The 57,671-nt window shown below is 68.0% G+C and carries 52 protein-coding genes and 1 rRNA gene (1 of these 53 running past the window's edge); 33 read left to right on the forward strand and 20 right to left on the reverse strand.

The window, feature by feature from the left end; genetic code table 11:
- From rrf to KO481_RS34875, 5 genes are all read left to right on the forward strand, one after another.
- Positions 1-117: ribosomal RNA gene (rrf, locus tag KO481_RS34855) — 5S ribosomal RNA — on the forward strand.
- Between the two features lie 530 nt (positions 118-647).
- Positions 648-1,385: a rhomboid-like protein gene (locus KO481_RS34860; protein ID WP_245401969.1), complete on the forward strand. Its 738-nt coding sequence runs from the start codon at positions 648-650 to the stop codon at positions 1,383-1,385.
- 20 nt (positions 1,386-1,405) lie between these two features.
- Positions 1,406-2,137 carry a rhomboid-like protein gene (locus tag KO481_RS34865; RefSeq protein ID WP_215922779.1) on the forward strand — a complete coding sequence of 244 codons (732 nt, stop codon included), beginning with the start codon at positions 1,406-1,408 and terminating at the stop codon, positions 2,135-2,137.
- 84 nt (positions 2,138-2,221) lie between these two features.
- Positions 2,222-2,893, forward strand: coding sequence for an endonuclease NucS (nucS, locus tag KO481_RS34870; RefSeq protein ID WP_215922780.1), 672 nt, complete (start codon positions 2,222-2,224; stop codon positions 2,891-2,893).
- Between the two features lie 298 nt (positions 2,894-3,191).
- Positions 3,192-3,611 carry a transposase gene (locus KO481_RS34875; RefSeq protein ID WP_215922781.1) on the forward strand — a complete coding sequence of 140 codons (420 nt, stop codon included), beginning with the start codon at positions 3,192-3,194 and terminating at the stop codon, positions 3,609-3,611.
- A gap of 94 nt (positions 3,612-3,705) precedes the next feature.
- Here the strand turns inward: KO481_RS34875 and KO481_RS34880 are convergent, their stop codons facing one another.
- A complete protein-coding gene (locus tag KO481_RS34880) occupies positions 3,706-4,986 on the reverse strand; it encodes an ATP-binding protein (RefSeq protein WP_215922782.1) in 1,281 nt (426 codons plus the stop codon).
- Positions 4,987-5,101: 115 nt separating this feature from the next.
- Positions 5,102-5,509, reverse strand: coding sequence for a hypothetical protein (locus tag KO481_RS34885; RefSeq protein WP_215922783.1), 408 nt, complete (start codon positions 5,507-5,509; stop codon positions 5,102-5,104).
- 432 nt (positions 5,510-5,941) lie between these two features.
- On the opposite strand from KO481_RS34885, the gene KO481_RS34890 reads away from it, so the two are divergent.
- Positions 5,942-6,574, forward strand: coding sequence for a hypothetical protein (locus KO481_RS34890; RefSeq protein WP_215922784.1), 633 nt, complete (start codon positions 5,942-5,944; stop codon positions 6,572-6,574).
- Positions 6,575-6,638: 64 nt separating this feature from the next.
- Positions 6,639-7,601: a ferritin-like domain-containing protein gene (locus tag KO481_RS34895; protein WP_215922785.1), complete on the forward strand. Its 963-nt coding sequence runs from the start codon at positions 6,639-6,641 to the stop codon at positions 7,599-7,601.
- A 146-nt stretch (positions 7,602-7,747) separates the two neighbouring features.
- On the opposite strand, the gene KO481_RS34900 is transcribed toward KO481_RS34895, so the two are convergent.
- On the reverse strand, positions 7,748-10,981 hold the full coding sequence (locus tag KO481_RS34900) for a beta strand repeat-containing protein (protein ID WP_215922786.1): 3,234 nt from the start codon (positions 10,979-10,981) through the stop codon (positions 7,748-7,750).
- Between the two features lie 1,522 nt (positions 10,982-12,503).
- Here KO481_RS34900 and KO481_RS34905 point away from each other — a divergent pair.
- Both KO481_RS34905 and KO481_RS34910 read left to right on the forward strand, forming a co-directional pair.
- A complete protein-coding gene (locus tag KO481_RS34905) occupies positions 12,504-12,758 on the forward strand; it encodes a hypothetical protein (protein WP_215922787.1) in 255 nt (84 codons plus the stop codon).
- Between the two features lie 92 nt (positions 12,759-12,850).
- Positions 12,851-13,834: a hypothetical protein gene (locus KO481_RS34910; protein ID WP_215922788.1), complete on the forward strand. Its 984-nt coding sequence runs from the start codon at positions 12,851-12,853 to the stop codon at positions 13,832-13,834.
- 98 nt (positions 13,835-13,932) lie between these two features.
- Here KO481_RS34910 and KO481_RS34915 read toward each other — a convergent pair whose 3' ends face one another.
- The 3 genes from KO481_RS34915 to mce form a co-directional block, all read right to left on the reverse strand.
- A complete protein-coding gene (locus tag KO481_RS34915; RefSeq protein WP_215922789.1) occupies positions 13,933-14,241 on the reverse strand; it encodes an Rv1322 family protein in 309 nt (102 codons plus the stop codon).
- A gap of 255 nt (positions 14,242-14,496) precedes the next feature.
- Positions 14,497-15,486, reverse strand: a complete 990-nt coding sequence (locus tag KO481_RS34920; protein WP_215922790.1) for a hypothetical protein — start codon at positions 15,484-15,486, stop codon at positions 14,497-14,499.
- 86 nt (positions 15,487-15,572) lie between these two features.
- Positions 15,573-16,043, reverse strand: coding sequence for a methylmalonyl-CoA epimerase (mce, locus tag KO481_RS34925; protein ID WP_308166893.1), 471 nt, complete (start codon positions 16,041-16,043; stop codon positions 15,573-15,575).
- 116 nt (positions 16,044-16,159) lie between these two features.
- Here mce and KO481_RS34930 point away from each other — a divergent pair, with 116 nt between their 5' ends.
- The 7 genes from KO481_RS34930 (at position 16,160) to KO481_RS34960 (ending at position 22,165) form a co-directional block, all read left to right on the forward strand.
- A complete protein-coding gene (locus tag KO481_RS34930) occupies positions 16,160-17,341 on the forward strand; it encodes an acetyl-CoA C-acetyltransferase (protein WP_215922791.1) in 1,182 nt (393 codons plus the stop codon).
- Between the two features lie 193 nt (positions 17,342-17,534).
- The gene (locus tag KO481_RS34935; protein WP_215922792.1) at positions 17,535-17,891 is read left to right on the forward strand and encodes a DUF3817 domain-containing protein; all 357 of its coding nucleotides are present in this window, start codon (positions 17,535-17,537) and stop codon (positions 17,889-17,891) included.
- A 61-nt stretch (positions 17,892-17,952) separates the two neighbouring features.
- Complete coding sequence (locus KO481_RS34940; protein WP_215922910.1) at positions 17,953-18,792, forward strand: tetratricopeptide repeat protein; 840 nt, start codon at positions 17,953-17,955, stop codon at positions 18,790-18,792.
- A gap of 241 nt (positions 18,793-19,033) precedes the next feature.
- A complete protein-coding gene (locus tag KO481_RS34945; protein ID WP_215922793.1) occupies positions 19,034-19,717 on the forward strand; it encodes a response regulator transcription factor in 684 nt (227 codons plus the stop codon).
- Positions 19,718-19,737: 20 nt separating this feature from the next.
- Positions 19,738-20,943 (forward strand): sensor histidine kinase, encoded by a 1,206-nt coding sequence (locus KO481_RS34950; protein ID WP_308166894.1) that lies wholly within the window; start codon positions 19,738-19,740, stop codon positions 20,941-20,943.
- Positions 20,944-21,028: 85 nt separating this feature from the next.
- Positions 21,029-21,562, forward strand: a complete 534-nt coding sequence (locus KO481_RS34955; RefSeq protein ID WP_215922794.1) for a DUF2231 domain-containing protein — start codon at positions 21,029-21,031, stop codon at positions 21,560-21,562.
- 21 nt (positions 21,563-21,583) lie between these two features.
- Positions 21,584-22,165, forward strand: a complete 582-nt coding sequence (locus tag KO481_RS34960; protein ID WP_245401970.1) for a sigma-70 family RNA polymerase sigma factor — start codon at positions 21,584-21,586, stop codon at positions 22,163-22,165.
- On the opposite strand, the gene KO481_RS34965 is transcribed toward KO481_RS34960, so the two are convergent.
- Positions 22,154-22,567 carry a hypothetical protein gene (locus tag KO481_RS34965; protein ID WP_215922795.1) on the reverse strand — a complete coding sequence of 138 codons (414 nt, stop codon included), beginning with the start codon at positions 22,565-22,567 and terminating at the stop codon, positions 22,154-22,156. The two genes, KO481_RS34960 and KO481_RS34965, sit on opposite strands and share 12 nt — an antisense overlap.
- Positions 22,568-22,609: 42 nt before the next feature.
- A complete protein-coding gene (locus tag KO481_RS34970) occupies positions 22,610-23,113 on the reverse strand; it encodes a MarR family winged helix-turn-helix transcriptional regulator (RefSeq protein WP_245401971.1) in 504 nt (167 codons plus the stop codon).
- Positions 23,114-23,204: 91 nt separating this feature from the next.
- Here KO481_RS34970 and KO481_RS34975 point away from each other — a divergent pair, with 91 nt between their 5' ends.
- Both KO481_RS34975 and KO481_RS34980 read left to right on the forward strand, forming a co-directional pair.
- Positions 23,205-24,668 carry an MFS transporter gene (locus KO481_RS34975; RefSeq protein ID WP_215922796.1) on the forward strand — a complete coding sequence of 488 codons (1,464 nt, stop codon included), beginning with the start codon at positions 23,205-23,207 and terminating at the stop codon, positions 24,666-24,668.
- Positions 24,669-24,814: 146 nt separating this feature from the next.
- Positions 24,815-26,146 carry an FAD-dependent oxidoreductase gene (locus KO481_RS34980; protein ID WP_215922797.1) on the forward strand — a complete coding sequence of 444 codons (1,332 nt, stop codon included), beginning with the start codon at positions 24,815-24,817 and terminating at the stop codon, positions 26,144-26,146.
- Positions 26,147-26,178: 32 nt separating this feature from the next.
- Here the strand turns inward: KO481_RS34980 and glgB are convergent, their stop codons facing one another.
- Positions 26,179-28,377, reverse strand: coding sequence for a 1,4-alpha-glucan branching protein GlgB (gene glgB / locus KO481_RS34985; RefSeq protein ID WP_215922798.1), 2,199 nt, complete (start codon positions 28,375-28,377; stop codon positions 26,179-26,181).
- Positions 28,378-28,519: 142 nt separating this feature from the next.
- The gene (locus KO481_RS34990) at positions 28,520-30,529 is read right to left on the reverse strand and encodes an alpha-1,4-glucan--maltose-1-phosphate maltosyltransferase (RefSeq protein WP_215922799.1); all 2,010 of its coding nucleotides are present in this window, start codon (positions 30,527-30,529) and stop codon (positions 28,520-28,522) included.
- Positions 30,530-30,691: 162 nt separating this feature from the next.
- Between KO481_RS34990 and KO481_RS34995 the strand changes: the two genes are divergently transcribed.
- Both KO481_RS34995 and glgP read left to right on the forward strand, forming a co-directional pair.
- Complete coding sequence (locus tag KO481_RS34995; protein ID WP_215922800.1) at positions 30,692-31,462, forward strand: dienelactone hydrolase family protein; 771 nt, start codon at positions 30,692-30,694, stop codon at positions 31,460-31,462.
- Between the two features lie 156 nt (positions 31,463-31,618).
- Positions 31,619-34,192, forward strand: a complete 2,574-nt coding sequence (glgP, locus tag KO481_RS35000) for an alpha-glucan family phosphorylase (RefSeq protein ID WP_215922801.1) — start codon at positions 31,619-31,621, stop codon at positions 34,190-34,192.
- Between the two features lie 84 nt (positions 34,193-34,276).
- On the opposite strand, the gene KO481_RS35005 is transcribed toward glgP, so the two are convergent.
- Complete coding sequence (locus KO481_RS35005; protein WP_215922802.1) at positions 34,277-36,328, reverse strand: AMP-binding protein; 2,052 nt, start codon at positions 36,326-36,328, stop codon at positions 34,277-34,279.
- Positions 36,329-37,059: 731 nt separating this feature from the next.
- On the opposite strand from KO481_RS35005, the gene KO481_RS35010 reads away from it, so the two are divergent.
- Both KO481_RS35010 and KO481_RS35015 read left to right on the forward strand, forming a co-directional pair.
- Positions 37,060-38,424, forward strand: a complete 1,365-nt coding sequence (locus KO481_RS35010; RefSeq protein ID WP_215922803.1) for an NCS2 family permease — start codon at positions 37,060-37,062, stop codon at positions 38,422-38,424.
- A gap of 116 nt (positions 38,425-38,540) precedes the next feature.
- Positions 38,541-39,074, forward strand: a complete 534-nt coding sequence (locus KO481_RS35015; protein WP_215922804.1) for a DoxX family protein — start codon at positions 38,541-38,543, stop codon at positions 39,072-39,074.
- On the opposite strand, the gene KO481_RS35020 is transcribed toward KO481_RS35015, so the two are convergent.
- From KO481_RS35020 to KO481_RS35035, 4 genes are all read right to left on the reverse strand, one after another.
- Positions 39,055-41,115 carry an ATP-dependent DNA helicase gene (locus KO481_RS35020; RefSeq protein WP_215922805.1) on the reverse strand — a complete coding sequence of 687 codons (2,061 nt, stop codon included), beginning with the start codon at positions 41,113-41,115 and terminating at the stop codon, positions 39,055-39,057. The genes KO481_RS35015 and KO481_RS35020 overlap by 20 nt on opposite strands.
- Positions 41,116-41,192: 77 nt before the next feature.
- Positions 41,193-43,136 carry a neutral/alkaline non-lysosomal ceramidase N-terminal domain-containing protein gene (locus KO481_RS35025; protein ID WP_215922806.1) on the reverse strand — a complete coding sequence of 648 codons (1,944 nt, stop codon included), beginning with the start codon at positions 43,134-43,136 and terminating at the stop codon, positions 41,193-41,195.
- A 93-nt stretch (positions 43,137-43,229) separates the two neighbouring features.
- A complete protein-coding gene (locus tag KO481_RS35030; RefSeq protein ID WP_215922807.1) occupies positions 43,230-43,796 on the reverse strand; it encodes an isochorismatase family protein in 567 nt (188 codons plus the stop codon).
- Positions 43,797-43,869: 73 nt separating this feature from the next.
- Positions 43,870-45,183: a nicotinate phosphoribosyltransferase gene (locus tag KO481_RS35035; RefSeq protein ID WP_308166895.1), complete on the reverse strand. Its 1,314-nt coding sequence runs from the start codon at positions 45,181-45,183 to the stop codon at positions 43,870-43,872.
- 195 nt (positions 45,184-45,378) lie between these two features.
- On the opposite strand from KO481_RS35035, the gene clpS reads away from it, so the two are divergent.
- From clpS to KO481_RS35080, 9 genes are all read left to right on the forward strand, one after another.
- Positions 45,379-45,687, forward strand: a complete 309-nt coding sequence (gene clpS, locus KO481_RS35040; protein WP_215922914.1) for an ATP-dependent Clp protease adapter ClpS — start codon at positions 45,379-45,381, stop codon at positions 45,685-45,687.
- A gap of 22 nt (positions 45,688-45,709) precedes the next feature.
- Positions 45,710-46,279, forward strand: a complete 570-nt coding sequence (gene aosR / locus KO481_RS35045; RefSeq protein WP_215922915.1) for an oxidative stress transcriptional regulator AosR — start codon at positions 45,710-45,712, stop codon at positions 46,277-46,279.
- Between the two features lie 208 nt (positions 46,280-46,487).
- Entirely contained in the window at positions 46,488-46,910 is a 423-nt protein-coding gene (locus KO481_RS35050; protein WP_308166896.1) for a M67 family metallopeptidase, read from the forward strand.
- Between the two features lie 30 nt (positions 46,911-46,940).
- A complete protein-coding gene (locus tag KO481_RS35055; RefSeq protein WP_215922810.1) occupies positions 46,941-47,219 on the forward strand; it encodes a MoaD/ThiS family protein in 279 nt (92 codons plus the stop codon).
- A gap of 3 nt (positions 47,220-47,222) precedes the next feature.
- Positions 47,223-48,185, forward strand: a complete 963-nt coding sequence (locus KO481_RS35060; RefSeq protein WP_215922811.1) for a PLP-dependent cysteine synthase family protein — start codon at positions 47,223-47,225, stop codon at positions 48,183-48,185.
- Between the two features lie 66 nt (positions 48,186-48,251).
- Complete coding sequence (locus KO481_RS35065) at positions 48,252-48,983, forward strand: rhomboid family intramembrane serine protease (protein ID WP_245401972.1); 732 nt, start codon at positions 48,252-48,254, stop codon at positions 48,981-48,983.
- 71 nt (positions 48,984-49,054) lie between these two features.
- Positions 49,055-49,819 (forward strand): cyclic nucleotide-degrading phosphodiesterase, encoded by a 765-nt coding sequence (locus KO481_RS35070; protein ID WP_215922812.1) that lies wholly within the window; start codon positions 49,055-49,057, stop codon positions 49,817-49,819.
- 192 nt (positions 49,820-50,011) lie between these two features.
- Positions 50,012-50,776: a ribonuclease PH gene (gene rph / locus KO481_RS35075; protein ID WP_215922813.1), complete on the forward strand. Its 765-nt coding sequence runs from the start codon at positions 50,012-50,014 to the stop codon at positions 50,774-50,776.
- On the forward strand, positions 50,776-51,381 hold the full coding sequence (locus KO481_RS35080) for a non-canonical purine NTP pyrophosphatase (RefSeq protein ID WP_215922814.1): 606 nt from the start codon (positions 50,776-50,778) through the stop codon (positions 51,379-51,381). The genes rph and KO481_RS35080 overlap by 1 nt, the downstream gene beginning before the upstream one ends.
- 192 nt (positions 51,382-51,573) lie before the next feature.
- Here KO481_RS35080 and KO481_RS35085 read toward each other — a convergent pair whose 3' ends face one another.
- Positions 51,574-52,470, reverse strand: a complete 897-nt coding sequence (locus tag KO481_RS35085; protein ID WP_245401973.1) for an NAD(P)H-binding protein — start codon at positions 52,468-52,470, stop codon at positions 51,574-51,576.
- 122 nt (positions 52,471-52,592) lie between these two features.
- Between KO481_RS35085 and KO481_RS35090 the strand changes: the two genes are divergently transcribed.
- Complete coding sequence (locus KO481_RS35090; RefSeq protein ID WP_215922815.1) at positions 52,593-53,351, forward strand: DUF4184 family protein; 759 nt, start codon at positions 52,593-52,595, stop codon at positions 53,349-53,351.
- 34 nt (positions 53,352-53,385) lie between these two features.
- Here the strand turns inward: KO481_RS35090 and KO481_RS35095 are convergent, their stop codons facing one another.
- The 3 genes from KO481_RS35095 to KO481_RS35105 form a co-directional block, all read right to left on the reverse strand.
- Positions 53,386-53,700 carry a DUF3817 domain-containing protein gene (locus KO481_RS35095; RefSeq protein WP_215922918.1) on the reverse strand — a complete coding sequence of 105 codons (315 nt, stop codon included), beginning with the start codon at positions 53,698-53,700 and terminating at the stop codon, positions 53,386-53,388.
- A gap of 137 nt (positions 53,701-53,837) precedes the next feature.
- Complete coding sequence (locus KO481_RS35100) at positions 53,838-54,266, reverse strand: transcriptional regulator (protein WP_215922816.1); 429 nt, start codon at positions 54,264-54,266, stop codon at positions 53,838-53,840.
- Positions 54,267-54,316: 50 nt separating this feature from the next.
- Positions 54,317-55,192, reverse strand: a complete 876-nt coding sequence (locus KO481_RS35105; protein ID WP_215922817.1) for an oxidoreductase — start codon at positions 55,190-55,192, stop codon at positions 54,317-54,319.
- Between the two features lie 239 nt (positions 55,193-55,431).
- Between KO481_RS35105 and KO481_RS35110 the strand changes: the two genes are divergently transcribed.
- Positions 55,432-57,429 (forward strand): MDR family MFS transporter, encoded by a 1,998-nt coding sequence (locus KO481_RS35110; RefSeq protein ID WP_308166897.1) that lies wholly within the window; start codon positions 55,432-55,434, stop codon positions 57,427-57,429.
- Between the two features lie 69 nt (positions 57,430-57,498).
- Here the strand turns inward: KO481_RS35110 and KO481_RS35115 are convergent, their stop codons facing one another.
- Positions 57,499-57,671, reverse strand: the 3' end of a protein-coding gene (locus tag KO481_RS35115) for an FAD-dependent oxidoreductase (RefSeq protein WP_215922819.1). 1,033 nt of this gene lie beyond the right edge of the window; the window shows 173 of its 1,206 coding nt (coding positions 1,034-1,206); its start codon lies beyond the right edge, outside the window; its stop codon occupies positions 57,499-57,501.

A 57,671-nucleotide genomic window follows, 5' to 3' on the forward strand; every position in this document is an offset into this window, starting at 1 on the left:
TACGGCGGCTATAGCGGTGGGGAAACGCCCGGTCCCATTCCGAACCCGGAAGCTAAGGCCACCTGCGCCGATGGTACTGCACTCGCCAGGGTGTGGGAGAGTAGGACACCGCCGGAACATCCTTTGCCGAAGGCCCCCAGCATCAGCTGGGGGCCTTCGTGCGTTCACAGCGCAATATGCGACAGGGTCCATGTACGATTCGTCCAGTTCTACCCGGATGGGAGGTCGTATACATGGACGCGCTCGCCAGCTACATCAGCTCGATGCTGATGGCACTCGCCACCGGCTCCGCAGACTGAACGAAGGTCTGTTGGGAGGCCGCTTCCGGCTCTGACGCCGAAAAGTCGTTTATGAAGGCCCTCGGCAGCATGCCGGGGGCCTTCGCACGTTCAGGCCTCCGGCGCATGTGGGTCCCCCGCTCGTAGAGTCCCGTCCGGCTTCGCAGCCCGCACGCCCGTCAAAAAACCATGATCAACTGGGCCCTCGTGTTGCGACCTTGTAGCCCGGTGGGTTTTACTGACCGGGAATTTTTTCAGTCGTCCGCGGGTTCACAGCATCTTCACAAGTGACGGCTAGCCATCATCCAGCGCAGATCTGGATGATGGAAGAGACGCCGGAGAAGTGGACGGCGGTATCGCGAGGAAGGGATGCGTATGGTGGTGCTGACCGCACCCAGCCAGGGCGCACCGGTAGGCCCCGGTGTCGCGCCCCGGACCGGTTGGCGTCGGCTGTTCCTGCCGGCGACCTACGGCTACGGAGCGCTGCTGATCCTGGTCGCGGGCGTGCTGTCGGCGCTGAGCAACTCCGCGCAGGCCACGGTGTTCCTGCACTTCAGCACCAACCTGCACAACCTGCTGCGCGGTCACATCGGCACGCTGTTCTCCAGCGCCCTGCTGATCGGCGACACCGATACCTCCCTCATCGTCATTCCGCTGCTGATCTGCCTGCTGGCCCTGGCTGAGCTGAAGTTCGGGGCCGGCCGGCTCATCCGGATCTTCCTCGCCGGACATCTCGGCGCGACGTTGCTGGTCGCCTCCGGCCTCTGGATCGCGGTGTCGGCGGGCTGGGTCCCGCTCGCGATCACGCGCTCCGAGGATGTCGGCATCAGCTACGGCGCGATGGCCCTGATCGGCGCCTTCCTGGTGCTGATGCCGGAACGCTGGCGCCCCACCTGGGCCATCACCTGGATCGCGGTGGCGGTCGCGGGGGTGGCGATGGGGCACACCTTCACCAACGTCGGACATCTGATCTCCGTGACCATCGGCCTGGTGGCCGGTATCTGGCTGATCCGCACGGGCCGCCTGTCGGTGTCGCCGCTGCGGAAGTTCGAGATCGCCCTGCTGGTCACCGCGACCCTGCTGGGATACACGATCCTCGTGGGCTGACGAGGCCGGGTGGTGTGCTCATGGTCGGGACGCTGACGGCCGAACGGGCACAGGCCGAGGTCACCTCGGCGGTCGGCGTGCTGCGCCGGCGGCATTGGCTGCCCGTCACCATCGGCTACGTGCTCGCGCTCACCGCGGTCGCGGTCGTGTTCGCGCGGGTGAAACCGGTCGCGCAGGGCCGGATCATCGCCGACACCAGTACCAATCTGCACAATCTGGAGCACGGTCATATCGACACGCTGTTCTCCAGCGCGTTCGTCATCGCCGACACGAACTCGACGCTCGCCGACGTGCCGCTGCTGGCCTGCGTGCTGGCCCTTGTCGAACTGCGCTTCGGCGCCTGGCATGCCGTGCGCACCTTCCTGGCGGGACATGTCGGCGCGACGCTGCTGGTGGCCGGGGGGCTGTGGCTCGCGGTGCGCCAGCACTGGCTGCCCGACAGCATCGGTGACTCGGAGGACGTGGGCATCAGCTACGGCGCGATGACCCTGTTCGGATCGCTCATAGTGATGGTGCCCGCGCGCCGCCGCATTCCGTGGGCCCTGGTGTGGGCGGTGATCGCGGTGCGGGGCGTGCTGGACAACCGCGACTTCACCAGCGTCGGGCACCTGCTCTCCTACGGCATCGGCCTGCTGATCGGCATGGTGATGCTGGCCCGGGGAGCCGGGGCATCGCGCGAGCGGAGGTGGGCCGACACGGTGGCGCTCATCGCCGCCTCGGCGCTTGCGGTGTCGTATCTCCTGGGCTGGTGAGCGTCCGGGGTGTTGTGGCCGCCACCGAACGACACACGGCCCTAGCTGTCCGGGCGGAGGTGCGGGTGGCCTAGAGTGCCTCAGGTGCGCCTCGTGATTGCTCGTTGTCAGGTCGACTACGTGGGTCGGCTCACCGCTCATCTGCCCATGGCCCGGCGGCTGCTGTTGATGAAGGCGGACGGGTCGGTGCTCGTGCACTCGGACGGTGGCTCGTACAAGCCGCTGAACTGGATGAGCCCGCCCTGCTGGCTGGAGGAGCGTGACGCGGACTCCGCCAAGCTGTGGGTGGTGACCAACAAGGCGGGCGAGGAACTGCGGATCACGGTCGAGGAGATCGAACACGATTCCTCGCACGAACTGGGCGTCGATCCGGGCCTGGTGAAGGATGGCGTCGAGGCGCACCTGCAGAAGTTGCTGGCCGAGCACATCGAAACCCTCGGCGCCGGTTACACATTGATCCGCCGCGAGTACATGACCGCGATCGGCCCGGTCGACATTCTGTGCCGCGACGCCGACGGCGCGACGGTCGCGGTGGAGATCAAGCGGCGCGGTGAGATCGACGGCGTCGAACAGCTCACGCGTTACCTGGAACTGCTCAACCGGGATCCGCTGCTGGCGCCGGTCGCGGGCGTCTTCGCCGCGCAGCAGATCAAGCCGCAGGCCCGCACCCTCGCTACCGATCGTGGTATCCGCTGCCTGACACTCGATTACGACGCCCTGCGCGGTACGGAGAGCGACGAATTCCGCTTGTTTTAGGGAGGATGACTGCTTGCCGGCAACCACCGATCCGGGGCCGCGGTCCGGCAACTCGATGGCTGGATGGCTCGGTCGTTGGGGCAGCGCACCCGACGACCGTTGAGTAGGGGTGCGGGAACCCTTAGCTGTGCCGTCTCATGAGATTGGTGCCGTCGGGTGGGCGGGGCGGCAACTCGTCGGTCTCGTGCACCAGCCACCGAATGCTCCCGCCCCTTGCGAGATCAGCCCGATGTTCTGGCAGTTGAACTACGGCCCTATACCCCCTTGGGTCTGATGGAGGCTCCTCGTTTGAGAGAGGATGAACATCATGGCTCAACCTCAGAAGTACTCACGTGAGGTGCGGCAGAACGCGGTGGCGCTGCTGCGGGAGCAGGTTGACCAGTACGACTCCGAGTGGGAGGCGATGCGGTCGGTGGCCGGGAAGGTCGGTGTGGCCGCCGAGACGCTGCGCAAGTGGGTGTGCGAGGACGAGGTCGACGATGGCCGCCGCCACCGGGCGACGAGTGAGGAGTCCGCGGAATTGAAGCGGCTCCGCCGTGAAAATGCCGAGTTGCGCCGCGCGAACGAGATCTTGAAGGCGGCGTCGGGTGATGCCACCGATGCCGGAGGCTTCGTGGAAGCGATCAAGGTGTTGGGAGCGATACTTGCCGCCATCGTGCTGCTCATGGGGAGTAGCTACGTGATCTGGTACGTGATAGACCGTTACCTTATTCGATGACCCGCAGCTTTTGCCGCAGGCGTTTTCGCGGGGCATGTCGGACCTAGCTCGTATCGTCGGCGCCATGACCGACATCGCTCCGGGGCACACTGCTTCATAGTCGGGTGTAGTCCCGCTGGTCCTGCTCGAACGCGGTCAGGATTTCCGGTGTCAGGGTCGGGCGGGTGTTCGCGACTGCGGTCAGGTAGTCCTCGGTAGTCGCGGGTGCGTCGGTGCTGTCGCGCATTGAGCGTTCGAACGCGGACTGCGCGCCTGCACGGGCCGCGTATTCAATATCAGCAGGGGTGAATTGCGCTGTGGCGCACACCAAACCGTCGAGGTCGATGGTCTCGGCGGCGGGGCCGAGATATCGTCGCCAGATCGCGTTCCGTGCCGGTGCGTCCGGCGGGCCGACCGGAATCACGTAGTCGAATCGACCGGGTCGCAGGAATGCCGAGTCCAATGAGCAGACCGAGTTCGTGGCGCAGATCAGCAGGCGACTGTAGTTCTCGCGGAACGTCGGTATCAGCTTGAGCAGCTCGTTGGTGACTCCGTGCGCAGGGCTTGTCGCCGTACCCGAACGCGTGCCCGCGATCTCCTCCACCTCATCGATGAACAGCAGCAGCTCGTCGAGTTCGGCCAGGTCGGCGAATACCTCGCGCAGCGAGGCCGCGAGTCCACCCGTCGCCGCGGCGGCCAGCCGGGAGGGAAACAATTCGACGAACGGCCAACCGAGTCGGGACGCGACCGCTTTCGCGAAGCTGGTCTTGCCGGTCCCCGGTGGCCCGAACAGGATGACGCTCTTGGGCGGCAGAACCCGATAGCGCTCGGCCACATCGGGATTCGCCAAAGGTAACACGACCCGGCGTTCGATGATCTCCTTCTCCCGGTCCATCCCAGCCATCGACTGCCACAGTCCCGGTGGTAGTAGCCGCCCGCCCAGTTCGGTCAGCAGGGTGGACTGCGCGGGGGCCAGTGGTTCCAACATCTCGTAGTAGACGAGGCCCGCCCGGCGCAAGTACCCGGAATTCTCGAACGCCACAGATCCGGTGGCGCCCTCGGGGACGAGGGTGCAGATCCGCCGCACGCCGTTCGACCGCAGCCGCCGCTCCAGTTCGGCAAGCAGTGCGCTGCCGATGCCGCGCCGCCGCCACCGCGCCGCCAGCGCCACCAGCAGGACCCAGGCCCGCTCGCCATGGATCTGGGCGACCGCCATCCCGACCATTTCGCCGCCGACCTCGGCGACCACCGCCGACTCCCCAGCTCGCGCGGCCGCCATCACCTCCGCCAGTGCGAACACCGGCTCGTCCGTAGTAGGCACACGACTCTGCTCCCAGATCTGGATCCCCTGATCCAGATCATCGTCACGGAACTCGCGTAACCGCCAAACCGGCATAGATCTCCCTATCCGCCCCCCGTGAGCTGTTCAGGGTCGCCGACGGAAAGGTCGAGCCCAGTGGTCCGAGCCAGGCGTCGAGGCCGACCGGGTCAGCATGCCGGAACCCGGCCGCTCACCGCGCGGCCGGGGGCGGTCCGAACAGCTGGCCCAGGCCGCGTGGACGGGGTGTGGGCTGGTTGCCGGTTCCCTGTCCGGCGATGGTGCCGGGTCCACTGGGTGCGACATCGGTGGTGCCGGTGTGGGTGTAGTAGGTGGGGACGTCCTGGCGGGTGGCTTCGGGTTCATGGCGGGCGGCGCGTCCGCGGCGGGCGCCGGCCCGTAACAGGCCCAGCCCGGCGATTCCGATGCCGCCGACGACGATGCCGTAGAGAAACAGCACACCGGTGGATCCGGTCACGTGATAGCCGAATACCGCGAAGTTGTCGGTCAATGCGTGGTCGCTGCCGCCGTTGGCGAATACGCCCACGACGCCGATGAGAACGGCGACGATGAGGATGACGAGCCCGACGATGACGATCATGACGATCCCTCGGATCTATTGCTGCTCTCAGTACACGCCGAGCAAATCCCGATGTCAACGCTGTAGGTCCTTGGTGCGATCGCTGATCACGGCCAATGCGTTGTGGACCGAACTTTGACACGGGTCGACTACGGCCGACGCTGAGCGCGGTCAGTATGGCAGCGTACGGCGACGGAACGGTAGCGGCCCGGCCGTGACATCGGTGATGCCATGGCTATGCGGCCGCGTCCGCCCGAACTCGAGGTGCAGCCACTCGGGCTGCACACGCAGCCCGTGGTTCCCGCGCGGGATCGATGGCCGCTCGGTAGCTGAGCAGATCTAGTCGCGCTCGCGAACAGGGAGGTATGGGAACAGGTCCGCGTTTTGCTCGGGCGAGTCCTCGGCCGCGTCCGAGATGCCCAACAGCGCAAAGCATGCCGGATCGCAGCCCTGTTGCTCGAGGAGATTCTGCGCGATGACCACGATCTCGCCGCGATCCTCGCCCTCGGTGACTACGCCTTGGGCTCAACGGTTTTCGGGTCTGAGCTGCCCGTGTTCGGAACGCTCGACTTCGGCCACGCCGTCCCGCAGGCTGCGCTGGAACACATCGCATTTGGGCAGATCAGCCGGGCAGGACGCCGGTACTCCGCGCGGGCCGACAACGCCGACACGCTCGATAGTGACATCGACCTCCTCGTCGTCCTGCCGAACGACGTACCTGTCGCGCAGGCCCTACAAGGACGAGAGACATTCACTCGCAACTATATTCATCTCCACACCCTCTTTGAACGCCCGCCGGATCTGCAATGGCCCGGCGAAGTGTGCGACGCGGCCGATCTCGATGCTGGGATCTCCGGTGCGGCATTCGACCTGGACTCCGGGCCAGAGCTGCGTCTGTGCTCAGACGGCCGCCCGTACCGCCATTGGGTCAGCATGGGTGCGACCGGAACCCCGCTCGTCGGCCGCGCCGCGCTCGCGGGTTACACCATCCAGGCGGAACGGCTACAGGCATTGCAATCTGCATATCAACCTCGGTGTACACCGGTCGGGTTGGGTCCTATGGGAGTCGGTTGCCGGACGGTATAGTCGTCAAGCGTTGCACAGTGCGCCGACCCGATGCCGTCTATTACGTCGAAGGGACGAGATCCGCATGAGTACACGCGACACGACTACGTTGTCGGCGCAGTTGCGCGCCGTTCTTGCTTTGACCAATACCGAGATCCAGGTCGCGGACACCCGGATTGTGCAGGCCCGCACCGAGGCGGTACGCCGGGTGCTGTCCGAGAACGCCGACAACGCCCGCGACCGCGCTCGTGCGATCGAGGCAGCCATCCGCGAACTGGGTGGTGTCCCGGAGCTGGTCGCGCCGTTCCTGGGACGGGGTGCCGCCGTGATCAAGGCCGTGGTCGAACAGGCCCAGCCGTTCGATGAAACCCTGCTCGGTGACCTCGCCCTCGAACATCAGCTCCTGGACCGCGCCCACTACATCATGGCCCTGGCGACCACCGCCGGATACCCCGATGTCGTGGCATTGGCGCAGCGGTTGATCACCGCGCATTCGGAGACCGTGGACTGGCTGACCACCGTGCTGGCCGAGGACGCCCTCGGCGGGCCGGCCGCACTGCGCCACACCCCACTGCAAGCGGGCGCCGGGACGGTGGTGAAGCTGGTCAACCTTCCCGCCAGCTGGTCCGCCCGCGGCCTGGACCGGGTACTGGACACCGTCCGCGCCACCCCACCGGCACTCGGTGAGTTGCTCGCCCAGGGCGCGCACGCCGGCGATGTCGCCGTCAAAACCCTCAGCGCCTCCCGCGACGCCGCGCTCGCCACCGCCGAGCAGGTCGCGCGCGACGAAGGCGCCGGCACCGCCGCGGACGCCTTGCATTCCCTCCGCACCGCCACCGGCACCCTCGAACCGAGTGAGTTGGCCATCGGCGACTACGACGACCTGAACGTCGCCGAAGCCGCCGCCGCGATCAAGGAACTCACCGAACCTGCCGACATCCGGGCCATCCTGCTCTACGAGCAAGCGAACAAGGACCGCCAGGGTGTGGTCTCGGCCGCGCAAACCCTGCTCACGGCGATCGCCCAAGAAGTCGCCGGTCTCAGCTGACCATTCGCCGAGGCGGTTGCCGGGTCGGAAGCCCGCCGAGTTCGCGCATGGTGCCTACCGCGGGCAGCGGCGAGGTGACCTTCAACCGCGACACAACTGGGCCGCCGGGAGGCATTGCCCACCGGCGGCCCAGCCGCTCCCCCTTGTCAGGCGTAGGTGTATGAGACTCCGTTACTGGTTCCGCCTGCGGTGGTGACGGTGATCAGCACCGTCCCCGCCGTCTCGGCCGGGGATATGGCCGTGATCTGTGTGGCGGAGTCGACGGCGAACGAGTTCGCCGGTGTGCCACCGAAACTCACCGCGGTCGCGCCCGTCAGAGCCGTCCCGGTCAGTGTGACGGCGGTTCCGCCGGCCGTCGTGCCCGACGTCGGACTGACCGCGGTCAGGGTGGGAACCGCCTCGTAGGTGAACGCGACTCCGTCGACAGTTCCACCCGTGGTGGTGACGGTGACCAGCACCGTCCCCGCCGTCCCGGCGGGGGTGACCGCCGTGATCTGGGTCGCCGAGTTGACGGTGAACGAGGCCGCCGGTGTGCCACCGAAGTCCACCGCGGTGGCACCGGTCAGGCCAGTCCCGGTCAGCACGACCGTGGTCCCGCCGGTGACCGGCCCTGAGCTGGGAGCGATGGCAGTTAGCGTCGGAACCGCCACGTAGGTGAACGCGACACCGTCGACAGTTCCACCCGCGGTGGTGACGGTGACCAGCACCGTCCCCGCCGTCTCGGCGGGGGTGAGTGCGGTGATCTGCGTGTCGGAGTCGACGATGAACACCGTCGCCGGTGTGCCACCGAAATTCACCGCGGTGGTGCCGGTCAGGGCCGTCCCGGTCAGCGTCACCGTGGTCCCGCCGGTCACCGGCCCGGAGCTGGGAGCGATGGCGGTCAGTGCGGGAACCGGGACAAAGGTGAACGGGACACCGTTGCTGGTTCCACCCGCGGTGGTGACGGTGACCAGCACCGTCCCCGCCGTCTCGGCCGGAGTGACCGCCGTGATCTCAGTCGCGGAGTCGACGGCGAACGAAGCCGCCGGTGTGCCACCGAAACTCACCGCGGTGGCACCGGTCAGGGCAGTCCCGGTCAGTACGACGGTCGTCCCACCGGTAACCGGTCCCGCATTCGGCGCCACCGCAGTCAAGGTGGGAACCGCAGCATAGGTGAAGGAGACGCCGTTGCTGGTCCCACCCACGGTGGTGACGGTGACCAGCACCGTCCCCGCCGTCTCGGCGGGGGTGACCGCCGTGATCTGAGTCGCCGAGTTCACGGTGAACGAAGCCGCCGGTGTGCCACCGAAACTCACCGCGGTGGCACCGGTCAGGGCAGTCCCGGTCAGTACGACGGTTGTCCCACCGGTAACCGGTCCCGCATTCGGCGTCGCCGCAGTCAAGGTGGGAACCGCGGCATAGGTGAAGGAGACGCCGTTGCTGGTTCCACCCGCGGTGGTGACGGTGACCAGCACCGTCCCCGCTGTCTCGGCGGGGGTGACTGCCGTGATCTGGGTGGCGGAGTTGACGGTGAACGAGGCCGCGGGTGTGCCACCGAAACTCACCGCGGTGGCGCCGGTTAAGCCCGTCCCGGTCAGCACGACGGTGGTCCCGCCGGCCACCGGCCCTGCGGTGGGAGCGATCGAGGTCAGGGTGGGGACCACGACGTAGGTGAAGAAGACGCCGTTGCTGGTTCCACCCGCGGTGGTGACGGTGACCAGCACCGTCCCGGCTGCTCCGGCCGGCGTCACCGCCGTGATCTGAGTCGCCGAGTTGACGGTGAACGAGGCCGCCGGTGTGCCACCGAAACTCACCGCGGTGGCGCCGGTCAAGCCCGTCCCGGTCAGCACGACGGTCGTCCCGCCCGTCACCGGCCCTGCGGTGGGAGCGATCGAGGTCAAGGTGGGAACCGCGACAAAGGTGAACGGAATTCCGTTGCTGGTTCCACCCGCGGTGGTGACGGTGACCAGCACCGTCCCGGCTGTCTCGGCGGGGGTGACCGCCGTGATCTGGGTGGGAGAGTTGACGATGAACGAGGTCGCGGGTGTGCCACCGAAATTCACCGCGGTGGCACCCGTCAGCGCTGTCCCGGTCAGGGTAACCGTGGTCCCGCCGGCCGCCGGTCCGGAGTTGGGAGAGAGGGCGGTCAAGGTGGGAACCGCGACAAAGGTGAACGGAATTCCGTTGCTGGTTCCACCCGCGGTGGTGACGGTGACCAGCACCGTCCCCGCCGACCTCGCAGGGGTCACCGCCGTGATCTGGGTGGGAGAGTTGACGGTGAACGAGGCCGCCGGTGTGCCACCGAAACTGACTGTGGTGGCGCCGGTCAGGGCCGTCCCGGTCAGTACGACGGTCGTTCCGCCCGCCACCGGTCCCACATTCGGAACGACTGCGGTCAAGGTGGGAACCGCGACATAGGTGAACGGAATTCCGTTGCTCGTTCCACCCGCGGTGGTGACGGTGACCAGCACCGTCCCCGCCGACCCCGCAGGGGTCACCGCCGTGATCTGAGTGGCGGAGTTGACGGTGAACGAAGCCGCCGGTGTGCCACCGAAACTCACCGCCGTCGCACCCGTCAGCGCTGTCCCGGTCAGGGTAACCGTGGTCCCGCCGGCCACCGGCCCTGCGGTGGGAGCGATGGCGGTCAAGGTGGGAACCGCAACGAAGGTGAATCCGACACCGTTGCTGGTTCCACCCGCAGTGGTGACGGTGACCAGCACCGTCCCCGCCGGCTCGGCCGGGGCGACGGCTGTGATTCGGGTGGCGGAGTTGACGGTGAACGAAGCCGCCGGTGTGCCACCGAAACTCACCGCGGTCGCACCCGTCAGCGCTGTCCCGGTCAGGATGACGGTCGTCCCGCCGGTCACAGGCCCGGCATTCGGCACCACCGCGATCAAGGTGGGAACCGCGACAAAGGTGAATCCGACACCGTTGCTGGTGCCACCCGCAGTGGTGACGGTGACCGGCACCGTTCCCGCCGTCCCGGCAGGTGACACAGCCGTGATCTGGGTGGCGGAGTTGACGGTGAACGAGGCCGCCGGTGTGCCACCGAAACTCACCGCAGTGGCGCCCGTCAGGGCTGTTCCAGTGAGCACGACCGTCGTCCCACCAGTCACGGGCCCTGAACGGGGAGCGATGGTGGCGAGAGTGGGAGCCGCGGCATAGGTGTAAGGAACGCCGTTACTGATTCCAGTGAAGCCGGAGACGGTGACCTGCACCGTACCAGGCAACCCCGGAGGGGCGATAGCCGTGATCTGCGTGGCGGAATTGACGACGAATATCGTTGGGATGATGCCGAACTCCACCGTGAGGATTCCGATGAACCCGGTGCCGGTGATCGTGACACTCGTGCCCCCCGAAGTGGGCCCCGCGGTCGGAGAGATGGACGTGATGGTAGGCATTTGGTGCCAGCCTTCCCTTGCTGCTGTGGTGATGATTCCTGCTGCTGCCGGTGGTTCCCCGGCCGTGTTAGCGGGCCCGCTTCTTCCAGTAACGCCCTGAGATCGGTTGCCGGGCAACATGTTCGCCCGTCCGCTTTTGTCCGTTTTTCGATTCCGCCAGGTGTCGAGGGCATGACACTGCGCTGGGTCAACCACTGAAAGGATCGATCCGTAACTGGCGCAACAGGTTCGACACCGAGGGCTGGACTCGGGCCGACCGGGCCGGAAAACCGAGTGGATGTCGTGATTCTGCTGTCGGGGGGCGTAGCGAGCCCGCTGCGGGAGTTGTCGGAGTAGTTACCGGTCGGGATCTCAGTGCGGCAGAGGTGGTTTCGGGCGAGCGCACGGCGTCGGCCGCACTGCCGCGAACTCAATAAATTCGAGTGCGTGCACATTATGCGCGCACCCGTAATTCAGAATTACACGCTGAGTGGACTCCCGGGCGCGCCGATAAGTGCTCCGGCGAGCTTGCCGACCAGATTGAACGTCAGGTCCTCTTTGTGTACGGACCGACATTGCTCGCAGATCAAGCCCGCAAACCGAAAAGTACTAGAGGCGGTGTGGATGAAACCTGACCGAAAATCAATTCGCCGCGAACTGGAACACATAGCAGCGCTGCACAACTGGCGTGATGCCGGAACATTTCGCATACATCGGGCTAAATGCCGATATCGGGTCAAAACGTGCGCGCCACAGGTGCGGGAGACGACAAAATCGCTCCCATCCGTGGCTGCCGCCGCTTCGAACCCACTGTGCGGGCAGCAGAATCGACAGACAGACGTTCCGTGTAGTCATGCAACTTCGCAGCGGGGTGCTCGGTCTCCGGCACCGTTGCCGTCTGCCGATCAACGGCCATGCGACCGAAATAACACATCGATCGACATGTAAGGAGATCGAATGTTGCTGCATCTTGTCGGAGTGCCGGTATCCGGGTCTGCTCGAAATCTGCGGCTTCCAGGACCGACGATTGTGCCGCGCCTGCTGCATCGGAACAACTGGGCTGGCTGTTGTTTGGGGGACGGTGAGCCGACCTGAGGACCGCGTTCAGGCGACCCCTGTCGAAACACCGGGCGACCAGGCCTGGCGGGAACGACGCGGCCGGGTCGACCTCTTCACCTCGAGCGTGCGCGGCCGGAGCGCTCACCCCACTGACGGATGGCTCACTGTCCGAGCTGAACGGAAAGTGCAGGGCTGTACCGAGTTAGCGGCCGACGGTGGGGGATCGTCGCCGCTTCGACTCGGTCCAGCAATGCGAAACCGGACGAAAACGGATTGGAGATGCGTTGCCCTGCAACAGGATAGCGGGGGTTAATAGAACGAGCGGGCCACCAATCGAGTCGGGCGACCGCCCGGTGCAGGAGAAGGATCAACATCGCGACAAAAGGAGGCAGCCTCATGCCTACGCTCTCCGACCTTGGGGCCCACATCGGGAGGCGTGAACGTTGTTGTGAGGGGTACCGGCTTACCGGAAAGGTCGCCGCAGGTGGTACTACAGCCCAGCCTCACCGTGGCCGGCCTGTCGACTGCCACTGCGGTAGCTTCCGTCGGCAGCAACGCCGCTGCCTTGTTCGCCATCGACCCGGACACCCAGCACATTGTGCTCACCTCGACGGTGACGGTGACGGTGACGGTGACGGTGCAGCTCACTATCGCCGCGGCGGGTGGGATCAGTAACCGAGTCTCCGACCTCTATGTCCGAGCGGTACTGCGTCCGTGGATTGTCATCGGACAGCGTTGATGGCCCGTCCGGGCTGCGTTTGTAGGTCGAGTCGCCGCCACCAAGGCGGTGGTTGCAGGGGTAAGGGGGTTTCATTGGCTACCATTCTGAGGATGCTGCTGGCGGAACAGCATCTCAAGAGCCATTCGGATTTTCTGGCAGCATATGATAGGTGCGCCGCGCAACTCGATCCGCCCATCCCTCCTGGTTACGGGCCAGCGAAGACTCAGTTCTATCAATGGCTTTCGGGCAGGATGGTGGGGCTTCCTCGCGACTACCATTGTCGGGTACTGGTCAAGATGTTCCCCGGCTGGACGATCGAGAGATTATTTCAGATGGCAGATGCTGCACAAGTCGCTGCTCGAGCGCACGAGTTGGGTCTCTCCGGAACAGATATCGATCTCGGGGCATTCCTCGGGGCTGAAGTGATCACCAGCGGAATTACTCTCGTGTACCCGACCTTCGAGCTACCACTGCAGCCTGCGCATGCACCTCGAGCGGCCGCGGCGCCCTATCGGTGCGCAATCGGGAGAAAGCTCCGCGCATTAGCGGCTGATCACCACTCGGATGTACTGGCTGCCTTGCCGGAGAAGGAAGTTCGCGGACTACTGTACGTGTTTTCTTCGCTCCAACGCCACACCGATATTCTGACTGATATCCGGAGCGACCAGTATGTCGCTGCGCACAGCGACCGCCCCTACATCAGCTTCGGACTAACCAGCAACGACTGCACACGTATGTACCTCGAAGGTGCCGATCGCCCCCTGTTCACCCTCAACGGCAGCGCTGACGGCAGTTCCCGTTTCAAGCAGTTCGAGTTGACGGACGGTAGCCGGTACGACTCGAACGGGGACTACAACATCGGCGTCATCGCGCGGGTGCGACCGAGCCCGGATCTGCACCCCGACCGATTCTGGATATTCTGTGCGGGCTTGGGTCCGCGTGGCACCACCGGGGCAAGCTGGTACCTTGCCAACTCCTGGAGTCCCCTGCAGCAACGTGCCGGAGATCGCGAGTTCGTCGCAGTGGTCGGTGTCGGTAAGGACTCCGACGAAACAGTCCGCTTGGAGCATCTGCTGATCGAATCGGCATCCTGATGACGGCACTCACTCGATAGATATGGACACCCTGACCGGCGACGCGGGTCACGTCCATCGTCGGGGGCCTGGGCGGACGTCGCGGGGAGGCGGAACAGTCACGACCAGCGGCGGGTTATCGTCCGGGTGCGGCGGCTGCGCCAGCAGCCGGTGTGCCAGTGCCGGCGGTCGTCCTCGCCGCCCTGGGCGGCCCAGGCGACGATATGTGCTGTGCCGGGCAGGATTTCGTGATCGCAGCCGGGGCAGCGGTAGGTCTTCGACGCACGGGAACCCGGCACCGTGCGCACCACATAGGTTTCCGAGCCGTCGGGGCTGTCCTCCGTGCGTCCGAAGACGTCGCCGACCGGACGCGGCTCCCTCGGGGACCGCGCCGAGGAACGACTGGGGCTCGGTTTCCGGCGGGGCATGACCCATCGAGGGTAACGCGCGCTGTGCCGGCGTCGACATGGCGCGTCATCCGCAGTGGCCGCGCACCACGTATCGGGCGCTGTGGGAAGAGGCGAGAAAGTCGGCGGCGCAACGTCTTCTGCGTGCGGGCAAGCGCTGGCCGGGCACGACCCCGACGCATCACCGCGCGATCCGTCGGTCGGCATAAGGAAGGCCGCCCCCTGGATAGGGAGCGGCCTTGAAACGGATATCTGTCGCCCAGGGCGGAATAGCAGCTAGTGTGCGACTTCCGCGCTCTCGCGCTCGTCGTCGATGAACTCGTCTTCGGAGCGCATTTCGGAGATGGCCTTCTGGCGGTTGGGGCCGGACTGCTTGCTGGACAGCGAGCGCGTTTCGGGGGAGCCGTCGAGCAGTTCGCTCTCGCGGTTGACCGCGGCGAGCATGGCCGGCACCGAATCGAGCTGACCGCGAATTCCCAAGAGCTGGGCCAGAACTCGACCGCGCAGCACGCGCATCTCCTCGGCGAGCTCCTTGGCGTGCGCGATCTTGCGATCGGCCTGCTGGGTGGCGTTGCCGACCAGACGGTTGGACTCGTCGGTGGCATCCTTGATGCGCTGGGCGGCCTCGGCGCGGCTGGTGGCCTCGAGCTCCTCCATGGCGCGGGTGAGCTTGGTGCGCCGGTCGGCCATGTTGACCTCGAAGTCCTGCTGCGCGGCCTTGCGCTTGGCCTCGGCCTCCTTGGTGAGGCGGTCGGCCTCGGCCGTGGCGGCCTCGACGATCTTCTGCGACTCGGTGCGCGCGTTGGCGAGGGTCTGCTCGAACTCGATCTCGAGCGCCTCGCGCTTCTCCTTGGTCTCCGACAGCAGCGACTCGTACTTGCCGCGCATCTCGGTGGCCTGCTGCTCGGCGATCGACACCATCTCGGCGGCCTCGGCCTGCGCCTGCGCGCGGACCTCGGACGCCTCGTCGGAGGCCAGGCGGAGCATGCGCGAAATGCGGTCGCTCATACCCTCCGCGGTGGTCGGGGGGACCGACAGACGATCGACTTCCTTACGCAGCTCATCGATTTCGTCGCGCGCATCCTCCAGCTGCGCGGCCAGGTTGCGGGCCTGGGCGGCGGCGGCGTCGCGGTCGGTGGCGGTAACACGCAGTTCGGCATCGAACCGGTCGAAGTAATTGCGAACTTCGTCGCGGTCATACCCCTTCCGGACCACGGTAAAGGGCAACGCGACGAAGCGATTGCGATCGGGCTCAGTGGACGACATGCCCCACAAACTACCGCTTACGCCGCAACCATGGAGACCCGACCGAGCAACTCGTTACGACAACTTTTCCCGGTCGGATTGCGGTACTAGTGAGTAGGATTCGCATTCGGCTCGACCAGCTCGATCAGCACACCGCCAGCATCCTTCGGGTGTACGAAATTGATGCGTGACCCGGCGGTGCCGGGCCGCGGCGCCTCGTACAGCAATCGGAGGCCCCTGGCTCGCAGGTTGGTTGCCACCGCGTCGATATCGGTGACGCGATAGGCCAGCTGCTGCAGCCCCGGACCGTTGCGATCGATGAACTTGGCGATTGTCGATTCCTCGTTGATCGGAGCCAGCAACTGCAGGGCAGTCGACCTGTCTCCGGCAGCGGGCAACGACAGCATTGCCTCGTGCACGCCTTGTTGCTCGTTGACCTCGCGGTGGGTTTCAATCATACCGAGGTTTTCGGAGTACCAGGTCACGGCCGCGTCGAGGTCCGGAACGGCGATTCCGACATGGTCGACGGCGATCACATAGTCGGCGGGGATGAATTCGGTCGTATCGGGTGTGCTCACCGTTCGAAGGTAACGCGCACCACCGTGGTGCTGTCCAGACCGCCCGGGTTACCGTGGAGTACGAAGCGGCCCCAACCCGCCCGCAAGCTGCATCGACTCCCGAAGCGAGGCTCATCGTGACCACCACCTCTGTCATCGTCTCCGGCGCACGCACCCCGGTGGGCCGCCTGCTCGGTGGGCTGGCCGGATTCAGCGGGTCCGACCTGGGCGGATTCGCCATCAAGGCGGCGCTGGAGAAGGGCGGGGTGGCCCCGGAGCAGGTCGACTACGTGATCATGGGCCAGGTGCTGACCGCGGGCGCGGGCCAGATCCCGGCGCGCCAGGCCGCGGTGGCCGCGGGCATCTCGATGGACGTGCCCGCGCTGACGGTCAACAAGGTGTGTTTGTCCGGTATCAACGCAATTGCCCTGGCGGACCAGCTGATCCGGGCCGGCGAGTACGAGATCGTGGTGGCCGGCGGACAGGAGTCGATGACGCGGGCGCCGCACATGCTGGAGAAGAGCCGTGAGGGCTTCAAGTACGGCGACGTGACGCTGCGCGACCACATGGCCTACGACGGCCTGCACGACATCTTCACCGATCAGGCGATGGGACTGCTCACCGAGCAGCGCAACGACGCCGATCCGATCACCCGCGAGGATCAGGACGCCTTCTCCGCGGCCTCGCACCAGAAGGCCGCGGCCGCGTGGAAGAACGGCGTCTTCGACGACGAGGTGGTGCCCGTCGCGGTGCCGCAGCGCAAGGGTGATCCGATCCTGGTGAGCACCGACGAGGGCATTCGCGCCGACACCACCACCGAATCGCTGGGCAAGCTGCGCCCGGCCTTCCGTAAGGACGGCACCGTCACCGCCGGTTCGGCCTCGCAGATCTCCGACGGCGCCGCGGCGGTGGTCGTAATGAGCAAGGCCAAGGCGCAGGAGCTGGGCCTGAGCTGGATCGCCGAGATCGGCGCCGCGGGCGTGGTTGCCGGGCCGGATTCCACGCTGCAGGAGCAGCCTGCCAATGCGATCGCGAAAGCCTGTGCGCGCGAGGGTATTTCGCCGACCGAGCTGGACGTGGTGGAGATCAACGAGGCGTTTGCCGCGGTCGGCATCGCCTCGACCCGCAAACTCGGTATCGACCCGGCCAAGGTAAACGTGAACGGCGGCGCCATCGCCATCGGCCACCCGCTGGGCATGTCCGGCGCGCGGATCGTGTTGCACCTGGCGCTGGAGCTGCAGCGTCGCGGCGGCGGCGTCGGCGCGGCGGCCCTGTGTGGCGGCGGCGGCCAGGGCGACGCGCTGATCATCAAGGTCTAGGCTCCCGCAGCGGAAAGCCGGCCAAGCCCGCGCTGGAGGCGGGCGGCCGGATTCCGGCCCGCGGCGGCCGGGTGACCGCGTTCGAGTCTGGGGTGCCCGCGCGCACGGTCGTGGAGGGGCTCGACTGAGGGAGGGTGTGGAATGTGCCACTCCGACTACGCGGCGTCGTAGGTGGTTGGCACAATGGGGAGCCATGGGCGAAATCTTCGACGTGAGCACCCTGGCCAAGCGGGTGCGGCTGTTCGGCATCCTCGAGGTGTTCGGCTGGGTGCTGCTGTTCATCGGCATGTACTTCAAGCACGGTGTCACCCCGTCGGTCGGCTGGCCGCTGATGGTGTTCGGCATGGTGCACGGCGTCATCTTCCTGGCGTACGCGTTCAGCCTGCTGATGGCATGGCGCGAATTCGAGTGGCCGGGCAAGACGATCGGGCTGGGACTGCTGTCCTCGGTGGTCCCGTTCTGCTCGCTGTGGTTCGAGCGGTGGGCGATCCGTTCCGGGCAACTGGGCGAGCTGAGCGCGGCCGCGGCGCCCGCCGCCGCCGGTTCGTGACAAACTGGAACCCGTGACTCGACCAGCCTCACGTCGTCCCTCTCCCGCCGTCGCCGCGGCCATGTCCGGCGCAGTGGATCTGTCCAGCCTGAAGCAGCCCGCTGCCACGGATGTTCCGGGTGATCACGCGGTCACCGAGGCCAGCTTCGAGGACCAGGTGCTGCGGCGATCGCTGCAGGTTCCGGTGGTCGTCGTGCTGTTTTCGCAGCGCAGCCCCGGCAGCATCGACCTGGTCAAGCTGTTCGAGAAGCTGGTCGGCGAGGCCGATGGCGCCTGGGACCTGGCCACCGTCGAGGCCGAACCGAACATGCGCATCGCCCAGGCGTTCGGGGTGCAGGGCATCCCGACGGTGATCGCGGTCGCCGGCGGACAGCCCCTGGCCGACTTCCAGGGCGCACAGCCCGAACCGCAGGTGCGGCAGTGGCTCTCGGCGGTGCTCGAGGCCGTGGGCGGCCAGACGCCCGGCGGGAAGGAGCCACAGCCCGAGCCGGAGGATCCGCGCTTCGTGGCCGCCGAGCAGGCCCTGGAGCGCGGCGACATCGAGGGCGCGATCGCGGCCTACGAGGCCATCGTCGCGGCCGAGCCGGGCAACGACGAGGCCAAGGCCGCGCTGCGCCAGGTGCGTTTCTACGCCCGCACCCAGGGCCTGCCCGCCGACGCACTCGCCCGCGCCGAGGCCGACCCGTCCGATATCGACGCCGCCTTCGCCGCCGCCGATACCGAACTGTTCAACGGCGTCCCCGAAGAGGCCTTCGATCGCCTCATCGCCCTGATCAAGCGCACCGCCGGCGAGGACCGCAACCGCGTGCGCACCCGCCTGGTGGAGCTGTTCGAGCTGTTCGAGACCGCCGACCCGATCGTCACCACGGCCCGCCGCAAGCTGGCCACCGCGCTGTACTAGTAGTTGCGGCTCGAAGCTGAGCCCGAGTGCGGCCTTACCGTCGGCCGCCGACGCGGCTGTGGAGGAACCCACTCGGGCGGATGCCAACCGGACAGCTGATCTCGTACGAACATGGGTAACTCCATGTGCTCGGATAGAACCAGCTTGCGATGTGCGGATCAGTCTTGGAATGCTCTGAGAATTCACTCGCCGGGGCGCTGCGGGCGTCTCGGCCTGCGCGTTCGATGGCAGGCTGGAGTGCATGTCGATTCCGGGCACGACCGCACCGCGGGTACTGCTGGTCGAGGACGATCGCACGCTCGCCGACATGGTGGCCGGGCTGCTGACCGACCAGGGCTATCAGGTCCGCACCGCCGATAACGGCCAAGCCGGTCTGCATCACGGACTGACCGAGCAGTTCGACGTGCTCATCATCGATCGCGCATTGCCGGTGCTGGAGGGTCTGGAGCTGCTGCGGACGCTGCGTGACCGTGCCGTCATCACCCCTGCCTTGCTACTGACCGCCCGCGGCACCGTGGCCGATCGGGTGGAAGGGCTCGACAGCGGTGCCGAGGACTATCTGGTCAAGCCGTTCGAAGTGCCCGAATTCCTGGCCCGCATCCGCGCGCTGCACCGCCGCCATCTCACCACCGCGACGTCGTTGCCGATCGGAACCCGCAGACTCGACCCGGCGAACCGCACCGTCGCCGATCCCACCGGCATGGTCCCCGAGGTGGTGTTGTCGGCGCGCGAATGCGTACTGCTGACGACCTTGGCACGCTCGCCGCGGCAGGTGTTCACCCGCGACCAGCTACTCGACCTCGTCTTCGACCGTGCCGACACCGTCGGAACCGTCGACACCTACGTGCACTACCTACGCCGCAAACTCGGGCGCGAGGCCATCGACACCGTGCGCGGTCTCGGCTACCGGCTCGGCGTCGGATGAGACGCCGCCGACGAACCGCCGTGGTCTCAACCGAGCCGGCACAGCTGCGGCGTGCTACCCGCAGTGCCGCACTGCAGTCGGCCATCGTGCTAGCGGCCGTTCTGCTGCTCGTCGGGGTCGTGCTGCTCAGCGTGGATACCCGGATCGGCAACCGGCAGATCGACGCCCAGCTGGCCCAAGTCGCAGCCCAGGTCGACGATGTCGACGACCCACCCCCCGGCATGGCCATCGGTATCGCGACGGCCGCCGGCCACGTCGCCCTCAGCGCGCACGCGCCTGCACCCACCGCCGAACTGACGACCAGCCCTACCGGCTATTCGACGGCCCGTTCCGGCGGGGTCGAGTACCGGGCGCTGGTGCTCGAACGCTCCGGCCGCAGGATCGCCGTCCTCGTCGACAAGGCCCCGTGGGAACAGAGTCGGCAGCGTGTCCTGGAAGCGCTGCTGATCGCCGAGCTCGCCGGGGTGGCGACCGCGGCCTGTGCCGCACTGCTGCTGTCGCGGCGCGCGATCCGCCCCATGGTCGACGCGCTGACGACCCAGCGCGACTTCGTCGCCGACGCGTCACATGAGCTGCGGGCGCCGCTGACTGTGCTGCACACCCGCGCCCAACTCCTGGCCCGCCGCGCCACCAGCGACGAACTGCCGACCGAGTGGCGCACCCAGCTCGACGAACTCGTCACCGATACCCGCGCGCTCGCTGGCATTGTCGACGACCTGCTGCTGGCCGCCGCGTCCGAACACGAATCGGACCGGACCGAAGCGGTGGACCTGACAGCACTGTGCCACGAAGTGGCGGACAGCGTCACCGCCCACGCGGCGACCCGCGGCATCATGGTGGAAGTCGCGGTCACCGATCCCGCCGCCGCGACGAGCGTCGACGGAGTCCGACCGGCGCTGCGCCGAGCCGTTTTCGCCCTGGTCGACAACGCCCTGCAGCACGAAAAACGGGGCGGCACAGTCATAATCGCCATCTCTCGCACCGCCGACCGGGTTGCGGTCACCGTCGCCGACACCGGCGCCGGTCTCGACCCGCGCGACGCGCAACGCCTCTTCCGGCGCTTCGCCCACGGCGACGGCCACAGCACCGCAACCCGCCCCCACGGCATCGGCCTGGCGCTGGTGCAGGCTGTCGTCGATGCTCACCGCGGGAGCATCGCCGTCGACGGCGCCCCCGGGCGAGGCTCGGAGTTCACCATCACGCTGCCCGCAGGCCACCGGCAATAGTCTCGGCTCCGAGAATCCTCCAAGAATCGCCCCATACGCTCCAGGACGACCACAGCGCACACACTGTTCAGGAGCGGCCAACAGCATGGGACCCACCACTGTCAACGGACTGCCTGCCCACGTCCTACTCGTCCACTTCGTGGTGGTGCTGGTGCCATTGGCGGCGCTGCTGCTCGCACTCGCGGTCTGCTGGCCCGCCGCTCGGGCTCGGCTCGGGCTCGCCACCCCACTCGTTGCCTTCGCCGCGCTGCTGGCCGTCCCGCTGACCACGCAATCCGGAGAATGGCTCGCCCACCACGTCGACCGAAATCCCTTGGTACGCCAGCACACTCACCTCGGTGATGAACTGCTCGCGTGGTCGGCGGCCACCTTCCTGCTCGCCTCCGTCTGGTGGGCCCTGCACAGCGATCGTGTTACTCGCCGGCTCCGCCCGCGGCTGCCCCGCATCGACACCGTTGCCGGTAATCGCGCAGTCGCCATCACCCTTGCCCTCGCCGCCCTCGCCGTCTCGGTCGGCTCTGTGGTGCAGGTCTACCGCATCGGTGATAGCGGAGCCCAGGCCGCCTGGCACAGCACAATAGTCAGCCAATCCCACACCACCGCCGCCAGTCACCATTGAACCGGCCCCTGATAGCTACCCATGCCGGCGACGGACATGACTGACGCTGCGCACCTGCATCGGTGCCGTCGATCGCAGCGCCTGGGTGAGGTCGACCAACAGTACCGGCAGTCGTTGCATCGCCTCGCCCATCGGCTCGTCCGCGATAAGGGCCGCGCCGACGACATCGTGCAGGAGACCCTGATCCGACTGTGGAAACATCCACACCTGCTCGACGAACCCGACCTCGCGCTGCGCGCATGGCTGTTCACCGTCGCCCGTCACCTGGCCTATGACGAACTCCGATGTGCCCGACGTCGCCGCGAGTACCCTACCGACAACAACGCAGCTCTCGACCGCCACTCCGACGACCCCTGCGCACACTTCGCCGACACCTGGGTCGTCCACCGCGCCTTGGCCACACTCAGCCACCAGCACCGCGAAGTCATCCTCCACGCCTACTACCGCCGCGCGACCACCCAAGACATCGCGACCGAACTCGCCATCCCACCCGGCACCGTCAAATCACGCCTGCACTACGCACTACGAGCATTCCGGGATGCCTGCACCGCCCAAGGCGTCATTACTGAATCGCCTGCGAGCCGGGAAGACTTATCGGTGTGACAGTCGCAGGTCGGCGGCGCCCCCTTCACCTGGAAGATGGTGGCCGTCTCGCTCGGCAGCGTCATTGGCCACCCACTCGCTGTTCTCGACGCGGTGCTCGGTGGTTATCTGCATGTCGGGGCAGCCCGCGCGCATCAGCTCCCACTTGCGCCGCCAGTCGTCGCGGGTGACACCGAGAGCCGGGTGCTGGGGGAGGCGGTCATGGTCGGCTACGCGGGCCCAGGCGACGACGCTGAAGTCGCGGGGAGGCGGAGGAGCCGCGAGCCAGACGGCGGTGTTGGGGGGCAGGGTGATCGGGGCCGAGTGCGGGTGGCCGTGCCAGGGGGTTTGCGTGGTGTCCACGCCTCCGAGGTTGCCGTAGCTGGCCGCTGTCGTCTCGACCCCGGCACTGAGTGGCAGCATGAACGGGCTGCTCCGGGGCTGTTTCCGCATGCTCCGGAGTGGTCAGCGTGCGTCGGTGCGGCGGCGGGCTGACGATGGGGCGGGCCGGTCACGGAGGCGGTCGATGTGGCGCTGCTGAATTGTGGTGTTGGTATGTAGGAAGTCGGTGACCAGCCGCAGCTGTGCGGTGTCGTATTTGGCGGCCAGCTCGCGCTCCCCGTCGATGATCAGCGGGCCGACGAGGTCGAGGCAGCGTTGTGCGCCGTTGTCGGTGAGGCGGACGACCACCTTGCGCCGGTCGACCGGGTGCGGCGCCCGGGTGAGCAGGTCCAGTTTCGCCAGCCGGTCGAGCATGACGGTGACGCTGCCGGTGGTCAGGTTGAGCTGGTCGCTGAGTTCGCGCGGGGTGAGCGCACCGGCTGCGAGCAGCTGTTCCAGGCAGCGCAGGTCGGTGTCGTTGACGCCCAGCAGGCGGGCGGTCTCGCGATCGAAGTCGTCGACCGCGGCCTGGTATGCCTGGACTGCCCGGCCCAGCTCGGCGAGCACTTCCCCCATTGTGCTTGACATTCGAGTTATCTCCTTGAATCCTATTGTCGCTCGATAATCAAGAAACATGATGTTCGAGATTCATCATAGTCCAGCGAACCGAGGAGTCTCCATGTCCCACCCCTTGCATGCGACCGGGGTGGCGCCGGCCGCCGCGCCGTCACCCCGGTCTGGGCGTTGGCCTGCCGCGATCGTGATGATCCTGGCGGCTCTGCTGGACATGATCGACGGATCGATCGTCAATACCGCGCTGCCGTCGATCGGGCGCGGCCTCGGCGCGACGCCCCCTGAGCTGCAGTGGACCGTGTCGGCATACCTACTGGGTTTCGCGGCCACGCTGATCGTCGCTGGGCATCTGGGCGACCGGTTCGGACGCAAGAGCCTGTTCCTGGCGGGTGTGGCCGGGTTCGCGGCCGCGAGCCTGGCCAGTGCGGTGGCGGCCCAGCCGGAGCAGCTGATCGCGGCGCGGGCGGTGCAGGGCGTGGCCGCCGCGGTAATCATGCCGCAGGTGCTCGGCTCGTTCAGGATCTGGTTCACCGGCGCGGAGCGGGGCAAGGTGTTCGCGATCTACGGCTCGATCGCCGGGATCGCCGTGGCCGCCGGAGTGGTGCTGGGCGGGGTGTTGACGGACTGGAACCTGTTCGGATGGGGCTGGCGGACGATCTTCGCGGTGAACGTCCCGCTGGCCGCCGCGGTAATCATGCTCGGCGCACTGTGGATTCCCGCATCTCACGACCGCGCGACCGGCCGGGTCGGCGTCGTCGGCGTCGTCGGCGCCGGGGTGCTGGCGCTGTCGCTGGTGGCGATCGCGTTGCCGCTGGTACAGGGTCGGTCCGCCGGGTGGCCACTGTGGGGGTGGCTGTGCCTCGGCGCGGGCGTGGCGAGCCTGGCGGGGTTGATGGCGGGGCAGCGGGCGCTCGGCGCGCGGCGGCCGATACTGCCCACCGGGCTGTTCACTTCCGGTGCGTTCGTCGCCGGGCTGGTCGTGCAGATGCTGTTCTACGGCGCGATGTCGGGCTTCATGCTGATTCTCACCGTCTGGCTGCAGGCCGGGCAGGGCTTTTCGCCGGCCCGGGCGGGGCTGGTGATGGTGGCGTTCAGCGGCGGCACCTTCCTCACCGCCCCGATGGTCGACCGGTTGGTCGCGAGGTTTGGCCGCGGCGCATTGGCGGCCGGCGGGCTGATCCTGGCCGGCGGGTTCTCCTGGATGGTGCACGCCGCCCGCCACGCACACCAGCATGCGGCGACCTGGCCGCTGGTGCCGGGATTGCTGGTCGCCGGCGCCGGCCTGGGGCTCATGGTGATCCCGCTGGCCAACATCGTGCTCACCGCCGTGCCGGCGGACCTGGCAGGAGCGGCGTCGGGGGTCTTCACCACAGCCCAGCAATTTGGTGGCGCGCTCGGCGTGGCGGCCATCGGTAACACGTTCTTCGCCCACGTCGCCACCGGCTACGGGGAAGCGATAGGCCGCGCCGGGCAGTGGCCGGTGGCGGCGTGCGCGGCTTGCGCACTGCTGTGCCTTGCCATACCACGCACGGCGATCGCCCACCACGCCCAGACCAACCACATTGGCTGACACTCGGGGGTCCACCACAACCCGGACCAGGTTCCGCGGCGGTGGGGGCACATCCCTGAAAATAGACTTGACAATCAAGTATCTTGAATGGCAAGCTACATTTGCTCGATAAGCAAGAAGAACGAAATTCAAGGGAAGTGGTTCACATGCGGGTCATGATCATCGGCGGCGGTACCGGAGGGATGTGCCTGGCGCACGGGCTGAAGCGAGCGGGTGTCGAGGTCGTCGTCTACGAGCGCTACGGCTCCCGCCGCGACGGCCTCTACGGCTACCGGGTTGGCATCGACCCCACCGGCAACCGGGCATTGCAGGAGTGCCTGCCCGCCGACCTGTTCGACACCTTCGTCGCCACCTGTGCCCGGGGACCGCGGTATTTCAACGTGCTTACCCAGTCCAAGCACGCCACCGCGAGCATTCCGCTGCGCGACGACAGCGACGAGATCAACAGCGAGCGCTCGGTCTCGCGGTCCACCCTGCGGCAGGTGTTGTTCACCGGCATGGATGACGTGGTGCGCTTCGGCAAGGAGTTCACCCACTACGAGCAGCACGAGAACGGCACCGTCACCGCGCATTTCAGCGACGGCACCAGCGACACCGGCGATGTCCTGATCGCCGCCGACGGCACCCGCTCGGCCGTGCGCCGGCAGTTCCTGCCACACGCGGAGATCAAGGACGCCGGCATCACCTCCATCGCGACCAAGACCGCGCTCACCCCGGAGGTCCGCGCGCTGCTCACCGAGGAGATGCGCAACGGCATCAACCTCGTCTTCGCCACCAAGGGCCTGATCGGCATGCTGCACGTCATGGAGTTCAAGTGGGACGCCGAGGGCAACCCCAAGAATCCGGCCGACGCCGCCCTGCTGGAGAGCTGGAACGGCCTGCAGTTCGACAACGCCCGCGACTACGTCAACCTCTCGGTGTGGAGCTCTCACGACCACTTCCCGGCGGGCACCGTCGACCAGCGCGGCACGGAACTCATCGCCACCGCCCTGGAGGTGACCCGCAACTGGCACCCCGACCTGCGTCGCATCTTCGAGCTCTCCGACCCGGAAGCCGCCTTCCCCCTGCAGATCTCGACCTCGGTGCCGGTGGAGCCCTGGAAGACCACCAACATCACCCTGCTCGGCGACGCCATCCACACCATGACCCCCGGCCAGGGCGTGGGCGCCAACACCGCGCTGCGTGACGCCGCCCTGCTGTGCCGCGAACTGGTCGCCGCCGCCAACGGCGAAAAGTCGCTGCTGACCGCCATCGCCGACTATGAGGCCGACATGCTTCCCTACGGTTTCGCCCGCGTCGCCGACTCCCTGGACAACAACGGCACCAGCGGCGACGACCCCCTCTACCAGCCCTACACCGGCCGCCTAGCGCTGTTCGCCGCCCGCACCTTCTTCAGCCTCACCGCCAAGATCCCGGCGCTGCGCCGCAAGTTCCTCGAGGACCTCTACACCTACCGCGGCGCGGAGGATGCCGCCTGACCCCCACGGGACGTGGATATTGGGCTGGGCGGTTAGTCGGGCGTGAGCCAGACGGCGGTGTTGGGGGGCAGGGTGATCGGGGCCGAGTGCGGGTGGCCGTGCCAGGGGGTTTGTGTGGTGTCCACGCCTCCGAGGTTGCCGATTCCGCCGCCGCCGTAGGGGGTTGCGTCGGAATTGAGGATTTCTCGCCAGTGGCCGGGGGTGGGCAGGCCGAGGCGGTAGTCGCGGTGTTCGGAACCGGAGAAGTTGTAGACGCAGGCGACGGGGGAGCTGTCATTCCGGGGATGGTGAGCTTGCGGAGCCGGCGGGGTGGGTGAACTCGAGCCGTAGCGCAGGAAGGCCAGGACGTTGTTGTCCCGGTCGTTCGCCTCGATCCAGGCGTAGCCGCCGGGGGAGGTGTCCTGGCTCCACAGCGCCGGGTGCGCGCGGTAGGCGGCATTGAGGTCCGCGACCAGGCGCGCGATGCCGGCGTGCAGCGGATTGTCCAGTTCGTGCCAGTCCAGCCCGCGGTCGTGTGACCATTCGCGGAACTGGCCGAAGTCCTGGCCCATGAACAGCAACTGTTTGCCGGGGTGCGACCACATGTACGCCAGCAACGCCCGCACCCCGCCGGCCCGGGCGAAGTCGTCGCCCGGCATGCGGGTCCACAGCGTGCCCTTGCCGTGCACGACCTCGTCGTGGCTGATCGGCAGCACGTAGTTCTCGCTCCAGGCGTAGACGGTGGAGAAGGTCATCTCGTTGTGATGCCAGCTGCGGTGCACCTGATCGTGGCCGAGATAGCCGAGGGTGTCGTGCATCCAGCCCATGTTCCACTTCATGGTGAAGCCGAGGCCGCCGACGTCGGTGGGCCGGGTGACGCCCGGCCAGGCGGTGGACTCCTCGGCGATCGTGACCACGCCCGGATGCAGCTTGTGCACGGTCGCGTTCATCTCCTGCAGGAACTGCTCGGCCTCCAGATTCTCCCGTCCGCCATGAATATTGGGCTCCCACCCGCCGTGCGGTCGCGAATAGTCCAGGTACAGCATCGAGGCGACCGCGTCCACCCGCAGGCCGTCGATGTGGAATTCCTCGATCCAGAACAGCGCGTTGGCGACCAGGAAGTTGCGGACCTCGTTGCGGCCGAAGTCGAAAACGTAGGTGCCCCAGTCCAATTGCTCGCCGCGGCGGGGGTCGGGATGTTCGTAGAGGGCGGTGCCGTCGAACCGGGCCAGGGCCCATTCGTCGCGCGGGAAATGGGCGGGCACCCAGTCCAGTAGAACCCCGATGCCCGCGGCGTGCAGGGTGTCGACGAAGGCGCGGAAATCGTCCGGCGTGCCGAAGCGCGAGGTCGGCGCGTAGTACGAGGTCACCTGATAGCCCCACGACCCGCCGAAGGGATGTTCGGCGATGGGCAGCAGCTCGACATGCGTATAGCCCTGGGCCCGAACGTATTGCGCGAGTTGTTCGCCCGCCTCGCGGTAGCCGAGGCCGGGGCGCCAGGAACCCAGGTGCACCTCGTAGATGCTCATGGGGGCGCGGGTCGGATCGGCCCGCTCGCGCGCGGAGATCCACCTCTCGTCCTGCCACCGATGGGTGCTCTCGGAGATCACCGACGCGGTGGCGGGCGGCTTTTCGGTCGCGAAGGCGAGCGGATCTGCGTGGTCGGTGATGCGGCCGTCCCTGCCGTGCACCCGGAACTTGTACATCGTGCCCGGTCCCACGCCCGGGACGAACAGCTCCCACACACCCGAACCGCCCAATCGCCGCATGGGCGCGGAACGTCCACTCCAGCCGTCGAACTCACCGATCACGCTGATGCCGCGGGCATTGGGCGCCCACACCGCGAACGAGGTGCCCTCGACCTCGCCGTCGAGCGTGGTGTAGGTGCGGGGATGCGCGCCCAGCACCTCCCAGAGCCGCTCGTGCCTGCCCTCGCCGATCAGATGCAGATCGAGCTCGCCGATGGTCGGCAGGAAGCGATAGCCGTCGGCGTCGAGCACCGAGCGTCCGCCCGGATACGAGACGAGCAGCCGGTAGTCCCACAGTTCCGTGAACGGCGCCACGCCCTCGAAGATGCCGTGATCGACGTGCTTCAGCAGGTGATCCTCCCCGCCGATCCGCGCGGACACCGAATCCGCATGCGGGCGAAGGGCTCTGATGACGGTGCCGTCGGGATGCGGGTGCGCGCCGAGCACCGAGTGGGGGTCGGGGTGGGTGCCGGCCGCCAGGAGCATGAGATCCCGCCGGTTCATGAGTCGAGGCCTACGTCGTCGATGGCGCGACTGGACGACGGAGGGTTCATCACCCGCCAGGATTTCACCGCACGACTCGGCCCGAAAGCCTGTCGGAATGCCGGAGGTACGCGCCGGAACGGGGGAGTGTCCGGCGGGCGGCTCACCGGAATGTCCTGCGGTAGGCGAGTTCTGTGCGCGCGGCGGCGGACACTGGAGGGAGGCTCAGGATATGGGCGACCGCGTGCACCGGATCCAGGCGCACGTAATTGGTTTGGCCCCAGTGGTATTCCTCGCCGCTGACCTCGTCGTACACCACCGGATGATCGTGCCATTCGCGCCCGATCGCCGGCATGTCGAGCGAGATCATCCCGTCCTCGGGCCCGAACGGGTCGAGGTTCACCACGATCAGCACCGCATCGCCGGTCGCGGGGTCCACCTTCGAATAGGCCAGCAGGGCATCGTTGTCGACGTGATGCACTGCCAGGCAGCGCAGTTGCTGCAGCGCCGGATGGGCGCGGCGGATCTCGTTGAGCCGGGTCAGCCAGGGCTCGAGCGATTCTCCGCGCGCGGCGGCCTCGCTGAAGCGGCGCGGGCGCAGCTCGTACTTCTCCGAGTCCAGGTACTCCTCGCTGCCCGCCCGGGCCGCCCGGTGCTCGAACAACTCGAAGCCCGAGTACACGCCCCAGCTCGGCCCCATCGTCGCGGCCAGCGTGGCGCGGATCGCGAACATGCCCGGGCCGCCGTGCTGCAGGCTCTCGTGCAGGATGTCGGGGGTGTTCACGAACAGATTCGGGCGCGCCTCGTCAGCCTTGGCGGCCAGCTCCAGCGCGAACTGCTCGAGCTCGTATCTGCCCGTGCGCCAGGTGAAATACGTGTAGGACTGGGTGAAGCCGCGCCGGGCCAGCCCGTACATCCGGGCCGGGCGGGTGAAGGCCTCGGACAGGAAGATCACCTCGGGATCGGTGCGGCGCACCTGCGCGATCAGCCACTCCCAGAAATCGGCGGGCTTGGTGTGCGGATTGTCGACGCGGAAGATGGTGACTCCCAGCGCGATCCAGTGCCGGACCACCCGCAGCACCTCGGCATAGAGCCCGTCGGGATCGTTGTCGAAGTTGACCGGGTAGATGTCCTGGTACTTCTTCGGCGGATTCTCGGCGAAGGCGATGGTGCCGTCGGGCAGCGTGGTGAACCATTCGGGATGTTCGCTCACCCACGGGTGGTCCGGTGCGCACTGCAGCGCCAGATCCAGGGCCACCTCGAGGCCGAGTCGCCGTGCGGTGCTGACGAATTCGGCGAAGTCGTCGAGGGTGCCCAGCTGCTGGTGGACCGCGTCGTGGCCGCCGTCGGCCGAGCCGATGGCCCACGGGGAACCCACGTCGTCGGCCTCGGCGGTCAGGGAGTTGTTGCGGCCCTTGCGATTTATCCGCCCGATCGGATGGATAGGCGGCAGGTACACCACGTCGAACCCCATCGCGGCGATGCGCTGCAGCTCCTTGGCGGCGGTGGCGAAGGTGCCGTGCACCGGCACGCCCTCGGCATCCCAGCCGCCGGTCGAGCGGGGAAAGAACTCGTACCAGGAGCCGCACAGGGCCCGGTGACGCTCGACGAGCACGCTGAATTGCGGTCCGCGGGTGAGCAGTTCGCGCAGCGGGGTCTCGCGCAGGATCTCGCCGACCTCGGCGCCGAACGCGGGCGCTACCCGGGCGGGCAGCTGCGCCTCGGTGTCGCGCAGCGCGGCCGCCGCCGCGCGCAGCCGCTCCCACTGGGCCTTCGGCACCGCCTGTGCCGCACGGTCGAACAGCTGCGCGCCGAGCTCGAGATCGTTGGCCAGGTCGGCGGCGCTCTGGCCCACCGCCAGCTTCGCCTCGACCGCCGCGCGCCAGCTCGCGATCGGATCGCTCCAGCCCTCGACGCGGTAGGTCCACAGGCCGGGAGAAGAGGGGGTGAAGACGGCGTTGAACACGTCCGGCTCGTACTCCGGCGACATCCGGATCCACTGCGTGCGCGAGCCGCCCGGGGCGCGCACCGCGAGGGTCGCGGCGACGGCGTCGTGCCCTTCGCGCCACACCACGGTCCGGACCGGGAAGACCTCACCGACCACGGCTTTGGCAGGGTAGCGCCCGAGTCCGATGGCAGGGGCGGTGTCGTCGATGGCGATGCGACCCGTCACGGCACCAACCGTACCGGTATTTCGGCGATGATCATGACGACGGCGTTGATTGATCGCTGCCGGGTGGCAGGAATCGGCGCGGGGCGGTAAGACCGAAGCGGAACGGTCTCCTCTACTTCGCTGGGGACGACCGACTGTGACGACGACCGGAGAGGATCCACTATGACAGCAGTGCACGGCACGACGGTTGATATTCCGACACCCGATGGGGTCGCCGACGCCTACCTGGCCTACCCCGACGACGGCGCCGCGCATCCGGGCGTGCTGGTGTTCCAGGACGCCTTCGGCCTGCGGCCCGCCCTGCGCGACCTCGGCGACCGCATCGCCGCGCACGGCTACAGCGTGCTGATTCCGAACCTGTTCTACCGGGCGGGCCGCGCCCCGGTCCTGGACCTGCCGGAATTTATCGACTTGGAGGCCCGGCCGGAGGTCTTCGGGCAGCTGATGCCCCTGATCATGTCGCTCACCCCGGACGTGGTGAAGTCCGACTCGGGTGCGTATCTGGACTGGATGGCGGCCTCGGACAAGATCGCCGCGGGGCCGGTCGGCGCGACGGGGTACTGCATGGGCGGGCGCCTGGTGGTGCAGACCGCCGCCGCGCATCCCGATCGGATCGGGGCCGGCGCCGGCTTCCACACTGGACACCTGGTCCTCGACGGGCCGGACAGCCCGCACCTGGCGCTCGAATCCGTCACCGCGGAGCTGTATTTCGCGTTCGCCGACAACGACCAGGGAATGACCCCCGAGCACATCGAGGAGTTCGACAAGGCCCTGGCCGCCGCCGGTATTCGTCACAAGACCGAGGTCTACGAGGGCGCCGCCCACGGCTACACACAGATCGACACCTCGGTCTACAACGAGGAGGCCGCGGAGCGGCACTACCGCGAGCTGTTCGCTCTGCTCGACCGCACCATCGGGCAGCCGAAGGGCTGACCGCCGCGAATCGGTCGCCGCGGCGTACGCGACGACCGATTCGCCTCCCGACCGCTGTTTCGGTCGGCTCCCGGCGGGATTCCGCTGGTCAGGTGCCCTATCGGGGTGACGGGCATGCACCCGTGCCCGACACCTGTTCCGTGTAAGGTTCTGCCGATGAAGGCATTGCGTCGTTTCACCGTCCGTGCCCATCTGCCCGGGCCGCTGGCCGCCCTCGGCGAGCTCGCCACGAACCTGCGCTGGTCCTGGCATGCGCCGACACAGGATCTGTTCGCCGAACTGGACCGGCAGCTGTGGGCGGAGCTGGGACGCGACCCGGTGCGGATGCTGGGGGAGGTGCCTGCGGCGCGGCTGGACGAGCTCGCGGCCGACGAGGCGTACCTGCGGGCGGTCGAGGCGGCCGCCGCCGATCTGCGCGACTATCTCACCCGGCCGCGGTGGTTCGGCAGGCAGGAGGGCGGCCCGCGCTGCATCGCCTACTTCTCGATGGAGTTCGGTGTCACCGAGGTGCTGCCGAATTATTCGGGCGGACTGGGGATTCTGGCCGGTGACCACCTGAAGTCGGCCTCCGACATGGGGCTTCCGCTCATCGGCGTGGGATTACTGTACCGCTCAGGGTATTTCCGGCAGTCCCTGACCGCCGACGGCTGGCAGCGCGAGCACTACCCGGACCTCGATCCGCAGGGGCTGCCGCTGCGGCTGCTCACCAGTGAGGGCGACACGGACCCCGTGCTGGTGCACGTGCCGATGCCCGAGGGCCGGGTGCTGCGGGCGCGGGTGTGGATCGCCCAGGTGGGCCGGATTCCGCTGCTGCTGCTGGATTCCGATATCGCCGACAACGATCCGGAGCTGCGGTTGGTCACCGACCGGCTGTACGGCGGCGATCAGGACCATCGGATCAAGCAGGAGATCCTGGCCGGGATCGGCGGGGTGCGGGCGGTGCGCGCCTTCACCCGGGCACACGGCCTGCCCGATCCGGACGTGTTCCACATGAACGAGGGGCACGCCGGATTCCTCGGTATCGAGCGGATCCGCGAATTCATGGCCGCCGGAATGGATTTCGATGCCGCGCTAGCCGCGGTGCGGGCCGGGACGGTGTTCACCACGCACACGCCCGTGCCCGCCGGGATCGACCGGTTCGCCGGGGCGCTGGTGCGCCGGTACTTCGGTGGCGCCCACGGCGAGCGCGAATCCCCGCTGCTGCCGGGCGTTTCGGTGGACCGGATCGTGGCGCTGGGCCGCGAGGCCGATCCGTCGGTATTCAACATGGCCCACCTCGGCATGCGCCTGGCCCAGCGCGCCAACGGCGTATCGCAGCTGCACGGCGAGGTCAGCCGGGCCATGTTCGCCCCGCTGTGGCCCGGATTCGACGCCGCCGAGGTGCCGATCGGCTCGGTCACCAACGGCGTGCACGCGCCGAGCTGGGCCGCGCGCGAATGGATCGACAAGGCCCGCGAATTCGTCGGGCCCGAGCTGGTGGAGGAGGCACGCGGCTGGGAGCGGCTGCGCGATGTCGACCTGCGCGAGTTGTGGTCCACCCGGAATGCGTTGCGCGGCATTCTCGTCGAGGAGGTGCGGCGGCGGCTGCGCGCGTCGTGGCTCGAGCGCGGTGCGGCGCCTGCCGAGTTGGGCTGGGTGGACGAGGCCTTCGATCCGCACGTGCTGACCATCGGTTTCGCGCGCCGGGTGCCGACCTACAAGCGGCTCACCCTCATCCTGCGCGATCCGGATCGGCTGCGGGCCCTGCTGACCGATCCCGAGCGACCGCTACAGCTGGTTGTGGCGGGCAAGAGCCATCCGGCCGACGACGGCGGCAAGGGCCTGATCCAGCAGGTGGTGCGCTTCGCCGACGAGGCCGGCGTGCGGCATCGCATCGTCTTCCTGCCGGACTACGACATGTCGATGGCGCGCTACCTGTATTGGGGATGCGATGTGTGGCTGAACAATCCGCTGCGCCCGCTGGAGGCGTGCGGCACCTCCGGGATGAAGGCCGCGCTGAACGGCGGGCTCAACCTGTCCATCCGCGACGGCTGGTGGGACGAGATGTACGACGGCGAGAACGGCTGGGCGATACCCACCGCTGACGGCGTGCGCGACGAACACCGCCGCGACGATCTGGAGGCCGCGGCCCTGTACGAGACGCTCGAACGCGCCGTGCTGCCGCGCTTCTACGAGCGCGATCACGACGACATGCCGGTGCGCTGGATGGAAATGGTCCGCCACACGCTGCAGACCCTCGGTCCGAAGGTCCTGGCCTCCCGGATGGTCCGCGACTACACGGTCGACTACTACATGCCGGCCTCCGCGGCGTATTCCGCTGTGGCACAGGACGATTTCGCGGGCGCACGGAAGCTGGCGGAGTACCGCCGCCGCGTCGAATCGTCATGGCCGCAGGTGAAGGTCACTCAGGTGGACAGCGCCGGGCTGGCCGGTACCCCCGTCATCGGGAACGAGCTGACCCTGCGCGCCCGCATCGACCTGGGCGGCCTGGCCCCGGGCGACGTGGTGGTGCAGGCCGTGCTGGGCCGCGTCTCCCCGGACGACGACCTGAGCGAGGTCACCACCATCGAGATGTCCCACGCCGGAAACGATTCGGGCAGTGAGCTGTACACCGTGCACACCCCGGTTCCGCTGTCGGGCGCGGTCGGCTACACGGTCCGTGTCCTCCCGCATCACCCCCTGTTGTCGTGTGATGCCGAACTCGGCCTGGTTGCCACGCCCAGCCCCTGACCGGCCCCCTGCGGCACGCCATCGGCCAGAACTCCAGGGACGCAGGAGATCCCGGCTGAAGGCGTGCCGGAACGACGGGATCCCCTACGCCCGCACCAGGGCTCGCTTGAGCACGTTGCCCGCCGCATTGCGGGGCAGGGCGTCGAGGAAGATGATGTCGCGGGGGACGGCCAGACGGCCCAGCCGCTGGCGGATGTAGACGCGGATCATGTCGGGGTCCATGCCGAATCCCTCGTGTGTCACCAGAAATGCGGCCAGCCGCTGGCCGAGGTCGCGGTCCGGGACGCCGACCACCGCGACCTCGCCGACCTGTGGCAGCGCGGCCAGCGCCTCCTCGACGGGGCGCGGGAAGACGGTCTCGCCGTCGGAGACGACCCGTTCCTGGCTGCGGCCCGCGATGAACAGCCGCCCGGCGGCGTCGAGGTACCCCAGATCGCCGGTGTCCATCATGCCGTCCACCTCGTCGGGCGGCGGGTCATCGGTATAGCCGTCGAACAACATGTTGTGACCGACAAAGATCCGGCCGGTCGCCCCAACGGGCACGGGACGTGCATCATCGCCCAGCACGGCTATTTTCGCGCCCAGCGGCGGCCGCCCGACGGTGGCCGGCGAAATGCGCAGATCGGACGGTTCGGCGATAGTGATCCACGAGGCCTCGGTGGATCCGTAGAGGTTGTAGAGGATTTCGCCGAAGACCTCGGTGAAATGCAGCACCGTCGCGGACGGCAGGGTGGCGCCGCCGCAGATTACCGCCTCCATGCTCGAGGTGTCATAACGCTCGCGCACCGAGTCGGGCAGGTCGAGGATGCGCTGCAGCATGATCGGCAGGGCGATCAGCGTGCGGACCCGGTGCTCGGCGATCAGCCGCAGGCACTCCTGTGCGTCGAAGCGTTCGAGCAGCACCACCGTCGATCGGGTCGACAGGCTCAGGTGCAGTGCCCCCAGGCCCCAGGAATGCGACAGCGGCGCCGGGATCAGCATGGTCTCCTGCATCTCGAACGGCAGGCGCGAGAGCAGCGCCGCGATCGCCGAGAATCCGGTGGGATGCGGGCGCACGGTGACCTTCGACGGGCCGGTGGTGCCCGAGGTGAGGACGATGAGTCGTCCGGGGTGCTCCGGCTTGTCGAATCTGCCGCTCGCCGAGGCGATCAGGTCCTCCACACTGGTTTCGTCCCGGCGGTCGCGATTCTCGACGGTGGTGAAGCGGTGCACCTCGGGCGGGAGGTGCGCGATCCGGCCCCGCAGCTCCGGATCGGCGAATACCGCTGCCATGCGGTGCATCTCGGCGATGCGGGTGATCCGCTCGGCGGACAGGCCGGTGGTGAGCAGGATGCAGTCGGCGCCGAGCTTTCCTGCGGCGGTAGTTATCTCGATCATCTCGGTGTGGTTGCGAGCCAGTACGCCGACCGTGTCGCCTTCGCCGATACCGAGCTCGGCCAGGGCGCTGGCCAGCGCCTGGGTGCGGGAATGGACCTCGCCGTACGTGCTCGAGCCCCGGCTGTCGATGATGGCCGGGCGACGTGGGGAGTGTCCGTTCCCGGCGGCGTATCCGCCCGCGAGGGTGAATCCGAAGGTGATCAGGCCGCCGACCTGCTTGACCATCCGATCCGGCCGCAGGCTGCGCAGCAGGCCGGTGGACATGACGCGCCGTGCGACGTCGGCCTGCGTGCGCACCGACGACTCCTCGCCGTTGGTCACCACCGACGTTTCCGCACCGTGCGCGAGGTCGACCAGGCGGTGCAGCCCGGCGTGGATCCAGTCGGTCACCATGGAGTTCGAGAGATCGGGCACGAGCGGATGCACCCGGTCCGGGGCCACGCAGGTGATGGCGACGCGCGTGTGGTCGGTCCCGCCGTGCACCCGGATCCCTGCGAAACTGCGCGTCTGCGCGCACCGCAGTTCGATGGTGTCGGCCTCGGGGCGCACGATCACCTGGATGTCCAGGACGCGGATCTCGGTGTCCTCGCCGCCGATGCGCATGCGCCACATCGGCGTTCCGTCGAGGGTGTCGAGTAGATCGCAGGCGCCGATGCCGGGCAGGATCCGGGCATAGGTCTGGGGATCGCTCAGACGATCCCACAAATCTCGGGGAGCGATCGCGAGATCGGCACTCGCATCGACGATTTCGGTAACCACACTTGCACTTCTCGCTCGGCCGGTTCGAGAGCTCGGTTCGGCGGATAACGTATTTGTAACGGGCCTAACAAGATCGGTCAAGAACTCGCAAATATGAGGCAAGTTCTTCTTTAAATTGCTCGAGGGTTGCGCATCGAATCCACTGTGCTCGTTCGTACTTCGCGGCCGCGGTTCGTATGTTAGCGGGCGTTGGCGTGGGTCGTTCGTATGGTTCTCGGCGCTCGGCCGCGCGTCCGGGCCGTGCCGTATCGGCGCGAATGCCGGGCGGTACACCGTAAAGCGATGCGCTGCAAAGCCTTCGGGGTGATGTGGATGGGCTGTCGAAAGTTATTCGGCTACCCCATTGGTAGGCGGGCGCGCGGTCCTCCGTCGGGGTCGGGTAGCTGGCCGCTCGGGAATGATGCGGCGAGGAATCCCGCGATTGTCGAGTGGTGTTGACAACAGGGAGCGCGATCGGCCCGCAATCCGGAGCGAAAATGTTTCACTTCGGCTGCGGGGAGGCTTGGTGTTCACGAGGCTGGAGAATTCGGCTCGGTATTCCTCCGGGTGGTCAGCGAGGTGACGGATGGGCCCGCCGCGGATTGCCCGAGGGTTGCAAGCCCAGGTGGTCTCGGGGGTCGGCCGTGCTGATCTTGATTGCCTGCCATTCGCGGGACCGGGTGCGGCTGCCCCCAACCGGGACATATACGGTGCTCAGGGCACGTCCTTCCGGCCGAGGTGGAGAACAGCAGATGAGTATCGACGTCCAGTCGGGATGGAAGGGGCGCATCGACGCCTACTTCGGAATCAGCAGGCTCGGGTCGACCAAGAAGCGCGAGATCATGGCCGGGACCGTGACCTTCCTCGCGATGTCGTATGTACTGGCCGTGAATCCGTCGGTGCTCGGCGATCACGGCGCCCTCGGCGCCAAGGGCATTCCGATGCAGGCGGTGTTCACCGCGACCGCGGTCGCCGCGGTCGTCGGCACGCTGGTGATGGGCCTGTGGGCGCGGTACCCGATCGCGCTGGCGCCGGGGATGGGGCTCAATGCCTTCTTCGCCTACTCCGTGGTGCTGGGCATGGGCATCCACTGGCAGGTCGCGTTGTCGGGCACGCTGCTGTCGGGCGTGATCTTCTTCGTGCTCGCGGTCACCAAGATCCGCGAGAAGATCGTCGACGCCATTCCCATGCAGATGAAGCTGGCCGTCGGGTCCGGAATCGGCATGTTCGTGGCGTTCCTCGGACTGAAGAACGCCGGCATCGTCGTGGCGAACAAGGACACCTTCGTGCACCTGGGCGACTTCACCAGGGGCACCACGCTGCTGGCCCTGTTCGGGCTGCTGGCGACGGTGATCTTCCTGGTGATCGGCTGGCACGGCGCGGTGCTGTACGGCATCGTCGTCACCGCGGTCGTGGGCATCGTCAGCGGGCTGGTGCCGCTGCCGCACTCCCTGGTGGCCCTGCCGCACGGGCTCGAGCAGACCTTCGGGCAGGCGATCGTCAACCTGCCGCACGCGTTCACCGGGCAGATGGCGATCGTCGTGCTCACCATGCTGTTCGTCGACTTCTTCGACGCCTCGGGCACCCTGATCGGCATCGCCAACCAGGCCGGGCTGCTCACTCCCGAGGGCAGGCTGCCGCGCGCGGCCCAGGCGTTCGCGTCCGATTCCATCGGCACCGCCGCCGGGGCGATCATCGGTACCTCCACCACGACCGCCTACGTGGAATCGACCGCGGGCGTCAGCGCCGGGGGCCGCACCGGCCTGACGGCGGTGTCGACGGCGGGCTGGTTCCTGATCGCGATGTTCTTCTTCCCGGTCTTCGCCGTCGTCGCGGACGCGCCGTCGGTGACCGCGCCGGCGCTGATCGTGGTCGGCGTGCTGATGGCCCGCTCGCTGGGCCAGATCGACTGGGGCAAGCTGGAATACGCCATACCGGCGTTCATCACCGTGATCATGATGCCGCTGACCTACTCCATCGCGAACGGCATCGCGCTGGGGCTGCTGTTCTATCCGGTGGCAATGGTGGCCCGCCGGCGCGGCCGGGAGGTGCATCCGGTGGTGTGGGTGCTGGCGGTGATCTTCCTGGGCTACTTCTTCTTCCTGGCCAACAGGTAATTTCTCGCCCGGTCGAACCGCCGGGCGGGCTGTATCGTATTCACCCTCAGATCGCGATCCACATCGTCGCTCCCGCCCGGGAGCATCCGTTCGTACGATCGTGAGGACCTACCGCCATGAGGCCACAGACAGTCACCCCCGGCACCGCACACACAGCGCCCGAGGGACTCGGTGCCGAGTCCGCGGGTATCGATATCGGTCTGCTCGTCTTGCGCCTGGGCGCCGGAGGGCTGCTGTTCGTCTCCGGCAGCGGGAAGCTGTTCGGCTGGTTCCACGGCGCCGGGTGGGCGGGCACGGCCGGGGGCTTCGAAAAGATGGGATATCACCCGGGCAAGCTGTTCGGCACCCTGGCCGGACTGTGCGAATTCACCGGTGGAACCCTGCTCATCCTCGGCTTGCTGACCCCGCTGGCGGCGGCGATCGTCATCGGAAGCATGATCAACGCGGTGCACGTGACCTGGCCGCACGGCCTGATCGCCTCGTACGCGGGGATCCTGCTGATCGTCGCCGCGGCCACGCTGGGATTCTCCGGGCCGGGCCGGATCTCGCTGGACCACGGGCGGCTGTGGCAGCGTCAGGGCATCGGGTGGGGACTGGGGGCGATCGTGCTCGGCACCGTGGCGGCGCTCATCACCCTCGCCGTGAAGTAGCAGCCCCGGCGGTGAGGCGCTCGAGCGCCTTGATCACCACCTCCGGATCGGCGGTCTCCCAGTACGGCGGCAACGAGGCCCGCAGATACGACCCGTAGCGGGCCGTGGCCAGGCGCGAATCCAGGATCGCCACCACGCCGCGGTCGTCGACGCTGCGCAGCAGCCGCCCGGTGCCCTGCGCGAGCAGCAGCGCCGCATGATTGGCCGCGATCGCCATGAAGCCGTTGCCGCCGCGCGATTCCACCGCCTTCTGCCGGGCGACCAGGAGCGGATCGTCCGGGCGGGGAAACGGGATGCGGTCCAGGATCACCAGGCTCAGCGACGGCCCGGGCACATCCACGCCCTGCCACAGCGACAGCGTGCCGAACAGCGAGGTCTCCGGATCGTCGGCGAACTTGCGCACCAGCGCGCCCGTGGCGTCGTCGCCCTGGCACAGCACCGGGGTGTCCAGGCGCTCGCGCAGCGCCTCGGTGGCGGCCTTGGCCGCGCGCATCGAGGAGAACAGGCCCAGGGTGCGGCCGCCCGCGGCGGTGATCAGCCGCTGGATCTCGTCCAGGTAGGCCGGGGACAGGCCGTCGCGGCCCGGCGCGGGCAGATGTTTGGCGACATACAGGATGCCGGACTTGGCGTGGTCGAACGGGGAACCGACATCCAGTGAATTCCAGCGCACCACATCGGAATCCGACGGCGCCTCGCCGCCGTTGGCCAGGGCGGGGTCGACCTTGTTGGGCGATTGGGCGGGCAGGCCCCAGGTGATCGCCAGCCCGTCGAACGAGCCGCCGACCTGCAGCGTCGCCGAGGTGAGCACGACCGTCGAGGTGCCGAACAGGCGGCTGCGCAGCAGCCCGCCGACCGAGAGCGGGGCCATGTGCAGGGTGCGGCGGGCGATGCCGCGCACCTCGTCGGCGGCCAGCCAGATCACATCGCGGCGCGCGGCGGGGTCCTGCTCGTCGAAGGTGGTCAGCGCGCGGACCGCGGCGTCGTGCACGTCCTCCACGGCCGAGAGTGCGATATTGCGGGACGCGACGGCCTCCGGATCGCCCTGCGGCGCGGCCGCACCGCCAGGGGACAGCGCCGTGCGCGCGTTCCAGGCCGCGTCGCGGATCAGCGCCAGCACCGGGCCGGCGCCGCCGGGCAGCTGATCCCAGCGCCCGGGCGGCAGCTCCTCGAGCAGTTCGTGCCAGGCCTCGGCCGCACCCTCGAGCCGATCCAATTCCTGCTCGTCGATGAGCTTGGCGCAGCGCTTGGCGGCCGCGCTGATCGCGGCGGTGGACAGCTCCGCGGTGGCCACCCCGGTGACCCTGTCCACCAGCTCGTGCGCCTCGTCGATGACGACCACGTCGTGCTCGGGCAGCACCTGGATGCCGCTGATGGCGTCGATGGCCAGCAGGGCGTGATTGGTCACCACGACATCGGCCTGGCCGGATTCGGCGCGGGCCCGCTCGGCGAAGCAGTCGGTGCCGAACGGGCAGCGCGACTTGCCCAGGCATTCGCGCGCGGACACGCTCACCTGCCGCCACGCGCGGTCGGTGACGCCGGGGGAGAGCTCGTCCCGGTCGCCGGTCTCGGTGTCCGAGGCCCATTCGTTCAGGCGCTGTACCTCGCGGCCCAGCCGGGAGATCGCGAACGCGTCGAACAGTTCGGCCTCGGGCTCCTCGTCCGGGATCACGCTGTTGATCTTGTTCAGGCACAGATAATTTCCGCGGCCCTTGAGGATCGCGAACTTCGCGCGGCGGCCCAGGGGGCCCGCCAGCGCCTCGGCCAGGCGCGGCAGATCCCGGTCGACCAGCTGGCGCTGCAGCGCGATCGTCGCGGTCGACACCACGACCGTGCGCCCGGACTCCACCGCGTGCCGCAGGCTCGGCACCAGGTAGGCCAGCGACTTGCCGGTGCCCGTGCCGGCCTGCACGGCCAGGTGCTCCTTGGTATCGATCGAGTGCGCGACCGCGGCCGCCATGGTCTGCTGGCCCTTGCGCGCCTTACCGCCGAGCGCCTCCACGGCGGTGGTCAACAGGATTGGGACGGGCGGAAGTTCGGGCACCCAGGAAGACTACTTCCACCGTCCGACAGGCACGCGGATCGGTCGGGAGAGCCGTGGCCGCCGAGGATGCGGCACGCCTATTTGCCCTGGATCCGGAATTCGGCCGAGGTGCCGGCGAACGACGTGGGCTTGCCGAGGTGGCTCCTGGCATTGCCGAAATACCGGATGCGATACGTGCCGGGCTCGGCGTCGGACGGGGAGTCCCAGCGGATGGTGACCGTGGAACTCGAGGCCGCACCGCGCGACCAGGCGAAGGTGGTCGCCCAGTCGCCGTCGTCGGCCACGATCCGCCAGCGGCCCGCGTCCTGGCGTTGCACCATCAGGTACGTGCCGCCGCGATGCGAGTCGTTGTTCGGATGCGCGCCCGCGAATTCGACCAGCACCGGCTCACCCGGGCGGTACGCGGCGGCGGGCTGGGTGATCACATCGCCGAATTGGTGGCCCGCGGGCGGAAAGTCCGGCGGCGGCGTGGTTTTCGCGGTCGTCGGTTGCTCCGGCGGGTCGGCCGGGGCGGCCGGCGCGGCGGCGCCGGGTGGCACGGACTCGCCCTTGTGCATCGCCGTGGCCAGCTGCGCCGCGGCCTGCGCCACGACGGGCAGTTGCCAGCGCCCGAACACCGTGCTCGCCCCCTCCAGCCGTTGGGCGTCGTATTCCTCGGGGGTGGTGAAGTATTGCGCGTGCCCGTTGGCGTAGCCGACGACCAGCACGTTGCCCACCTCGGCGCCGACGACGGCCGCTACCGTGCGCCGCAACCGCAGTCCGGCGGTGATGGTCACCTCGCCCGGGATGCCGAGCAGATACAGCTCGCCGATCCGGATCAGCTGCACCGGAACGACATTGGGCACGAACGGCGCGTACCGGGCGAACATCTTACCCGCCGCCGCGATCGTCTTCGGCGCGTGCGCATCCCCGAGCTTCTGCGAGAAGCGGTACCGCACGTTCCGGGAGATCCAGTCCCAGAAGGGATTCCGGTCCTCCTGAAAAGAAGCCCAGCCCATCGCGCCGCGGAACGACCCGCCCGTGAACGCGGCCGCGCCCAATGCCGGTGGGCCCGTGGGATGTTCGTGACCGTCCCCGGTGAACTCCGCGGCCGCGGTCGCCGCGGACAGGTCGATGTACACGTGGCGGAAGTCGATGTCACCGGCCATGCGCGGCATGTACGCATCGGCCAGCGCGGCGGCGGCCTCGTACTGCCGGGCCCCTTGGACGCGTGCGGCGTCGAACTCGTCGGCGGGAGTGTCCGAAACGGGGTACATGTCAGCGGCATTGGTCTGGGCGAAGGCCGCGACGAAATCGGGATCGGGATCAGCGAGGTAGTCCACGCCCTCCACGACCCGCTCCCAGTGATAGGCCGCATATCCGTTGGCCCCGGAGCCGATCAGCGTGCTCGGGCCGGTCGCCTGCGCGGGATGCGCGGCGAACCAGTTGATCGCACCGACCGGCTGCTCCCCGCGATCGATGCGCAGCAGCGTCGTCTGCGGGTCGATCGCCTCGGGGAAGAAATCCCTGTCCTCCTGCGGATTCCGATCGAAGGCGGCCCGCGAGCGGTTGACGGTGGCCGTGCGCAGTTCGCCGCGCGACAGGCGCAGGGTGGCCGGCGCCACGTCCTCGTGCGCCTGCTCGACCGCCTCGACGATGCCGTCGACGATCGCGGCGAACGTGCTCGGTGTGATCCCGTCGGTCGAGCGGTGTCGCGCCGCACCGCCCGGCCCGCAATGGGTATGGGTCGCGGTGATCAGTACGTTCGCCTCGGTGTAAGCGCCGTCGAAGCGGGTGGCCAGGCGGCGCAGCACCTCCCGGGACAGGCCCGACCCGGTCAGGGACAGGTCGTTGACGATCAGCAGCACCCGCCGGTCGGTGATCGGATCCGCGAAGACGAAGGCGCGCGAGCGCAGCCGGATACGAACCCCGGCAGACGTCGAATCGAGTGCTCCGGTGCCGGGTAGCCCCGCTCCGGAGGGTTCCCCAGTGATATCGGCAATGGCGCGTCCGACCCGATGGCGGTCGGTCGAGTAATTCACACGGACAAACTAGCCGGGTGCGTCTGCGCCCGCAGGATGAATCCCCCCTTTGGTGCGCCTTCGGGGCGTGGCCTAGCCTGTGGGTCGCTCCGTTCAGGACTCCAGCGTTCCGGCGAGTTCGATTCCGGCGGTGCGCATCCGGTCCAGGGCCGATGCGGTGGTCGCGGGAGCGACGCCGGCGGTCAGGCCCAGCAGGACCCGGGTGTGCAGGCCCGCGGCGCGCGCGTCCAGCGCGGTGGCCCGCACGCAGTGGTCGGTGGCGATACCGCACACGTCCACGGTGTCGATTCCCTTGTTGCGCAACCAGTCCGCGAGACTCTCGCCGGATTCGGCGGTGCCCTCGAAACCCGAATAGGCGGCGCTGTAGGCGCCTTTGGAGAACACCGCTTCGATGGGGCCGGTGGCCAGATTCGGGTGGAATTCCGCGCCGGGCGTGCCCACCCGGCAGTGCGGCGGCCAGGTGTCGATGAAGTCCGGCTCCGAGGAGAAGTGCTCGCCGGGATCGATGTGAAAGTCCCGAGTGGCCACGACCGCGGCGTAATCGGAGACGCCGAGGTATTCGGTGATGCGCGCGGCGACCGCGGCACCGCCGGCGACGGCCAGTGCGCCGCCCTCGCAGAAATCGTTCTGCACGTCCACGACGATGAGTGCTCTGGTCATGTGGTCATCTCGCATCTCGATGCCGGTATGCGGGCGCCCTGCCCGGTCGGACGGGCGTGCCCGCGGTGCGAATTCATTGTAGGAAGGTAGTGGGAATCGCGGGGTCTCCGGGCGAGAGTTTCAAGCCCTCCCAGGGGAGGCTCACCAGGCCCTTCGCCACCAGCTCGCGCGACTGGGCCAGGGTGGGGCGGTCCGGTGCGATCTTGCCGCCGCGGACCATCGGTGTCAGCAGCTCGCGGGCGGAGAAGCCGCTGGCCGCGGGTGCGGGCCCGGCAGCGCGATACACGATCTCCTCCACGATCGTCCCGGTCGGCCGGGACAGCCGCACCGCCTGCTTGGTGCCGCCGCGGGATTCCTTGTGGCTGCTGCGCTTGGCCACCGGCACCCCCTCCACCTCGACCAGCTTGTAGACCATGCCGGCGGTCGGGGCGCCGGACCCGATCACCAGCGCGGTGCCCACGCCGTAGACGTCGACCGGCTCCGCGCGCAGCGAGGCGATCGCGTATTCGTCCAGATCTCCCGACACCACGATGCGGGTGCGGGTGGCCCCGAGCGCGTCGAGCTGGTCGCGCACCTGCCGCGCCAGCACGCCCAGATCGCCGGAATCGATACGCACCCCGCCCAATTCGGGCCCGGCGACCTCGATGGCGGTGGCCACCCCCTGGGTGATGTCGAAGGTATCCACCAGCAGGGTGGTGCCGATACCCAGCGCCTGGACCTGACTGCGGAACGCCGCCGCCTCGTGGGCGCCGTCCGGGCCGCTGTGCAGCAGCGTGAACGCGTGTGCGCTGGTACCCGCGCCGGGAACTCCGTAGCGGCGCACCGCCTCCAGATTCGAGGTGGCATCGAATCCGGCGAGGTAGGCCGCACGGGCGCTGGCGGGTGCGGCCAGCTCGTGCGTGCGCCGCGAGCCCATCTCGATCATCCGCCGCCCGCCCGCGGCACTGACCATCCGGGCCGCGGCCGAGGCGATCGCGCTGTCGTGGTTGAGGATCGACAGGATCAGCGTCTCGAGCACCACGCATTCGGCGAAGGTGCCGCGCACCGAAAGGATCGGGGAGCCGGGAAAATACAGCTCGCCCTCCCGATAGCCGTCGATATCGCCGCGGAACTCGTACTCGCGCAACCACTCCAGCACCGGGGCGTCCAGGAAGCCTGCGGCAGTTGCCAATTCGGGCTCACCGAAACGAAACTCGGCCAGCGCGTCGAGCATTCGCCCGGCGCCCGCAGCCACACCGTAGCGGCGGCCGTTGGGCAGGCGCCGCGCGAAGACCTCGAAGGTGCACTGTCGGTGCGCCGAACCGTCGGCCAGCGCGGCCGCGAGCATGGTCAGCTCGTACTGGTCGGTCAGCAGTGCGGTACTGGGGGCGGCAGCTGTGGTGTCCACGTTCGTCACTGTAGACACCGATTCGCCCGGATATTCGGTACGAGCGGGTGCAAAACGGGCGCGGTGGGTGTTGTGTATCCGCAGCCGAGTCGTAGGCTGAGGGTTATGGGTCTGTGCATGAACGATGCCGCCTCGGATGACACCGTCCGGGCCGGGGTCGGTCCGGGCGGGGGGAGCGGGACCGCGGTGCGCGCGATGGGCCCCAGGGTGGTGATGGCGGGACAGGCGGTCCCCGAGGCCGTCGAATACACCGAAATTCTCGAGGCCGAGGATCGGCCGTGGGTGACCGTTGTCTGGGACGACCCGGTCAATTTGATGCATTACGTCACATACATCTTCCAAAAGCTGTTCGGCTACAGCAAGGGCAAGGCAACCGAGCTCATGCTCAAGGTCCACAACGAAGGAAAGGCGGTGGTGTCGTCGGGCTCGCGGGACAGGATGGAACACGATGTGCAGCGCCTGCACGCCGCCGGCCTCTGGGCGACCATGCAACGTGACGACTGAACAGGGCGACTACCGTTACCTCGTGCGCAAATGGAGCAGGAAGAACTCGCTGAGCGGGCTCAAGCTGCGGTCGGAGATGGATGCGCGGGAGGCGGAGGTGCTGCGCTCCCTGGTCGGTGCGGTCACCGGGCTGCTCACCGACCGGGCCGATTCCGCCCCGCAGGACGATCTGGCCGCGCTGACCGGGCTCCGTACCGGCAATGCCGAGCCCCCCGACGATCCGCGGCTGGCGCGGCTGCTGCCCGATTTCCACCGCCCCGAACCCGGTTCGCCCGACGCCGACCGCGCCGAGCTCAACAGCGCCCTGCGCAGCCTGCACGAGCCCGACATCATCGAGAACAAGGTCGCGGCCGGGTCGGTGCTGCTGGACACCCTGCCCGCACAGGGCGGCAAGATCGTGATCACCCCCGAGCAGGCCGACGCCTGGCTCGCCGCGCTGAACGACGTACGGCTGGCGCTGGGCACCGCGATCGGCGTCGAGGCCGACACACCCGATCATCTGCATCCCGACGATCCGCGCGCCCCGCATCTGGACGTCTATCACTGGCTCACCTGGATGCAGGATTCCCTGCTGCAGGCCCTCGCGCCGTAGTTCGCACCGGGGCACGGGTGTGCCGGAATATAAATCTCACTGCGCGAAACTATTGACAGGTATTGCGACGAGGAAGTTTCCCGGCGGGGTGCGGGAAATGGGGGACCTGAGCCCGGCGACCTGGGAATAGCCGAATATTCTGGACCGTTGACGACAGCGTTCCGCGCCGAGATGCGGATCCGTCTGACGGAACGGAAGGATGCGAACTGTGCTGGAGATCAGGGCGGACCTCGTGGAGGCAATGGTGGCGCACGCCCGCGCCGACCATCCGGACGAGGCATGCGGCGTCATCGCCGGGCCCGAGGGCACCGACCGCCCCGAGCGTTTCGTGCCGATGGACAACGCCGAGCGCTCCCCGACCTTCTACCGCTTCGATTCCGGCGAACAGCTGCGGGTGTGGCGCGAGATGGACGACCGCGACGAGGAGCCGGTGGTGGTCTATCACTCCCACACCGCGACCGAGGCGTATCCGAGCCGCACCGACATCTCCTATGCGTCCGAACCCAACGCCCACTACGTGCTGGTCTCCACGCGCGACCCGGAGCAGCACGAGCTGCGCAGCTACCGGATCGTCGAGGGCGTGGTCACCGAGGAACCCGTGCGAATCGTGCCCGCGTACGCGAGTGCGTAAATACTTCAGACCGAAATTTTAGGAGCACCCATGTCGGTAACCGTGTCCATCCCGACCATCATGCGTCCCCTCACCGGCGGCGAGAAGCGCGTGCAGGCGAGCGGCGCCACCCTCGCCGCCGTGATCGACGACCTCGAGACCAATCACGCGGGCCTGCGCGAGCGGCTGCTCAAGGACGGCAAGCTGAACCGCTACGTCAACATCTACGTCGACGACGAGGATGTGCGATTCACCGGCGGGCTCGAGGCCGAGGTGCCCGAGGGCGGCACCGTGACGATCCTGCCCGCCGTCGCCGGAGGAGCGGTCTAGCTCGTGGCGCGCTACGAATCGCTGATCGAAACCCTGGGCAACACGCCGCTCGTGGGGTTGCGCACCCTGTCCCCGCAGTGGGACGGCGAGAATCACGTGCGGCTGTGGGCCAAACTCGAGGACCGCAACCCCACCGGATCCATCAAGGACCGGCCCGCGCTGCGGATGATCGAGCAGGCCGAGGCCGACGGTCGGCTGCGACCCGGGTGCACGATCCTCGAGCCCACCAGCGGCAACACCGGTATCTCGCTGGCGATGGCGGCCAAGCTCAAGGGCTACCGGCTGGTGTGCGTGATGCCGGAGAACACCTCCGTCGAGCGCCGTCAGCTGCTGACCATGTTCGGTGCGGAGATCATCGATTCCCCGGCCGCGGGCGGCTCGAACGAGGCTGTGGCGCAGGCGAAGAAGATCGCCGCGGAGAATCCCGAATGGGTGATGCTGTATCAGTACGGCAATCCCGCGAATGCGCTCGCGCATTATCACGGCACCGGTCCGGAGATTCTCGCCGATCTTCCCGAGATCACCCATTTCGTGGCCGGGCTGGGCACGACCGGCACATTGATGGGCACGGGCCGATACCTGCGCGAGCACGTAGCCGATATCGATATCGTCGCCGCGGAACCGCGCTACGGCGAACTCGTGTACGGGCTGCGGAATCTCGAGGAGGGATTCGTACCCGAGCTGTACGACGAATCCGTGCTGACGTCCCGCTTTTCCGTGGGCCCCTACGACGCGGTGCGCCGCACTCGCGAATTGGTGCTCCAGGAGGGCATTTTCGCGGGTATCTCGACCGGCGCGATCCTGCACGCCGCGCTCGGGATCGCGGGCAAGGCGTTGAAGGCCGGTCGTCGCGCCGATATCGCGTTCATCGTCGCGGACGGTGGCTGGAAATACCTGTCGACGGGTGCGTACGACGGGACCCTCGAGGAAGCGGAAGACAAACTCGAAGGCCAACTCTGGGCGTAGCCGGTCCTGTCACCCGGGCGCAGTACGCTCGTAGGAGCGAGGTCCGATTCCTGGACCACCCGGCGTATGACGGTGCCCGGGCCCCGCGAGGAGGTGACGGCGATGGCCGCTGGGATGGGGTCGCCCTTCGATCCCGAGCGGATCGGGGCACTGCGCAAGCAGCTGGATCGCGCGTCGGGAGCGAGCAGTTCCGCCGCGGTGAAGCAGCTGTGGGTGCGGGCGATCGCGGTCACCCTCGGCTTCGTGGCGCTGCTCTACGTCCTCGAGGCCATCAACTCCGCGACCGGCAATTCGCTCGACAACGCCGGAGGCATCCGGCCGCGCAGCCTGGACGGGCTCGAGGGCATCGCCTTCGCGCCGCTGCTGCACGGTAGCTGGGCGCATCTGCTCGGCAATACGCTGCCGGTGATCGTGTTGGGGCTGCTGACGTTGCTGACCGGCATCGGCCGGGGGCTGGGCGCGACCGCGATCATCTGGGTGATCAGCGGATTGGGGCCGTGGCTCATCGGCGACAGCCGATCGGTGACGATCGGGGCATCGGGCCTGGTCTTCGGCTGGCTGCTGTACCTGATCTCGCGCGGGGTGTTCGCCCGAAACCTCTGGCAGATCGTCGTCGGCGTGATCGTCGGGTTGCTGTACGGCGGGATTCTGCTGGGAGTACTGCCAGGTCAGCCCGGAATCTCGTGGCAGGACCACCTTTTCGGCGCGTTGGGTGGACTGGTAGCCGGTTGGGTACTCTCCGGGGATGAACGTCATCGTCGCGGGGGTAACCTCGGCCGCCTCGCCTCGTCGGGATGACGTCCGCACCCGGCCGACGAGTAGTGGGGGATTCCCTCTTGACTAGTAGTTCCTCGTGGGAGCATGGGGGTATGCGCCTTACCGTCATCGGGTGCTCGGGCAGTGTGTCCGGCCCGGATTCCCCCGCGTCGGGGTATCTGCTGACAGGTCCGGAGATGACTCCGACGGTGATCGACTTCGGTCCGGGCGTGTTGGGCGCGCTGCAGCGGCACCAGGATCCCGGTGCGGTCGACATCTTCCTGACACATCTGCATGCGGACCACTGCCTGGATCTGCCGGGTTTGCTGGTGTGGCGCCGGTACCACCCGAATCCGCCGAGCGGTCGGGCTGTCGTGCGGGGCCCCTCGGACAGCGCGCTGCGCATCGGCAACGCCTCCGCGGAGGTGGGCGGCGAATGCGACGACTGGTCCGACGTGATAGACATGCGCGCCTGGGTCGAGGGTGAGCCCGTGGAATTCGGCGCCGGCCACACGGTGACCGCGCGCCGGATGCTCCACCCGCCGGAGTCCTACGGCCTGCGGATCACCACCGCGGCCGGGCGCACCCTGGTCTACACCGGCGATACCGCCCTGTGCCCCGCGGTATTCGAGCTCGCGCAGGGTGCGGACGTTCTGCTGGCCGAGGCGTCGTGGACACACGATCCGGCCAATCGTCCACCGGGCATCCACCTGTCGGGCACCGAGGCCGGAATGGTTGCCGCGCAGGCCGAGGTGGGGGAACTGCTGCTCACCCACATTCCGCCGTGGATCTCGCGCGAGGACGTGATCGCGGAGGCGAAGGAGCAGTTCAGCGGTCCCGTGCACGCGGTATCGCCGGGCGAGGTCTTCGACATCTAGGGGTTGCCGATCCGCTTCCCCGCGACTTCGGCGCCCGCAGAGCACATGGGTAACTCGCCGGGACGGGCCCAACCGGAGCAAGCTGTCATCCGCCGGCCCGACGAGCATGTCTCGGTGCAAGTAGCGGCGCGCTGAAGTGGCGGGGGAGCCTGGGGCGTTGCGGGTCGAGCGGCTCCACTAGGCTGCTGACTTGTGTCGAGACGAGCCGATGGTCGGGCGGACGATCAACTCCGCGAGGTCCGGATCACCCGGGGATTCACTACGCACCCGGCGGGGTCGGTGCTGGTGGAGTTCGGGCAGACGCGGGTGATGTGCACCGCGAGCGTCACCGACGGGGTGCCGCCGTGGCGTCGGGATTCCGGATTGGGCTGGCTGACAGCCGAATACGCGATGCTGCCCGCGGCCACGCACACCCGCAGCGGCCGCGAGTCCGTCAAGGGCAAGGTGGGCGGGCGCACCCAGGAGATCAGCCGGCTCGTCGGCCGCTCGCTGCGGGCCTGCATCGACCTGGCCGCGATCGGCGAGAACACCATTGCCATCGACTGCGACGTGCTGCAGGCCGATGGCGGCACCCGCACCGCCGCCATCACCGGCGCGTACGTGGCGCTGTCCGATGCGGTCACCTACCTCGCGGCGGCCGGTCGGCTGGCCGACCCGCAGCCGATCTCGTGCATGATCGCCGCGGTGAGCGTCGGCGTGGTCGACGGCCGGGTCCGGCTGGACCTGCCGTACGAGGAGGATTCGCGCGCCGAGGTCGACATGAATGTTGTCGCGACCGATACCGGCACCCTGGTCGAGATCCAGGGCACCGGCGAGGGCGCCACCTTCCCGCGCTCCACCCTGGACAAGATGCTGGACTCCGCGCTGGCCGGGTGTGAGCAGCTGTTCGCGGTGCAGAAAGCCGCTCTCGCGCAGCCGTATCCGGGCGTGCTGCCCGAGCCGGAGAAGCGCAAGTAATGCCGCGACGGGTGCTGGTCGCCAGCCGCAACGCGAAGAAGCTCGGCGAGCTGCGGCGCATCCTCGCCGAGGCGGGCATCGAGGGCCTCGAGGTTGTCGGCCTGGACGAGGTGCCGCCGTTCCCCGAGGCCCCCGAGACCGCCGCGACCTTCGAGGAGAACGCGCTGGCCAAGGCCCGTGACGGCGCCGCGGCCACCGGATTGGCCTGCGTCGCAGACGATTCGGGCCTGTCGGTGGACGCCTTGAACGGCATGCCCGGCGTGCTGTCGGCGCGCTGGTCCGGCCGCCACGGCGACGACACCGCCAACAACGACCTCCTGCTGGGCCAGCTCTCGGACGTCCCCGATGAGCGCCGCGGCGCCCGCTTCGTCTCCGCGTGTGCCCTGGTCGCGGACGGCCGCGAGGTCGTCACCCTGGGCGAATGGCCCGGCCGCATCGCCCGCAAGCCCGCGGGCGAGGCCGGTTTCGGCTACGACCCCCTGTTCGTCCCGGACGGCGGCACCCAGTCCAGCGCTGAACTCACCCCCGCCGAGAAGGACGCGGCCTCGCACCGCGGCCGCGCGCTGCGCGCACTCCTCCCGGCGCTGGCCGCCCTCGCGCAGTAGCCCAGCCGCGCACTCGGTGAGCCGTGCCCGAACTGCTGTCCTTGGTCGCGAGCGGTCGTGCGTGCATCCGCTGGGTGGGGTCGCGGCCCGCTACGCGCTGGCCGGGATCGCCACCGAAATCGGACCGATTCGGTTGTGACAGAGGCGATCCCGGGCATCGGCGTGGCTTCCATCTCCGACACGATCGGCCTTTCAGCGGGTGAACGCGGTCGCGCGCTCGGTAGTCCAGGCGGCGAAATCGAGGGCGGGGCGGCCGAGTAGGTCGGCGACGGTGTGCGTGGTGGGACCGGGGACGCGCGCGTAATCCGCCAGTGAACCGAGCAGGCGTGCCGGAACCTCCTCGGGCAAGCCCTGCGCCAGCATCGCGGCACGCACTTGCTCGGGAGCCAGTTCGGCGAACGACAGGTCGCGCCCGGTGGCCTCCCCCAGGATGCGGACCTTGTCGTACTGGGTCAGCGACTCCGGCCCGGTGAGCACGTAGCGACCGCGCTCGTGCCCGTCCTCGGTCAGCGCGCGCACCGCCACCGCGGCGATATCGCGTTCGTGAATCGGCGAGGTGGCGGCCGCACCGTACGCGCCGCGCACCACGTCCCCGCCCCGCAATTGCGGTACCCAGCTCAGCGCATTGGCGTCGAAGTCGCTGCAGCGCAAGCAAGTCCACGCCAGACCGGATTCCTCGGCCGCGGCCTCGAGCGCCCGGAATCCCGCAACGAACCGCGGCTCACCGGCCGGATACTCGACTGTCGCCGCCGAGACGACCACCACTCGGCGAACTCCGTGATCGGCTGCGGCCGCGAGTATTTCGGGTGCCGTCGCGATCGCGGCGCGAGACGACAGCAATACCCCCTCGGCGCCGTCCCATATTTCGCGAGGGATGTCCGACAACGCCGGATCACCTTGAACCACAACGGTTCCCGGTGACAATTTGGCCACCGCCGGGTTGCGGGTCACGGCGGTGACCTTCACGCCCGCCGTTCCCAGCTGTGCAACGACTTCCCGACCGACCACCCCGGTGGCCCCGATGACGACGAACATGACCGACCTTCCCGCCTTCCAGCGAGCCGCCCACGCAGCTTCACTGGATCTCATATAATACGAGAATCATACTACTCGCGAACTTCCTCGAGCGTGTCACCACCGAGTCACTCGAAAAATCGTGAAACAGTTCAACGTTCAGGCGCGGGCGCGAAGGGCACAGATACACTCCGCGCGTGCCGCTGACCTTTCCATCCCATGCGCTACCCGTGCTCCCCCTGAAGATTCGATGGCCGCATCGACTGGATGGCGTCGCGCTGGTGGTCGGCTCGGCGGTTCCCGATGCGTCCTACCCTGTCGCCGGATTCTTCTCCATGCCCGAGACGCACACCCCGGTGGCATTGCTGTGGTGGTGTCTGCCCTTCGGCATCGTGGCGACGACAGTGATTCGCCGGTCCGCCCCGCAGATCGCCGCGCACCTACCGCGCCTGGGCGGGTTCGACCTTCCCGCTTACGGCGTACTCGGTGACGTCCGATACCGCTGGTACGTCACCGTCTATTCGATCCTGATCGGCGCACTCACCCACATCTTCTGGGACGGGTTCACCCACGACCCAGCCGGTGGTCACGGCTGGGGAGTAGCCCGATTCCCCGCGCTGCTGCATCCGAGCCTGCTGGGCAGGCCCTGGTGGTATCTGCTCCAGCAGACATCCACCTGCCTCGGTGCGGTGCTCGCGGTCGCGCTGTTCTACTACATCGGCCGCCGCGGACTGCTGCGAATCTGGCACGGCGAGCCCCGAAACGTCCCCCGCGCACCGAAACTCTTCTGGCTGTCGACAGGCGTGACGGCGGCGTTGCTGCTGGCCCTGCTTCCCCTCATGCCCTTGCCGTTCCAGCCCTTTGTCCTGGGCGTCCGGCTGCTCTATGTAGCCGCCCTGTCCCTCCTGGCCGGTGCGGTGGCGACCTACCGCCGCGCACCCGTCACTGCCAGATAGTGAGGTCGGCCCTGCAGTTGATCGTGCAACGACCTCAGAGGCCGTAGGTCTGCTTGACCTGCTTAGCGTTGACGTGTTCGACGAAGAACGACAGCAGAGGGATGGTGCCTGCCAGGAGGGTGCCGATGGTGCGGCCGAGGGGCCAGCGGACCTTGATCGCGAGGTCGGCGGTGACGATCAGGTAGACGAAGTAGACCCAGCCGTGGACGACCGCGATCCAGTTCGGGGTGTGGACGCCGAAGCCGTACTTCGCGATCATCTCCGCGCAGAGCAGCAGCAGCCAGGTGCCGGTGGCCCAGGCGAGGGTGCGGTAGCGCAGGAAGGCGGGACGGACCTTCTTCGCGCTGATCGCTGGGCGGGGGGCGGCGGCCGGTGTCGGTGGAACGACGGCCGACGCCGGGGTGGGGGCGGCTGCCGGCTGCACCTGGGCGGCGGGCTCGGCGTCCCGCACTTCGGTTGCGGCGGTGTCGGTGTTGTCGCTGGCGCTCAACCGGCGCTCCTCTCGGTCTCGCGGGCCTCGAGCCCGGCGGCGCGCACCTGTTCGCGCAGGTCCTGCGCGTTCAGTTCGGCCAGGTAGTGGTTGTATTCGGCGAGCACCGGATCGTCCTCGCGGCGCGTGTGCGCCGCGCGTTCGGGCAGGATGCCCTCGGGTATCTCGCGCTGCTTGGCCGGCTTCACCGGTGCGGGACGCTCGTCCTCGGGGACGTCGGACTCGCGCTCGAGCCGCACGAACCGCACGTAGGCGAACACCACGAACCCGGCGAACAACGGCCACTGCAGCGCGTAGCCGAGGTTCTGCCCGGTCCCGGTCCCGGATTCGAACCGCGTCCACTGCCACCAGCCCAGCGCGAGGCAGGTCAGCGCGGCGACGATCACCAGGATGATCAGGGCCGGGCGGCGGTGTGGAGCGGACACGGCATCTACGGTACTCGTCTACTACACGGTCCGTAGGAACAGGTCGGGGGTCAGAACTTGTAGGTCACGCCCGTGCGCTGCTCGGACTCCTCCCACAGCCGCCGCCACAGGTCGCGGTTCTGCGACAGCTTGCTGGACGGCGAGGCCTGCACCGGGCCCTGACTGCCGAACAGCCGGGTCGGACCCCAGTACGTGTTCGGGTCGGCGTCGGGCATGGTGGCGGCGAACAGACTCGAGTGCGCGGCACGCGCGGGGGAGTGGCCGATCAGCGCGACCGCGGGCTTGGCGATCCGGTCGACCAGGGTCTCGGTGCGGGTGAACAGGTCTGTCGGCGAGACACCCGGGTGCACGGCGTAGGAGCGCTTGGACGATCCGGACTCGGCCAGGCGCCGCTGCAGTTCGCGGGCGAACATCAGATTCGAGAGCTTGGCCTGTGCGTAGGCGAGATTGCGCTGGTAGCGGCGGTTTTCGTAGTTCAGATCGTCGATCCACAGCTTGGGCGTCTGGCGGTGCGCGATGCTGGCCAGGGTGACGACGCGATCGCCGATGCGGTCCAGCAGCAGGCCGGTGAGCGCGAAATGCCCCAGATGATTGACGCCCCATTGGGTTTCGAATCCGTCGCGGGTGCGCGAGAACGGAATGTTCATCAGCCCGGCGTTATTGATCAGCACGTCGAATTCGCCGGTGCGCTCGGCGAATTCCCGGACCGAGGACAGATCGGAGAGATCCAGCGCCGAAACCGAGATGTCGCCGCCGATCTCGTCGGCGACCTGCTGGGCGGTGGTGGTGTTGCGGCAGGCCATGATCACCGTCGCACCCTTGCCCGCCAGCACCTTGGTAGTTTGCTTGCCGATGCCGCCGTTGGCGCCGGTGATCACGAACGTGCGCCCCGTCTGATCGGGGATTTCGGTGGGCTTCCACGCCATGGCTTCGGGACCTTTGCTGGAGTCGTCCGGGCAGCGGTGCACTGCCTCGCGATACTATCTTACTTAACAGTAAGTTCCGGTGGAAGCGCTGAACTCGGAGGATCACGCGCCGGATGCGGTGGGATAGCTGATCTTGGAGCGCACTGCGCATTTTACGTGTCTTGCCGACGGAATAGTGACGACCGGCACATACTGAGCTAATGGCAGGTGCCCCGGCGGTCGTCGATTCTCCTGCGCCCGTGACCAGTGCCCGGGCCAACGTCGTCTTCATCACCGTCGCCCTCGGCCTGCTGATGGCTGCGCTCGATCAGACCATCGTGGCCACCGCGCTGCCGACAATCGTCGCCGATCTCGGCGGCTCCGGGCATATGGCCTGGGTGGTCACCTCCTATCTGCTGGCCGAGGCGGTAGCCACGGCGCTGGCGGGCAAGTTCGGCGACCTGTTCGGACGCAAACTCGTCTTCCAGCTCAGCGCCCTGATCTTCATCGTCGGGTCGATGATCGCCGGCCTGTCGAACGGCATGCTGCTGCTGATCGTCGCGCGCGCGATCCAGGGGGTGGGCGCGGGCGGGCTGATGGTGACCGCCATGGCGCTGATCGCCGATGTCATCCCGCTGCGCGCCCGCGGCAAGTACCAGGGCGCGCTCGGCGCGGTCTTCGGCATCACCACCGTCGTCGGGCCGACGCTCGGCGGGTTGTTCACCGATCACCTGAGCTGGCGGTGGTGCTTCTACGTCAACGTCCCGCTCGCGATCGTCATGATCGCCGTCGCGGCGCGGGCGATTCCGCACGTGCGCACCGTGATTCGGCCCATCATCGACTATGCGGGCATCGCCTTGGTCGCGCTCGGGGTGAGCTGTCTGATCCTCGGGCTGGAATGGGGTGGGCAGCAGTATCCGTGGGGATCCACGACGATCCTCGGGCTGTTCGTCGCCGCGGCGATCCTGTTGGCGGCCTTCGTCTTGGTCGAACTGCGGGCCGCCGAGCCGATGCTGCCGATGCACCTGTTCCGCAGCAACGTCTTCACCGTCTGCTCGATCCTGTCGTTCATCGTCGGCTTCGGGATGCTGGGCGCGATGACCTACCTGCCCGCGTACCTGCAGTACGTCGACGGCGTCTCGGCCACCATGTCGGGCGTGCGGACACTGCCGATGGTCGTGGGCCTGTTCACCACCTCGATCCTGTCCGGTCAGGTGGTCGGAAAGACCGGGCGCTACAAGTACTTTCCGATCGTCGGCACCGCGGTGATGGCGGTCGGGCTGGGGCTGATGTCGACGATGGGCCGGGGCACCGGGGTCCTGCGCGAATCGCTGTACATGCTGATTCTGGGCCTGGGTATCGGGCTGTCGATGCAGGTCCTCACCATCGTCGTGCAGAACACGGTGCCGTATGCGGACCTGGGTACCGCCACCTCCGGGGTGACCTTCTTCCGTACGCTGGGAAGCACATTCGGCACCGCGATCTTCGGCACCCTGTACAACAACCAGATCGGGCCCAACCTGCGCCACGCGCTCGAGCAGGTGCCCGGGGTGCCCCCGATGGCCGCGCAGAACCCACAGCTGCTGCGCAAACTTCCCGAGGCCCAGGCAAATCCGATCATCGACGCCTACGCCGCCTCGATCGATCACGTGTTCCGGTGGGTGGTGCCGGTGGCCATCGTCGGCTTCGTGGTCGCGTGGTTCCTCCAGGAGGTGCCGCTGCGCGACAGCATGCGCGGCGAGGCCACGGACATGGGCGGCGGATTCTCGATGCCGGAATCGCCCGATCGCGTTGTGCTGCTGGAACAATCGCTGGCCGGCCTGATGCGCCGGATGCGCACGGACGAGGCCCCCGGTCCGCTGATCCTGGCGTCCTCGGGCACCTCGCTGACGCGCGACCAGGCGTGGGCGATCGGGCAGGTCCAGATGCTGCGCCGGGCGCGCGGTGAGGCCACGCTCGTGGCCATCGCCCGGGCGCACTGGGTGCCGCCGGAGGTGCTGGAACCGGTGTACGAGAAGGCACTTGCGCTGGGCACCATCGAATTCGACGGTCCGCGAATACATCTCACCGAGCGCGGCCACGAGGAGTCCGACCGCATAAAAGCCGCCTGGCGCACCTGGCTGTGCAGCCGGATCGACGACTGGGATTGCGCGAATCCCGGCGATCGGGCGCTGCTGGACCAGGCGCTGGACAATATCGCCACCAAACTCCTGGACGAATCCGACCGGCCGGAGATGTTGACCGCGGCCCGGGTCTGAACCCGCGAACGCGGGCGGCGGAAAGGTATTCCGACGCCCGCATGCCTCACGCGGTTGTGTCCAATTGGATCACGCCATGGCGAGCTCGGCCGTCTCGTTCACCGGGGCATCCCAGTCGATGACGTAGCTCTGCTCGCGGCGCATCGTCTTCTCGAACCCCATCTTGGTGGCCATCGGCATCAGCATCGGCAGCGCCCGGCGCATCACCGGGCCCAGGGTCTTGCTGTGGTTGATCTTCGCGC

This window comes from Nocardia albiluteola (genome assembly GCF_018860155.1).
GTDB lineage: Bacteria > Actinomycetota > Actinomycetes > Mycobacteriales > Mycobacteriaceae > Nocardia > Nocardia albiluteola.

Bases quoted from the DNA above. Each gene is read 5' to 3' on its own strand.
- KO481_RS34860 (WP_245401969.1), top strand. From the start codon at position 648: ATGCGTATGGTGGTGCTGACCGCACCCAGCCAGGGCGCACCGGTAGGC.
- KO481_RS34865 (WP_215922779.1), top strand. From the start codon at position 1,406: ATGGTCGGGACGCTGACGGCCGAACGGGCACAGGCCGAGGTCACCTCG.
- KO481_RS34875 (WP_215922781.1), top strand. From the start codon at position 3,192: ATGAACATCATGGCTCAACCTCAGAAGTACTCACGTGAGGTGCGGCAG.
- KO481_RS34880 (WP_215922782.1), bottom strand. From the start codon at position 4,986: ATGCCGGTTTGGCGGTTACGCGAGTTCCGTGACGATGATCTGGATCAG.
- KO481_RS34885 (WP_215922783.1), bottom strand. From the start codon at position 5,509: ATGATCGTCATCGTCGGGCTCGTCATCCTCATCGTCGCCGTTCTCATC.
- KO481_RS34895 (WP_215922785.1), top strand. From the start codon at position 6,639: ATGAGTACACGCGACACGACTACGTTGTCGGCGCAGTTGCGCGCCGTT.
- KO481_RS34900 (WP_215922786.1), bottom strand. From the start codon at position 10,981: ATGCCTACCATCACGTCCATCTCTCCGACCGCGGGGCCCACTTCGGGG.
- KO481_RS34910 (WP_215922788.1), top strand. From the start codon at position 12,851: ATGCTGCTGGCGGAACAGCATCTCAAGAGCCATTCGGATTTTCTGGCA.
- KO481_RS34915 (WP_215922789.1), bottom strand. From the start codon at position 14,241: ATGCCCCGCCGGAAACCGAGCCCCAGTCGTTCCTCGGCGCGGTCCCCG.
- KO481_RS34920 (WP_215922790.1), bottom strand. From the start codon at position 15,486: ATGTCGTCCACTGAGCCCGATCGCAATCGCTTCGTCGCGTTGCCCTTT.
- KO481_RS34935 (WP_215922792.1), top strand. From the start codon at position 17,535: ATGGGCGAAATCTTCGACGTGAGCACCCTGGCCAAGCGGGTGCGGCTG.
- KO481_RS34940 (WP_215922910.1), top strand. From the start codon at position 17,953: ATGTCCGGCGCAGTGGATCTGTCCAGCCTGAAGCAGCCCGCTGCCACG.
- KO481_RS34945 (WP_215922793.1), top strand. From the start codon at position 19,034: ATGTCGATTCCGGGCACGACCGCACCGCGGGTACTGCTGGTCGAGGAC.
- KO481_RS34955 (WP_215922794.1), top strand. From the start codon at position 21,029: ATGGGACCCACCACTGTCAACGGACTGCCTGCCCACGTCCTACTCGTC.
- KO481_RS34960 (WP_245401970.1), top strand. From the start codon at position 21,584: ATGCCGGCGACGGACATGACTGACGCTGCGCACCTGCATCGGTGCCGT.
- KO481_RS34965 (WP_215922795.1), bottom strand. From the start codon at position 22,567: ATGCTGCCACTCAGTGCCGGGGTCGAGACGACAGCGGCCAGCTACGGC.
- KO481_RS34970 (WP_245401971.1), bottom strand. From the start codon at position 23,113: ATGTCAAGCACAATGGGGGAAGTGCTCGCCGAGCTGGGCCGGGCAGTC.
- KO481_RS34975 (WP_215922796.1), top strand. From the start codon at position 23,205: ATGTCCCACCCCTTGCATGCGACCGGGGTGGCGCCGGCCGCCGCGCCG.
- KO481_RS34980 (WP_215922797.1), top strand. From the start codon at position 24,815: ATGCGGGTCATGATCATCGGCGGCGGTACCGGAGGGATGTGCCTGGCG.
- glgB (WP_215922798.1), bottom strand. From the start codon at position 28,377: ATGAACCGGCGGGATCTCATGCTCCTGGCGGCCGGCACCCACCCCGAC.
- KO481_RS34995 (WP_215922800.1), top strand. From the start codon at position 30,692: ATGACAGCAGTGCACGGCACGACGGTTGATATTCCGACACCCGATGGG.
- glgP (WP_215922801.1), top strand. From the start codon at position 31,619: ATGAAGGCATTGCGTCGTTTCACCGTCCGTGCCCATCTGCCCGGGCCG.
- KO481_RS35010 (WP_215922803.1), top strand. From the start codon at position 37,060: ATGAGTATCGACGTCCAGTCGGGATGGAAGGGGCGCATCGACGCCTAC.
- KO481_RS35015 (WP_215922804.1), top strand. From the start codon at position 38,541: ATGAGGCCACAGACAGTCACCCCCGGCACCGCACACACAGCGCCCGAG.
- KO481_RS35030 (WP_215922807.1), bottom strand. From the start codon at position 43,796: ATGACCAGAGCACTCATCGTCGTGGACGTGCAGAACGATTTCTGCGAG.
- clpS (WP_215922914.1), top strand. From the start codon at position 45,379: ATGGGCCCCAGGGTGGTGATGGCGGGACAGGCGGTCCCCGAGGCCGTC.
- KO481_RS35055 (WP_215922810.1), top strand. From the start codon at position 46,941: ATGTCGGTAACCGTGTCCATCCCGACCATCATGCGTCCCCTCACCGGC.
- KO481_RS35065 (WP_245401972.1), top strand. From the start codon at position 48,252: ATGACGGTGCCCGGGCCCCGCGAGGAGGTGACGGCGATGGCCGCTGGG.
- KO481_RS35070 (WP_215922812.1), top strand. From the start codon at position 49,055: ATGCGCCTTACCGTCATCGGGTGCTCGGGCAGTGTGTCCGGCCCGGAT.
- KO481_RS35080 (WP_215922814.1), top strand. From the start codon at position 50,776: ATGCCGCGACGGGTGCTGGTCGCCAGCCGCAACGCGAAGAAGCTCGGC.
- KO481_RS35085 (WP_245401973.1), bottom strand. From the start codon at position 52,470: ATGAGATCCAGTGAAGCTGCGTGGGCGGCTCGCTGGAAGGCGGGAAGG.
- KO481_RS35105 (WP_215922817.1), bottom strand. From the start codon at position 55,192: ATGGCGTGGAAGCCCACCGAAATCCCCGATCAGACGGGGCGCACGTTC.